57 protein-coding genes and 1 other annotated feature (1 of these 58 running past the window's edge) are annotated in these 57,480 nt (G+C 52.6%); of the genes, 47 read left to right on the plus strand and 10 right to left on the minus strand.

From position 1 onward, the window contains the following. Positions 1–9 precede the first annotated feature (9 nt). The 12 genes from infC (at position 10) to JNE38_RS08890 (ending at position 10,532) form a co-directional block, all read left to right on the plus strand. A complete protein-coding gene (gene infC / locus JNE38_RS08835; protein ID WP_183192932.1) occupies positions 10–513 on the plus strand; it encodes a translation initiation factor IF-3 in 504 nt (167 codons plus the stop codon). Positions 514–543: 30 nt separating this feature from the next. Further along, on the plus strand, positions 544–741 hold the full coding sequence (gene rpmI, locus JNE38_RS08840; protein WP_092276061.1) for a 50S ribosomal protein L35: 198 nt from the start codon (positions 544–546) through the stop codon (positions 739–741). Between the two features lie 91 nt (positions 742–832). After that, positions 833–1,192 (plus strand): 50S ribosomal protein L20, encoded by a 360-nt coding sequence (gene rplT / locus JNE38_RS08845; RefSeq protein ID WP_092276058.1) that lies wholly within the window; start codon positions 833–835, stop codon positions 1,190–1,192. 175 nt (positions 1,193–1,367) lie between these two features. Next, positions 1,368–2,759 (plus strand): MFS transporter, encoded by a 1,392-nt coding sequence (locus JNE38_RS08850; protein WP_203356214.1) that lies wholly within the window; start codon positions 1,368–1,370, stop codon positions 2,757–2,759. 299 nt (positions 2,760–3,058) lie between these two features. Continuing rightward, positions 3,059–4,723, plus strand: a complete 1,665-nt coding sequence (locus JNE38_RS08855; protein WP_203356215.1) for a propanediol/glycerol family dehydratase large subunit — start codon at positions 3,059–3,061, stop codon at positions 4,721–4,723. 17 nt (positions 4,724–4,740) lie between these two features. Continuing rightward, the gene (locus JNE38_RS08860) at positions 4,741–5,319 is read left to right on the plus strand and encodes a propanediol/glycerol family dehydratase medium subunit (protein ID WP_275296691.1); all 579 of its coding nucleotides are present in this window, start codon (positions 4,741–4,743) and stop codon (positions 5,317–5,319) included. Positions 5,320–5,330: 11 nt separating this feature from the next. Continuing rightward, positions 5,331–5,753, plus strand: coding sequence for a diol dehydratase small subunit (locus JNE38_RS08865; RefSeq protein ID WP_203356217.1), 423 nt, complete (start codon positions 5,331–5,333; stop codon positions 5,751–5,753). 3 nt (positions 5,754–5,756) lie between these two features. After that, positions 5,757–7,598, plus strand: coding sequence for a diol dehydratase reactivase subunit alpha (locus tag JNE38_RS08870; RefSeq protein WP_203356218.1), 1,842 nt, complete (start codon positions 5,757–5,759; stop codon positions 7,596–7,598). Continuing rightward, positions 7,595–7,915, plus strand: coding sequence for a glycerol dehydratase reactivase beta/small subunit family protein (locus JNE38_RS08875; RefSeq protein WP_203356219.1), 321 nt, complete (start codon positions 7,595–7,597; stop codon positions 7,913–7,915). Before JNE38_RS08870 ends, JNE38_RS08875 begins: the two co-directional genes overlap by 4 nt. A 5-nt stretch (positions 7,916–7,920) precedes the next feature. Continuing rightward, positions 7,921–8,343 carry a GlcG/HbpS family heme-binding protein gene (locus tag JNE38_RS08880; RefSeq protein WP_203356220.1) on the plus strand — a complete coding sequence of 141 codons (423 nt, stop codon included), beginning with the start codon at positions 7,921–7,923 and terminating at the stop codon, positions 8,341–8,343. Between the two features lie 181 nt (positions 8,344–8,524). Continuing rightward, positions 8,525–9,787 (plus strand): sensor histidine kinase, encoded by a 1,263-nt coding sequence (locus tag JNE38_RS08885; RefSeq protein WP_203356221.1) that lies wholly within the window; start codon positions 8,525–8,527, stop codon positions 9,785–9,787. Beyond that, complete coding sequence (locus tag JNE38_RS08890; protein ID WP_238933709.1) at positions 9,774–10,532, plus strand: response regulator transcription factor; 759 nt, start codon at positions 9,774–9,776, stop codon at positions 10,530–10,532. The genes JNE38_RS08885 and JNE38_RS08890 overlap by 14 nt, the downstream gene beginning before the upstream one ends. A 134-nt stretch (positions 10,533–10,666) precedes the next feature. Here JNE38_RS08890 and JNE38_RS08895 read toward each other — a convergent pair whose 3' ends face one another. Continuing rightward, a complete protein-coding gene (locus JNE38_RS08895; protein WP_203356223.1) occupies positions 10,667–11,353 on the minus strand; it encodes a helix-turn-helix transcriptional regulator in 687 nt (228 codons plus the stop codon). A gap of 191 nt (positions 11,354–11,544) precedes the next feature. Here JNE38_RS08895 and JNE38_RS08900 point away from each other — a divergent pair, with 191 nt between their 5' ends. From JNE38_RS08900 to JNE38_RS08960, 13 genes are all read left to right on the plus strand, one after another. Then, entirely contained in the window at positions 11,545–12,480 is a 936-nt protein-coding gene (locus JNE38_RS08900) for an alpha/beta hydrolase (protein ID WP_203356224.1), read from the plus strand. A 29-nt stretch (positions 12,481–12,509) separates the two neighbouring features. After that, complete coding sequence (locus tag JNE38_RS08905; RefSeq protein WP_203356225.1) at positions 12,510–13,763, plus strand: LLM class flavin-dependent oxidoreductase; 1,254 nt, start codon at positions 12,510–12,512, stop codon at positions 13,761–13,763. Between the two features lie 36 nt (positions 13,764–13,799). Further along, on the plus strand, positions 13,800–14,624 hold the full coding sequence (locus JNE38_RS08910) for an alpha/beta fold hydrolase (RefSeq protein ID WP_203356226.1): 825 nt from the start codon (positions 13,800–13,802) through the stop codon (positions 14,622–14,624). Beyond that, positions 14,621–15,508, plus strand: a complete 888-nt coding sequence (locus JNE38_RS08915; protein ID WP_203356227.1) for a R2-like ligand-binding oxidase — start codon at positions 14,621–14,623, stop codon at positions 15,506–15,508. The genes JNE38_RS08910 and JNE38_RS08915 overlap by 4 nt, the downstream gene beginning before the upstream one ends. Before the next feature lie 215 nt (positions 15,509–15,723). Then, positions 15,724–15,936 (plus strand): hypothetical protein, encoded by a 213-nt coding sequence (locus JNE38_RS08920; protein WP_203356228.1) that lies wholly within the window; start codon positions 15,724–15,726, stop codon positions 15,934–15,936. 138 nt (positions 15,937–16,074) lie between these two features. Beyond that, positions 16,075–16,776, plus strand: coding sequence for a phosphoadenylyl-sulfate reductase (locus tag JNE38_RS08925; RefSeq protein WP_203356229.1), 702 nt, complete (start codon positions 16,075–16,077; stop codon positions 16,774–16,776). A gap of 22 nt (positions 16,777–16,798) precedes the next feature. Continuing rightward, positions 16,799–17,896 (plus strand): sulfate adenylyltransferase, encoded by a 1,098-nt coding sequence (gene sat / locus JNE38_RS08930; RefSeq protein WP_203356230.1) that lies wholly within the window; start codon positions 16,799–16,801, stop codon positions 17,894–17,896. 591 nt (positions 17,897–18,487) lie between these two features. Next, positions 18,488–20,224, plus strand: coding sequence for a biosynthetic-type acetolactate synthase large subunit (ilvB, locus tag JNE38_RS08935; protein ID WP_203356231.1), 1,737 nt, complete (start codon positions 18,488–18,490; stop codon positions 20,222–20,224). A 1-nt stretch (position 20,225) separates the two neighbouring features. Further along, positions 20,226–20,732 carry an acetolactate synthase small subunit gene (gene ilvN / locus JNE38_RS08940; protein WP_203356232.1) on the plus strand — a complete coding sequence of 169 codons (507 nt, stop codon included), beginning with the start codon at positions 20,226–20,228 and terminating at the stop codon, positions 20,730–20,732. 57 nt (positions 20,733–20,789) lie between these two features. Beyond that, complete coding sequence (ilvC, locus tag JNE38_RS08945; protein ID WP_203356233.1) at positions 20,790–21,812, plus strand: ketol-acid reductoisomerase; 1,023 nt, start codon at positions 20,790–20,792, stop codon at positions 21,810–21,812. 57 nt (positions 21,813–21,869) lie between these two features. Further along, positions 21,870–23,405 (plus strand): 2-isopropylmalate synthase, encoded by a 1,536-nt coding sequence (locus JNE38_RS08950; protein WP_203356234.1) that lies wholly within the window; start codon positions 21,870–21,872, stop codon positions 23,403–23,405. A 76-nt stretch (positions 23,406–23,481) separates the two neighbouring features. Further along, complete coding sequence (gene leuB / locus JNE38_RS08955; protein ID WP_203357473.1) at positions 23,482–24,576, plus strand: 3-isopropylmalate dehydrogenase; 1,095 nt, start codon at positions 23,482–23,484, stop codon at positions 24,574–24,576. 165 nt (positions 24,577–24,741) lie between these two features. Continuing rightward, positions 24,742–26,154, plus strand: a complete 1,413-nt coding sequence (locus JNE38_RS08960; RefSeq protein WP_203356235.1) for a sodium:solute symporter family protein — start codon at positions 24,742–24,744, stop codon at positions 26,152–26,154. A gap of 91 nt (positions 26,155–26,245) precedes the next feature. On the opposite strand, the gene JNE38_RS08965 is transcribed toward JNE38_RS08960, so the two are convergent. Both JNE38_RS08965 and JNE38_RS08970 read right to left on the minus strand, forming a co-directional pair. Then, positions 26,246–27,592: a TrkH family potassium uptake protein gene (locus tag JNE38_RS08965; RefSeq protein WP_203356236.1), complete on the minus strand. Its 1,347-nt coding sequence runs from the start codon at positions 27,590–27,592 to the stop codon at positions 26,246–26,248. Positions 27,593–27,715: 123 nt separating this feature from the next. Beyond that, positions 27,716–29,158 carry an aminotransferase-like domain-containing protein gene (locus JNE38_RS08970; RefSeq protein WP_203356237.1) on the minus strand — a complete coding sequence of 481 codons (1,443 nt, stop codon included), beginning with the start codon at positions 29,156–29,158 and terminating at the stop codon, positions 27,716–27,718. A gap of 153 nt (positions 29,159–29,311) precedes the next feature. On the opposite strand from JNE38_RS08970, the gene JNE38_RS08975 reads away from it, so the two are divergent. From JNE38_RS08975 to JNE38_RS09015, 9 genes are all read left to right on the plus strand, one after another. Further along, complete coding sequence (locus JNE38_RS08975; RefSeq protein WP_203356238.1) at positions 29,312–29,818, plus strand: MogA/MoaB family molybdenum cofactor biosynthesis protein; 507 nt, start codon at positions 29,312–29,314, stop codon at positions 29,816–29,818. Positions 29,819–30,009: 191 nt separating this feature from the next. Continuing rightward, positions 30,010–31,788 (plus strand): B12-binding domain-containing radical SAM protein, encoded by a 1,779-nt coding sequence (locus JNE38_RS08980; protein WP_203356239.1) that lies wholly within the window; start codon positions 30,010–30,012, stop codon positions 31,786–31,788. Positions 31,789–31,816: 28 nt separating this feature from the next. Beyond that, on the plus strand, positions 31,817–32,479 hold the full coding sequence (locus JNE38_RS08985) for a DNA alkylation repair protein (RefSeq protein ID WP_203356240.1): 663 nt from the start codon (positions 31,817–31,819) through the stop codon (positions 32,477–32,479). Positions 32,480–32,647: 168 nt separating this feature from the next. Then, positions 32,648–33,265, plus strand: a complete 618-nt coding sequence (locus tag JNE38_RS08990) for a DedA family protein (RefSeq protein ID WP_203356241.1) — start codon at positions 32,648–32,650, stop codon at positions 33,263–33,265. A gap of 2 nt (positions 33,266–33,267) precedes the next feature. Next, positions 33,268–33,624 carry a DUF1294 domain-containing protein gene (locus JNE38_RS08995; RefSeq protein WP_203356242.1) on the plus strand — a complete coding sequence of 119 codons (357 nt, stop codon included), beginning with the start codon at positions 33,268–33,270 and terminating at the stop codon, positions 33,622–33,624. A 164-nt stretch (positions 33,625–33,788) separates the two neighbouring features. Continuing rightward, entirely contained in the window at positions 33,789–35,324 is a 1,536-nt protein-coding gene (locus tag JNE38_RS09000; RefSeq protein ID WP_203356243.1) for a spore germination protein, read from the plus strand. After that, a complete protein-coding gene (locus JNE38_RS09005) occupies positions 35,321–36,481 on the plus strand; it encodes a GerAB/ArcD/ProY family transporter (RefSeq protein ID WP_203356244.1) in 1,161 nt (386 codons plus the stop codon). The genes JNE38_RS09000 and JNE38_RS09005 overlap by 4 nt, the downstream gene beginning before the upstream one ends. Then, positions 36,474–37,634 (plus strand): Ger(x)C family spore germination protein, encoded by a 1,161-nt coding sequence (locus tag JNE38_RS09010; RefSeq protein ID WP_203356245.1) that lies wholly within the window; start codon positions 36,474–36,476, stop codon positions 37,632–37,634. Before JNE38_RS09005 ends, JNE38_RS09010 begins: the two co-directional genes overlap by 8 nt. A 13-nt stretch (positions 37,635–37,647) precedes the next feature. Further along, on the plus strand, positions 37,648–38,802 hold the full coding sequence (locus tag JNE38_RS09015; RefSeq protein ID WP_203356246.1) for a GerAB/ArcD/ProY family transporter: 1,155 nt from the start codon (positions 37,648–37,650) through the stop codon (positions 38,800–38,802). Between the two features lie 33 nt (positions 38,803–38,835). Here the strand turns inward: JNE38_RS09015 and sspI are convergent, their stop codons facing one another. After that, positions 38,836–39,075, minus strand: a complete 240-nt coding sequence (gene sspI, locus JNE38_RS09020; protein ID WP_203356247.1) for a small acid-soluble spore protein SspI — start codon at positions 39,073–39,075, stop codon at positions 38,836–38,838. Positions 39,076–39,236: 161 nt separating this feature from the next. Between sspI and JNE38_RS09025 the strand changes: the two genes are divergently transcribed. Both JNE38_RS09025 and JNE38_RS09030 read left to right on the plus strand, forming a co-directional pair. Further along, a complete protein-coding gene (locus JNE38_RS09025; protein WP_203356248.1) occupies positions 39,237–39,890 on the plus strand; it encodes a potassium channel family protein in 654 nt (217 codons plus the stop codon). Positions 39,891–39,894: 4 nt separating this feature from the next. Beyond that, on the plus strand, positions 39,895–40,713 hold the full coding sequence (locus JNE38_RS09030; protein ID WP_203356249.1) for a TrmH family RNA methyltransferase: 819 nt from the start codon (positions 39,895–39,897) through the stop codon (positions 40,711–40,713). Positions 40,714–40,959: 246 nt separating this feature from the next. Here JNE38_RS09030 and JNE38_RS09035 read toward each other — a convergent pair whose 3' ends face one another. From JNE38_RS09035 to JNE38_RS09045, 3 genes are all read right to left on the minus strand, one after another. Beyond that, complete coding sequence (locus tag JNE38_RS09035; protein ID WP_203356250.1) at positions 40,960–41,634, minus strand: DUF2642 domain-containing protein; 675 nt, start codon at positions 41,632–41,634, stop codon at positions 40,960–40,962. Between the two features lie 19 nt (positions 41,635–41,653). Next, positions 41,654–43,006 (minus strand): arsenic transporter, encoded by a 1,353-nt coding sequence (locus JNE38_RS09040; protein ID WP_203356251.1) that lies wholly within the window; start codon positions 43,004–43,006, stop codon positions 41,654–41,656. Between the two features lie 341 nt (positions 43,007–43,347). Then, positions 43,348–44,067 (minus strand): DUF2225 domain-containing protein, encoded by a 720-nt coding sequence (locus tag JNE38_RS09045; RefSeq protein WP_203356252.1) that lies wholly within the window; start codon positions 44,065–44,067, stop codon positions 43,348–43,350. 121 nt (positions 44,068–44,188) lie between these two features. Further along, positions 44,189–44,461: a binding site (T-box leader), on the plus strand. Between the two features lie 53 nt (positions 44,462–44,514). Between JNE38_RS09045 and pheS the strand changes: the two genes are divergently transcribed. The 5 genes from pheS (at position 44,515) to larB (ending at position 50,002) form a co-directional block, all read left to right on the plus strand. After that, a complete protein-coding gene (gene pheS / locus JNE38_RS09050) occupies positions 44,515–45,549 on the plus strand; it encodes a phenylalanine--tRNA ligase subunit alpha (RefSeq protein WP_203356253.1) in 1,035 nt (344 codons plus the stop codon). 15 nt (positions 45,550–45,564) lie between these two features. Further along, positions 45,565–47,988, plus strand: a complete 2,424-nt coding sequence (gene pheT / locus JNE38_RS09055; protein WP_203356254.1) for a phenylalanine--tRNA ligase subunit beta — start codon at positions 45,565–45,567, stop codon at positions 47,986–47,988. Positions 47,989–48,069: 81 nt separating this feature from the next. Beyond that, positions 48,070–48,345 carry a cell division protein ZapA gene (gene zapA / locus JNE38_RS09060; RefSeq protein ID WP_203356255.1) on the plus strand — a complete coding sequence of 92 codons (276 nt, stop codon included), beginning with the start codon at positions 48,070–48,072 and terminating at the stop codon, positions 48,343–48,345. Between the two features lie 66 nt (positions 48,346–48,411). After that, positions 48,412–49,257, plus strand: a complete 846-nt coding sequence (larE, locus tag JNE38_RS09065; protein WP_203356256.1) for an ATP-dependent sacrificial sulfur transferase LarE — start codon at positions 48,412–48,414, stop codon at positions 49,255–49,257. Continuing rightward, the gene (gene larB / locus JNE38_RS09070; RefSeq protein ID WP_203356257.1) at positions 49,250–50,002 is read left to right on the plus strand and encodes a nickel pincer cofactor biosynthesis protein LarB; all 753 of its coding nucleotides are present in this window, start codon (positions 49,250–49,252) and stop codon (positions 50,000–50,002) included. Before larE ends, larB begins: the two co-directional genes overlap by 8 nt. A gap of 52 nt (positions 50,003–50,054) precedes the next feature. Here the strand turns inward: larB and JNE38_RS09075 are convergent, their stop codons facing one another. Continuing rightward, positions 50,055–50,429, minus strand: coding sequence for a phage holin family protein (locus JNE38_RS09075; RefSeq protein WP_203356258.1), 375 nt, complete (start codon positions 50,427–50,429; stop codon positions 50,055–50,057). A gap of 184 nt (positions 50,430–50,613) precedes the next feature. On the opposite strand from JNE38_RS09075, the gene JNE38_RS09080 reads away from it, so the two are divergent. The 4 genes from JNE38_RS09080 (at position 50,614) to JNE38_RS09095 (ending at position 55,339) form a co-directional block, all read left to right on the plus strand. Beyond that, positions 50,614–52,974 carry an endonuclease MutS2 gene (locus JNE38_RS09080; RefSeq protein WP_203356259.1) on the plus strand — a complete coding sequence of 787 codons (2,361 nt, stop codon included), beginning with the start codon at positions 50,614–50,616 and terminating at the stop codon, positions 52,972–52,974. 17 nt (positions 52,975–52,991) lie between these two features. Then, positions 52,992–53,402 (plus strand): DUF350 domain-containing protein, encoded by a 411-nt coding sequence (locus JNE38_RS09085; protein WP_203356260.1) that lies wholly within the window; start codon positions 52,992–52,994, stop codon positions 53,400–53,402. Positions 53,403–53,440: 38 nt separating this feature from the next. Continuing rightward, a complete protein-coding gene (locus JNE38_RS09090) occupies positions 53,441–53,755 on the plus strand; it encodes a 2Fe-2S iron-sulfur cluster-binding protein (RefSeq protein ID WP_203356261.1) in 315 nt (104 codons plus the stop codon). 285 nt (positions 53,756–54,040) lie between these two features. Then, positions 54,041–55,339: a nucleotide sugar dehydrogenase gene (locus tag JNE38_RS09095; protein WP_203356262.1), complete on the plus strand. Its 1,299-nt coding sequence runs from the start codon at positions 54,041–54,043 to the stop codon at positions 55,337–55,339. Positions 55,340–55,398: 59 nt separating this feature from the next. Here the strand turns inward: JNE38_RS09095 and JNE38_RS09100 are convergent, their stop codons facing one another. Then, positions 55,399–55,563: a hypothetical protein gene (locus JNE38_RS09100; RefSeq protein WP_203356263.1), complete on the minus strand. Its 165-nt coding sequence runs from the start codon at positions 55,561–55,563 to the stop codon at positions 55,399–55,401. Positions 55,564–55,704: 141 nt separating this feature from the next. Between JNE38_RS09100 and JNE38_RS09105 the strand changes: the two genes are divergently transcribed. Next, positions 55,705–55,905, plus strand: coding sequence for a cold-shock protein (locus JNE38_RS09105; protein ID WP_203356264.1), 201 nt, complete (start codon positions 55,705–55,707; stop codon positions 55,903–55,905). A 149-nt stretch (positions 55,906–56,054) separates the two neighbouring features. Then, a complete protein-coding gene (locus JNE38_RS09110; RefSeq protein WP_203356265.1) occupies positions 56,055–56,666 on the plus strand; it encodes a thioredoxin family protein in 612 nt (203 codons plus the stop codon). Positions 56,667–56,737: 71 nt separating this feature from the next. Here JNE38_RS09110 and JNE38_RS09115 read toward each other — a convergent pair whose 3' ends face one another. Next, a protein-coding gene (locus tag JNE38_RS09115) for a M55 family metallopeptidase (RefSeq protein WP_203356266.1) crosses the window boundary here: on the minus strand, positions 56,738–57,480 show its 3' portion. The gene runs 85 nt beyond the window's last position; the window shows 743 of its 828 coding nt (coding positions 86–828); its start codon lies beyond the right edge, outside the window — the gene reads right to left on this strand; the stop codon is at positions 56,738–56,740.

The raw sequence follows: 57,480 nt of genomic DNA on the forward strand, positions 1-57,480 counted from the left end.
AAGGATCAAATGTTAATTAACGAAGCGATCCGTGCCCGTGAAGTCCGATTGATCGGTGCTGACGGGAGCCAATTGGGAGTCGTACCCTTTAGGGAAGCTTTGCGCATCGCCCAGGAAGCCGAATTGGATCTGGTGAATGTTGCTCCTACAGCCAAGCCGCCTGTATGCCGTATCATGGACTACGGAAAGTTCAAGTACGAGCAGGCGAAAAAGGAAAAAGAAGCGCGTAAAAACCAGAAGATTATCGAGCTGAAGGAAGTGCGTTTCTCTTCCAACATCGAGGAACACGATTTCCAAACCAAGCTTCGCAACGTCCGTAAGTTCTTGGAGGATCATCACAAGGTGAAGTGTACGATCCGTTTCCGTGGACGTGAAATCACCCACTCCGAAATCGGACTTGCCGTTATGGAACGTGTTGCAGCCCAGTGTGAAGATCTCGCTTCGCCTGAGCGTAAGCCGAAGATCGAAGGCCGCAGCATGATCATGATTCTGGCTCCGAAAGCGGAAAAGTAAGATAGTAGTTTAGACAGGAGGATTTTTCAGATGCCTAAAATGAAAACCAACAAGGCTGCTGCGAAACGTTTCAAAAAAACCGGAAGCGGCCAATTGAAGCGCGACCGCGCGTTTGGTAGCCACTTGTTCGCAAACAAATCCACGAAAGCGAAACGCCACCTGCGTAAAGCTGCACTGGTATCCAAAGGCGATCAAAAACGTATGGAGCAAATGCTCACTTACCTGTAAGAATTTCTTTATTACACACCATCACGCAGCATGAGCTCCCTAAGCGCCTCATAGCAGGCCGCCATGCTGGAAAGACCAGGAGGAGTTTAGTATGCCAAGAGTAAAAGGTGGCATTGTTTCACGCCGTCGTCATAAGAAAATCCTGAAACTGGCGAAAGGTTACTTCGGTTCCAAACATCGCCTGTTTAAATCCGCTAATGCGCAGGTAATGAAATCCCTGCTGTATGCATACCGTGACCGTCGTCAAAAGAAACGTGATTTCCGCAAACTGTGGATCACTCGTATCAACGCGCAAGCTCGCCTGAACGGCCTGTCCTACAGCCGTCTCATGCATGGCCTGAAAGTAGCTGGCATCGAAGTAAACCGCAAAATGCTGGCTGACCTGGCTGTTAACGACAAAGCAGCTTTCAACGAGCTGGCTACTGTTGCAAAAGGCAAACTGAACGCGTAAGTATAGAAATCAAGTCGATCTTCCCAGCGGGGAATGATCGGCTTTTTCTTTTATGCGCCCCCCGAAAAATGGTGAGGCCTCCCCCGTTTCAGTGGTATATCGCTGGTCCATCCCAGCACGCTATAATTAATGAGAAAATTCTGTTAACTTTTGGACAGGAGGCGATTGTAACGCAATGAGCCGGCCAAAATGGATGTTTTTCGTAAGGGAGTTGGATGCGTATCCTACGGGCAGAAGGCGGATCTTTCTCTTGTTTGTGGTAATCTTGGCGAATTTCGTGGCAAACTACGAGTCGCAGATGGCTCCCGTGCTTTCCTTGATTTTGAAAGATATCGGGATCTCCAATCCAGATTATGGCTTGATCGTCTCATTGTCAGTCGTGGCGGCGGCTTTTGGAGCGCTCTTGGGAGGGCCCTTGTCTGATCGCTACGGGCGTACGCTGATCCTGGTTCCCGGTTTGTTACTGACCGTTCTTTGCGTATTTGGAATGATCTTTGTTGATTCCTTTGAGTCGCTCTTATTCATGCGCGTCCTACTCAATTTTATTGAAGGTGGATTTATCGGGGCTACTGCAGGGCTGGTCCGCGACTTTTCCCCGCGGATGGGGAGAGCTCTGTCGTTTGGCTTTTGGAGCTACGGGACGTCCGGCTCCAATTTCTTTGCGGCCTTCATCGCAGGATACACGCTGCCGTACTTTGGAACGTGGCAATCCCAGTTTTACATCGCCGGCTTTTTGAGCTTGATTGTCGCCATATTTGTCATGTTTACCATTCACGATCTGTCACCGAGGCTCCGGGAAAAAGTGATTCAGAGCAGCGCAGCAGCGGTAGAAGTGAATCAAGCGGCTGCACGGCCAGCTGCCCGGAAGCAGGAATCGACGTCAGCTGGAAGCGGAGCCAGTGAAGCGAACAGCATGACACCCATGCAGACGCTGCGACTGGCCATGAAGCAAAAGCATATTTGGGCTTTGGCGATCGGCTGTACCTTCTTTTTGATGCTGTATTTGACCCTCGCTTCCTATGGGCCGCTGATACTGGTTCAAGCGTTTGGTTACACGCCGGCGAGGGCTGCCTTTGTCTCCCAATTCTTCTGGCTGTTCAGTCTCGTCACATTGATTGTAAGCGGTTACATTTCGGATAAGCTGCAGCTTCGGAAAGTGATCTCGCTCATTGGGGTCCTTGGCATGATTGCCGTGATGAGCATCTGGATCATGACGATTCACAACCCGGTTTCCGAAGCGACGATGATCCTCCTGATTTCCCTCATGGGTGGCTTCCTCGGGTTTGCCTATAGCCCGTGGATGGCGCTCTACTCGGAAAATCTGGAAGACCTGCACGGGGGGATACAAGCTTCGGGCTGGGCAGTGTGGAGTTTTGTGCTTCGCATCTACGCAATCATTTCCGCAATTCCGCTCAATCTGATCGCGGTGCGGTACGGATGGGATATGTGGCTGTGGATTACCATGATCGGCGCGATCGTGTACATCCCGCTGCTTTGCTTGGGCAAAGGACCTTGGTTCAAGCGTCCGATGCCCAGTAGCAGCGTGCCGACAGCGATGGACACCTGAGAGACAAAAAACAGCGGAATGGCTGCACAAAAGCCGATCGTCCTCGCGGGGAAGGATCGGTTTTTTGCGTTCGGTGAGCCAAGACATTCCATACCATTCGTGTCCGAAATAGGTAAAGAAAATGCTACCGATCCGTCATTTGTGTGCAGAGACGGAACAATATGCAGAAAATTATAATAATGGAAAGCGGCAGCCGGCACTTCTTCTGGAGCGAAAGACCAAGCAGGCACCCATGACGGAAGCGGTTGTCTATTCGACCGATACATGAAATCCAAAAAGGACCATGGAGAGGTGTAAGGATGCGACGTTCAAAACGATTCGAGATTTTGGAGCAAAGGCCTGTCAATCAGGACGGTTTTGTCAAGGAATGGCCGGAAATGGGATTTGTCGCGATGTCCAGTCCGAACGATCCGAAGCCGTCCCTCCGAGTAGAGAAGGGAAAAGTCGTAGAGCTGGACGGCAAAAATAGAGAGCATTTCGACATGCTGGACCAGTTCATTGCGGACTACACCATCGATGCGAAAGCGGCTGAACGGGTGATGCAGAAGAGCAGCCTGGAGATCGCCAGAAAGCTGGTGGACATCAACGTTCCCCGCTCGGAGGTGCTGGCCTTGTCAAAGGGAATGACTCCGGCCAAAGTCGTGGAAGTGCTGAATCAAATGAACATCGTCGAGATGATGATGGCGCTGCAAAAAATGCGTGCGAGGAAGACCCCGTCCAACCAATGCCATGTGACGAATGTCCGCGACAATCCCGTCCTCATGGCTGCCGATGCGGCCGAGGCGGCACTTCGCGGATTCGACGAGCAGGAGACGACGGTGGGGGTCGTGCGCTACGCTCCCTTTAATGCGCTGGCTTTGCTGGTGGGCTCCCAGACAGCGCGAGGGGGTGTGCTGACGCAGGACGCGCTGGAGGAGGCGACTGAGCTGCGCCTAGCGATGCTGGGACTGACCTCTTATGCAGAGACGATTTCCATTTACGGGACGGAATCGGTTTTTGTGGATGGTGACGATACGCCTTGGTCGAAGATGTTCTTAGCCTCCTCGTACGCTTCGCGCGGAGCGAAAATGCGCTTTACCTCGGGAACGGGCTCGGAGGTGCAGATGGCCGGTGCGGAAGGCAAATCCATGCTGTACTTGGAGATTCGCTGCGTCATGATGGCGAAAGGGGCGGGCGTGCAGGGGCTGCAGAACGGCTCCATCAGCTGTATCGGGGTACCGGCATCTGTGCCGAGTGGAATTCGGGCTGTGCTCGCAGAAAATTTGGCGACAACACTCTTTGATATGGAGGTGGCCTCAGGAAATGACCAGACCTTTTCCCATTCCGAGATCAGGCGCAGTGCGAAAATGCTCTGCCAGATGCTGCCCGGAACGGATTTCATTTTTTCCGGATTCAGTGCGATGCCGAACAGCGACGACATGTTTGCAGGCTCGAACATGGACTCCACCGATTATGACGACTACTTGGTCATTCAACGCGACATGATGGTAGACGGGGGCTTGCGTCCGGTGGATGAAGCCAGTGTGATCGCGATTCGTTACGAGGCTGCCAAAACACTCCAGGCAGTCTTTGAGGAATTCGGCTTCCCTGCCATCACGGAAGAAGAGCTCGAAGCGGCGACCTTCGCCAATGGCAGCGAGGATATGCCGCTGCGCAACGTCGTCGAGGATCTGAAAGCGGCGGAGCGCATTCTGAAGGAAGGCATCACAGGATACGATGTGGCTTTGGCTCTGGCCAAAAGAGGCTACACTCAGACCGCGGAGCGGATTTTCAACATGCTGAAGCAGCGGGTCGCGGGGGACTATCTGCATACTTCGGCCATCATCAACAAGGACAACGTGGTGATCAGCGCGGTGAATGATGAAAACGATTACACCGGACCGGGAACAGGCTATCGTCTCAGTGAAGAGAGATGGGAAGAGATCAAGAATATTCACCAGGCCATCAGTCCGCAAGATTTTTAGAAAGAGAGGGAGAGGACATGAAGACACCAGCGTTTTCGATCGAAATGAAGCTGACAGAGCGGGGAATGGCAGGCAAGGGAACAGATCCGCGCGAAGTCATCGTAGCGGTCGGGCCCGCTTTCGGCAAAGAGCTGAACAAGACCATCGTCAAGGTGGACCACAGCGCTGTGCTGCGGGAAGTGCTTTCCGGGATTGAAGAGCAGGGAGCGGTTCCGCGGCTGATTCGCAGCCTTCGTACAGCTGACCTGGCTTTCATGGCCCACGAAGCGGCGCGGCTCTCCGGATCGGGCATCGGGATCGGGCTGCAGTCCCGAGGGACGACGGTCATTCACCAGCGCGACCTAGACCCGCTAAGCAATCTGGAGCTGTTTCCCCAATCTCCCGTCATCACCCTGGAAACCTATCGGGCCATCGGACGCAACGCCGCGATGTACGCGCTGGGGGAGAGCCCCAATCCGGTTCCTGTCATGAATGATCAAATGGCCCGCCCGAAGTACCAGGCGATCGCAGCCATCCTTTATCTGAAAGAGTGCCAGTCACTTGTCTCCGATGCCAGGCCGGTTGAGTTGATTGCGGAATTTTCCATCGAGGAATAGGAGGATCACCGATGCCAAAATTGACGAGAGAACATTATCCCCTTGGTCTGAACAGCCCGGAGTTGCTGTACACGCCGACCGGAAAAGCGTACAGCGAATTGACGCTGGAGGCGGCGCTGCGGGGGGAGGTGACCAGTGCCGACCTGCGAATCAGTCCTGACACTCTGCTCATGCACGCCCAGATCAGCGAAAGCTTGGGGCGGGTCCAGCTGGCGAGCAACTTTCGTCGGGCGGCTGAGCTTATCGCCATATCCGACACTCGCATCCTGGAGATTTACAACGCGCTGCGCCCCAACCGGTCAACAAAAGAGGAATTGTTGGCAATTGCCAGCGAGCTGGAGGAATCCTATGGAGCGGTAGAAAATGCCCGCTTGGTTCGGGAAGCCGCCGAGGTGTATGAGAGACGAGGCAAATTGCGGGGAAACGAGGATTGACCGATGGGGAAGCGAATCGTCGCCGGCGTGGATATAGGCAATTCTTCGACGGAGGTAGCTATCGCGATAATCGAAGGGGGACAAATGCAATTCCTAGCTCAGCACCTGGTGAAGACGACGGGCGTCAAAGGAACGGTGGAAAACGTCAGAGGCATCCGATTTGCCTTGCAGGAAGCAGCGGGAAAAGCGGGACTTACGGTCAGCCAGATTGATCTGATTCGCCTCAATGACGCTGTGCCGGTCATTGGCGACCTGGCGATGGATCTGATCAGCGAAACGATCATTACGGAATCCTCGATGATCGGACACAATCCGGATTCGCCGGGCGGAGCCGGTTTGGGAGTAGGCACGACAATAGGGATTGAACAGCTGCTGGATATGGATACGGCGCGGACAGACGATGCGTACATCGTGGTAATCGGCAAGGGGTTTGATTTTGAATGGGCAGCTGGCCGAATCAATCTGGCCATGAGCCGGGGAGCATCCGTCACCGGCGCCATCGTGCAAAAAGACGACGGAGTGCTCATTCACAATCGATTGCAGCACAAGATACCGATCGTGGATGAAGTATCCTTGATCGAAAAAGTCCCGTTAAACAAAAAGGCAGCCGTCGAGGTAGCGCTGCCCGGCCACGTCATCCGCACGCTAAGCAATCCGTATGGGCTGTCCACCGTCTTTTCGCTCACGCCAGACGAGACGATACAGATCGCTCCGGTAGCCAAGGCGCTGGTGGGGAACCGCTCGGCTGTCGTCATTCGCACCGCGCAGGGGGAAGTGGTGGAGCGCAAGATCGAAGCAGGACGGATGATATTGATCGGGACGCAAAACCGGCTGGAGGTATCGGTCAATGATGGGGCAGATGCTATCATGGATGCGTACGAACGGCTGGGAAGCGTGACCGATGTACAGGGAGAGACAGGCACGAATGTCGGCGGGATGTTAAGTGGTCTGCGACAGGATTTGGCTGAGCTGACGGGACAAACACCTGGCGAAATTTCCATCTCCGACTTTCTGGCTGTCGATGCGGTCATTCCATCCTCAATCAGCGGCTCCATGGCTGGCGAACTGGCGATGGAAAGCGGTGTCGCTCTCGCCTCGATGGTGAAAACGGACAAGAGTTCCATTCATCGGGTCGCAAGGTCGCTGGAGCAGGAGCTGGGCATCGCGATCGAGGTGGGCGGAGTGGAAGCGGAGATGGCGATCCGCGGGGCACTGACTACCCCCGGGACGAGAAAACCGATCGTCATACTGGACATGGGCGGGGGATCGACCGATGCGGCAATGATGGACGCGTCGGGCAACATTACCTCTACACATCTTGCGGGTGCAGGCGACATGGTGACGATGCTGATCAATTCCGAGCTGGCGCTGGGAGATAAAGAGCTGGCGGAGAAGATCAAGAAAAATCCCTTGGGCAAAGTGCTCAGTCTGTTTCACATGCAGCTCGAGGACGGCACCATGCTGTTTTCCGAAGCCCCGTTCCCACCGCATACGTTCGGGAGAGTCGTGATTCGCGGGGAAGACGGGCTCACGCCGCTGCCCACGCGCGTTTCCATGGAAAAAATCCGTGAGATTCGCCGCAGCGCCAAACGGAGAGTGTTTGTCACCAACGTACTGCGGGCATTGAAGCGAATCGTCCCGACGAGGAACGTCAAACATTTGTCTTTCGTCGTGATGGTGGGAGGATCGGCGCTCGATTTTGAAATCCCGCAAATGGTGACGGAGGAATTGGGGAAGTACGGGATTGTGGCGGGCTTTGCCAATATTCGCGGAACCGAGGGCCCTCGCAATGCCGTTGCTACCGGCCTGGTTCTTTCTTCGATCAAAAATGGAGGAGCTACATGAGCAGCAAAGAGATTTTTATTCCCATCATTCATGACGCTGGCGCTCAGTATGAGGTGATTCGAGAAATTAGCGCGGGACTGGAAGAAGAGGGGGTCCCGTACCGTGTGCTGCAGAGGACCACGAGAAACCTTGGAGACCTGCCTTCACCGCTGCAGGTTGTCATCGGCGTACACGACAATGGGACTGTGTCCGTGTCTCATGAAAAAGTGAAAGGCACTCCCTATCTAGAGTACAGCTGGAAGCACGCGCGCAGATTGGGGAAAAACGCGGCACGCCTGGTTAAAGGATTACCCTTGCATTTACCGGAGAGAGGATGAGTGAAATGAGTCAAATCACACTGCAGGCGGCAAAAACACTGATGGAAAGTGCTGAAAATGAGGCGAAGCGGATGGGGGTCCCTATGGTCATCTGCATTGTGGATGAGGGTGGGAACTTCGTCGCGTGCCACCGCATGGACAATGCCCTCCTGGCGAGCGTGGATATCGCGCAGAACAAAGCCTGGACAGCAGTCGCCCTGAAAATGCCGACCGCTTTACTGGCAGAGCTGGCTACTCCCGGGAGCGAGCTGTACGGCATCCATGCGACCAACAATGGGAGGATCGTGATATTTGGCGGTGGTATACCGCTTAGGATGCAAAACAAAATCGTAGGTGCCGTGGGAGTGAGCGGCGGATCGGTGGAGCAGGATATCCAGGTCGCTCAGGCAGCGGTTCAGGCGTTTGTTAATTCTGAATCAACCGTATGACCAGACAGCGCATCGGTGGGTAGGGAAGGCGAGGCTGACATTCATTTCGAGATCAAGGTTGTTGTCGGTACATCTGCAGGGTCCGGGAGCGTGGGCGGCGTGCAGTTCCCGGATTCTGGGTATGAAGGAGATCAGGGGCATCGTCGCGAAAATCTTACCAATCAAGGTGGATTGGAGGGATATGATGACATCACTCACGCTGCAGGACCTTGTGAATGTTGATACTCTTCAAGAAATCCAGGATCGTTTTGCAGATGCTACCGGCTTGGGTGTCGTGATTGCTGACCAAGACGGGACTCCAGTGACACAGCCGAGTAATTTTACGAATTTTTGCACATTGGTTCGTTCCTCTCCGGAAGGCATGCGCAGCTGCATCCTTTCAGATGAGCGCGTAGGTATGATGGCGGCTGAGCAGGGGAAACCCGTCATTCATCGCTGTCACTCGGGGCTGGTCGACCTAGCCGCTCCTATCATTGTGGATGAGAGATATCTTGGCTCCGTTCTGTGCGGGCAAGTGTTCATCGAGGATGAGGACGAGGCGAGGCTCGATTTCATACGCACTCAGACAAGACAGATTCCTGTCGATCAACAGCAGCTGTCCGAGTGCTTCCGGCAAATCGGTTTTACCTCACAAAAGCGGGTCGAAGCTGCTGCCGAGATGCTTTACCTGGTGGCCAATTACATCGTGAAAATAGGGGCAACCCACCTGACGCAGCAAGAGCTGTTCGCCAAAAAGCAGAAGCTGCTGGAAGAAGCGGAGATCCGTGCGAGACTCGAAAAAACACTGAAGGAAACCCAGCTGAAAGTGCTGCAGTCTCAGATCAATCCCCACTTTCTATTCAATACCCTGAATACGATTTCACGGCTTGCCTACCTGGAAGGGGCAGACCAGACGCAGAACGTAACCTATTCCTTGGCGAAACTATTGCGATACAGCCTCCGAAATATCGATCAGCTCGTATATCTGCGTGACGAACTGGAGCACGTCAAGCAGTATTTGTCCATCCAGCAATCGCGCTTCCCCGGCAGGATTCATTATCAGGAAAGGGTGGAAGCAGGGGTCGAGCTGGTGAAGCTTCCTATCCTGTGTCTGCAGCCGATATTCGAGAATGCCATCGTGCACGGTTTTGAGCCGAGGGAAGGAGACATGACTCTGACTGTCACTGCATTCACCGAAAATGAAACCGTTATCATCGAAGTCTGCGACAATGGAGCGGGAATGACCGAGGAAGATCTCGTGTCCATCTTCTCGGAAAACAAACCGCAGAACGGTGGGCATACAACCGGAATCGGACTGAAAAACGTGCACAAGCGGATTCAGCATTACTTGGGCGAAGAGTACGGGATTACGTCCATTACCAGCTGCTACGGAGCCCAGACCATCATTCAAATTACGGTTCCAAAGACAGGAGGGGCGTACATTGAAGCTGATGATCGTGGATGACGAGCCATTGGAGCGCGCAGTTCTGGCGATGATCATCAAAAAGCATAATTTGGGTCCCATTCGTGTTTACGAAGCGGTCAACGGCGCCGAGGCGGTAAGCGTGGCCAGGCGAGAGTGCATCGACATCACCATAATGGACATCAAAATGCCGGTCATGGATGGGATTACAGCAGCAGAGCAAATCAAGCAGGAGGTCCCAGACTGCCGGATAGTGTTTCTCACGGCTTACGACGAGTTTGATTACGCTTTGCGCTCGATCAAGCTGCGCGCAGATGATTATTTGTTGAAGCCGGCCCATCCGGAAGAAATCAGACAGGCGCTCGCTCGATTACTCCCGAACCAGGTGGAGCAGGAGGCCGCGTTTCCAGCTCATGCCGAGGGACACCAGGAGATCGGCAAGGTGATCGAATGCATCGAGCAAAATCTGAACCAGGAATTGTCGCTCGAATACCTCGCCTCTCTCGTCTATCTGAATGCCCAGTATTTGTGTCGTCTGTTCAAGCAGGTGACAGGACACACGATCAAGCAATACATAACCACTCGGCGCCTGGAGAAAGCCAAGTGCATGTTTCAGGGCACGAGCAAGACGATCGCCGAAATAAGCCTGGACTGCGGATTTTCTGACGCGAATTACTTTACGCGGGTTTTCAAAAAGAAGGAAGGGATGACGCCCTCCCAGTATCAACAGCAAATGTTGATTACGGAGAAGAAAAAGCACGTTACCTTTGGAAAGTATTTGATGTGAGCGCACCAAATGCTTGTAGTTCCCCGACAATTTGTCTGAATGGGGGGCTTTTTTTATGAAATCAGAAATGGAGAACGCAAAAAAACACCTCCGCGAAATTGGCCGCAAGAGGTGTTCCATTTATGATTGTCGCTTCAATGGATGATTCGCTTGCGCAGTGCGTCTGCGACACCTTGTGTCCGATTTTGGGCGCCTAATTTTTTTAAGGCAGATTTGACGTAATCTTGGACGGTAAACTCGCTGATGCCGATGCGGTCGGCCATCTCTTTGATGCTCTCCCCCCATGACATCCGCTGCAAGACTTCTACTTCGCGTTTGGTCAATTTGCTGGATCTGTTCAGCAGGGAATCAGTGGCGAGCGCTTTTCCCACTTGCTCGCCATACAGGCTCAGCGCATGCAACAGGCTGCTGTTGATCCCTCTGCAGCCGTCTGGATGGCCGGAAATACCGGCGTAACCGATCACATTCGTGCCGTGGCAGATCGGAACGATGAGAGCATAAGAGACACCATTTACATATTTTGCGGGGATCTGCCTGATGAGATCTGCATCGAGCAGGACAGCCCGCTTTTCACGGATAGCGGAATAGATGGGAGGAAGATTGCGGATATCTTCACGTTGATCCCGAATGGAGTACAGTCCCTCGGCATTTGCCCTCAGCAAGCCTTCACCCATTTGGCTGAGCATCGAATAGTTGTAGAGGACAGCACCCATAAACGGAAAGAGATCGATGAAACCGCGAACCGTAAGCACGAGTTTCTCTTCGTGATGAGGAGCCGTTTCGATGCGTTGGATATACTCTCGCAAAGCTGGACTGACCATGGAGTGACATCCTCCCTCCATTTTAGGGGTCGTGGACTACCTGTTTTTTGGGGATATATCCGTTATTTGTCACGACTTATAATAAAAATTGTAGCGCTTTCATTTTAACAAAATGCTTATCCATGAGTAAAGGTACTATATTCGGAATAGTTCGACAACAAACTGATACCTGTCATAGAGGAGGCTGCACGATGACTCTGGATCCAAAAGCAAAAGCATTTCTCGATATGGGGGCTGCGGCAGGGGAGCCGCCCATGAGTACATTGACGCCGCAGCAGAACAGGGAGCGAACGGCGGGCTTACAGGCACTGTCTGGAGAGCCGAAGCCTCTGGCAAAAGTAGAGAGCCGGATGATTCCGGTGGAAGGCGGAGAAATCGAGCTTCGCATATACACTCCCGAGGGTCCAGGAACCTTTCCCTTGTTTGTCTATTTTCACGGCGGCGGCTGGGTCATCGGGGATGTCGAGACCGTCGACACGGTGTGCCGAAATATCGCACACGAATCGGAATGCGTCGTAGCTTCCGTGAACTATCGTCTGGCCCCCGAGCATAAATTTCCAGTACCGGTCGAGGACTGCTACACTGCCGTGCAATGGGTATCCGAGCATGCGCAGGAAATAAACGGGGATGCGTCACGCCTCGCTATAGGGGGAGACAGTGCAGGGGGCAATCTGGCCGCGGTCATCTCCCAGCTGGCAAAAGAGCGCACAGGTCCTGCGATCTCTCTGCAAGTGCTGGTGTATCCGGTCACCCAGGTGGGCTGTGATACGGAGTCTTATCGGGAAAATGGAGAGGGATATTTCCTCACGGCAGACAGTATGCAGTGGTTTTTCCAGCAGTACTTGAATGCAGACGAAGAGAAATCGGACGTCCGGGTTTCCCCTCTGCTTGCCGCAGATTTGAGCGGTCTTCCGCCAGCCTTGGTCATAACGGCCGAGTACGATCCGCTGCGTGATGAAGGGGAGATGTACGCGGAGCGGCTGAAGCAGGCAGGAGTTCCTGTCGAACTCACCCGCTACGACGGCATGATCCACGGCTTCTTCTGGATGGCGGGCATCATGGACCAGGGCGCAGAGGCCATCTCGCAAGTATCAAACCGCCTACGCTCAGTCTTTGAACGGCTGTAAAAGCAGGATCGCAAAGGGGGGATTCGCCGATGAAGTTTATCGCCTTTCACTTGATGCCTTATCGAGAATTGCCTGCCGATTTTGAAGTGACGTATCCGAGCGTCTGGGTCACCCCGCCTAAAAAGCTGTTCGATCCGAAAAAAGGACATCGCATGTACCACGACTACCTCGATGAGCTGGAGTTTGCCGTTGATCTCGGCTTCGATGCGATCGGTGTGAACGAACACCACAGCAACGCGTACGGAATGATGCCTTCACCCAATCTGATGGGCTCGATCCTCTCGCGCAAGGTTCGCCGCAGCGACAAAACAAGCCTGATCGTCCTCGGAAACAGCCTGGCTTCCTACAATCCTCCCATTCGTGTAGCAGAAGAGATGGCGATGCTCGACGTTCTGACGGGGGGCAAGTTTATCGCCGGCTTTCCGGTCGGGACGTCGATGGACCAGAACTACGCGTACGGAATCAATCCTGCAGAGCTGCGGGAGCGCTATTACGAGGCACACGACCTGATCATGAAAACGTGGAAGAGCGACGACATCCTGACGTACAACGGCAAATACAATCAATTCCGGTACATCAATCCGTGGCCGCGCCCTGCTCAGCGCCCGCATCCGCCTGTGTGGATTCCGGGAGGGGGAAGCGTGGAGACGTACGATTTTTCCATCCATCACAACTACTCTTTCTCCTACTTGAGCTATTTCGGCCACAAATACGCCAAAAAAGTCATGGGACCGTTCTGGGATCGCAACGACGAGCTTGGCGCCGACCGCAACCCGTACAAAGCGGGCTATTGCCAAATCATCTGCCTTTCGGAAACGGATGAACGGGCGCAGATCGACTACGAAGAGCACGTGCGCTATTTCTTCAACAAATGCCTGCACGTAGACAGACGCGTGGCAGAAGCTCCGGGCTATCGTACGGTGAAGAGCTTGCGCGCGGGCCTCACCTCCCAGTTTGACGGCACGCAAAAGAGCGCGAGCCAGATGCTGAAGGATGGGATGGGATGGCAGGATCTGATCGATCACGGGTTTATCGTCGCAGGTTCGCCCGCTACCGTTCGCGAGATCATGCGAGAGAGTCTTCAGGACATGCGTGTAGGCAATGTCGTCTGCCTGTTCCACATCGGCTCCATGCCTCACTGGCTCGTGCAGAAAAACATGCAAATGTTCGCGGAGGAAGTGATGCCGCAGCTGCGTTCACTTTTCAGCGAGTGGGATCACTCCCATTACTGGCCAAAAGGGTATGCAGAGGACGCAAAGCAGGAAGCTGCCACTTCTGGCTAGATGTTCGCGTAGCAGACGGAAAAGGGAGGAGAGCGAATGGCGCAGCCAAAAGAGCTGTTGATACAGGCGAATGAAAACGTCAGCTTTGCCGTGAAGGTTGCGGGTCAAGGAGAGCCTGTCGTCTACTTGCACGGTGCAGGTGGCCTTGCGTGGGATCCGTTTCTCGAGGGACTGTCCCATCATTATCAAGTGTTCGCGCCGCACCTGCCTGGCACTGGACGGTCATCCGGGCTGGAAAACATCCGGGACCTGTGGGATTTAATCCTCTGCCACTATGATTTGTTTGACCGATTGGGACTCGATGCCGCTACGGTGATCGGACATTCGCTGGGAGGAATGATCGGGCTGGAGCTGGCCGCTACCGATCAGAGTCGAATCAAGCAGCTGGTCGCCATTTGTCCAGCGGGATTGTTTAAAGAAGAGGAGCCGGTACCGGATATGTTCGCGATGCTGCCGCACGAGCTCGCGGATCTGATGGTGGCAGATTCATCCTCGCCAGCAGCCGAGATGCTGCGGTATGTACCCTCCACGACAGAGGAACGCATCGAGGCGACGATCCAGCGGATGCAGAACCTGCAGGCGGCCGCTAAATTCCTCTGGCCGATCCCTGACAAAGGCTTGAAGCACCGCATCCACCGCATCAAAGCCCCGACGCTGTTCATTTGGGGAAGGCAGGACCGCTTCATGCCGGTCTCGTACGCGGATGATTTTTGCAATCGGATTCCCCACGCAAAGCTGGCTCTGATCGATCAAGCAGCCCATCTCGTGACGCTAGAGCAGACTGGGCAGGTGCTCACAGCGATTCAAGACTTTCTGCATGTCACGGAGGCGCATCAAAACATGACAGGAGGGTTTCCATGAGACAAGATTTCATTTCGACCAGTCAGAGAGGGCTGAATACGGAGCTGCTTCCGTACCAGCTGTACCAAAAAGCGAAACGCTATGGCATGTGGAATCCGCAGGACATTGACTTTACGCAAGATCGCGAAGACTACGCCAGAATGACAGATGAGCAGAAGGATGAGACCCTGCGCCGGATTGCCGGATTTTTGGGGGGAGAAGAGGCGGTGACGCTGGATCTGCTGCCGCTGATTATGGTCATCGCGAAGGAAGGGCGACTAGAGGAAGAGATGTTCCTGACTACGTTCCTGTTTGAGGAAGCCAAGCATACCGAGTTTTTCCGATTGGTCCTGGATACGATCGGGGAAAAGGGTGATCTGAACCACTATCACGGAGATGTCTACAAGCAGATTTTCCACGACATTTTGCCCACTGCATTGAATCGATTGCTGACGGACCACTCGCCGGAAGCGATAGCGGAGGCCTCCACCGTCTACAACATGTTTGTGGAAGGCGTACTCGCGGAGACCGGATATTACGCGTTTTATGAAGGGCTGAACAAAGCGGGTGTCATGCCCGGGCTGATGAAAGGCGTCGGCTACCTCAAGACAGACGAGTCCCGTCATATCAGCTACGGCACCTTCCTCCTGCAACGACTCATCTGCGAGCATCCCCATGTGTACGATGTCATCGCCAATAAGATGGCAGAGCTGGCGCCACTCGCAACCCAGCTGTATCAAGGGCCAGATCCTTCCAAACAAGCGAGCGCGTACGGTGTCCGGGTGGATGACCTGAGGCAGTTCGCCAAAAAGCAATTGTCCGTGCGCATGGAAGTGCTGGCTAGGGCAAAAGGGCAGACGATCGAAGAGCTGTATAAGCAGACGAAGGCCGCAGTGGATGTATAGGGAGCGCCTCCATTTCGGAGAGGCAGGCACTCGGGACTTTTCCGGGTGCTTTTTCGCTTGCCGGAATTCCCCTGTCAGTCATGAGGAGAAGGTTGGAGCTGCAATTCCGACTCTCGGCGGAGTAAAATACCATCGATCGTCCGTGTCGACTTGATCTCCCGATGCCATAGAATAAAAAGCGTCACAGGAAAACATTGGATAGGGAGAGAGACTAGATGAATAAACAAAAATGGATGATGATGGGTGCTTCTGCAGTGGTGTGTGCAGCGCTGTTTGCGCCTGGAGCGTTTGCGAAAGACAAGGATGACGCGTACAGGACCCAGTCGACACTTTTTGGAACATCGTATCAAATTCAAGACCAGGCAGTACCGACTTACGGTCCAGCTCAGTTCTTTGCCCCACCTGAAAATGACAATAACGAAAAATAAAACGAGGGCGTTCTACGCGTACACGCTGTCAGGCCAACTTTGGTCTGACAGCTGTTTTCTTTTCAGGGGACGAAGCGCCACTTGAGGCTCTCCCACATATGATGATGGGTGAAACAAAGCAAGGAGGGAGTTTGGCCGATGAGTGATCGCCACATGATGGCGGATGAGGAACTGCAAGTGTGGGCATACCGGCTGGAAGCCAAGTCGCCAATGGACGTCTTGGTCACGGCCGTTGAGAACTATGCGGGAGGACTCGTCCTCGCATCCAGCTTTGGTGCGGAAGACGTAGTGCTGATCGATATGCTGCACAAGCTGGCACCTACGATCCCTGTCTTTTACTTGGACACAAACAAGCATTTTCAAGAGACATATGATACCCGTGACCTTCTGCAAGAAAGGTACGGGACGACCTTTATTCAGGTTCTTCCTGAGCTGACTCTCGAAGAACAGGCAATAGTTCATGGCGACAAGCTGTGGGAAAGGGAGCCTAACCGATGCTGTGACATTCGCAAGGTAGAGCCTCTGAAGCGAGTGCTTTCCCAGTACCAGGCATGGATCACGGGAATACGGAGGGAGCAATCACTGACCCGCGCACATGCGAAAAAAGTGGAATGGGACGAGAAGTTCCATCTGGTGAAGTTCAATCCGCTGGCAGATTGGACGGATGCGCAGGTATGGGAGTATATACATGCACAGGGTGTCCCCTACAACCCTTTGCACGACCGCAATTATCCGAGCATCGGCTGCAGTGTTTGCACACGGGCCGTATTGCCAGGTCAGGACCCGCGCTCGGGACGATGGGCAGGTCACGAAAAAACGGAATGCGGTCTGCATAAATGACCGACGGGGAGGCTGGAGCATAATGGACATTTCTTTGCCCAAAAAGACGATCACGGTCGACAAATGGACCTTGTCCGATATTGATTGCCTGGCAATCGGCGCCTTTTCCCCGCTGTCCGGCTTCATGGCCGAGGACGATTATCTTTCTGTCGTGGAAAAGATGCGCCTGGCAAACGGAGAGGTTTGGCCGCTGCCGATCACACTGGCTGTCGACGAAAGGATTCATGGCGACATACTGCCTGGGGATCGGGTCCTGCTGCGCGGCGAGGATGGGGTAGGGTATGCAATCCTGCAAGTAGAGAGCTCTTATCGACCAGATAAAAAACGGGAGGCACAGCTCGTTTTCCGTACGCGGGATGAGGCACACCCCGGCGTGAAAAAGCTGTTTGAAAAAGGGAATCTATACCTGGGGGGACCGCTGGAAATCCTGCAGCGGCCAGTGCACGAGCAGTTTGCGGAGTACTATCTCACCCCTGCCCAGACGAGGGAGGCTTTTTTGCGCAACAGCTGGAAGACGGTCGTCGGCTTCCAGACGAGAAATCCGGTGCATCGCGCTCACGAATACATTCAAAAAGCCGCACTGGAAACCGTGGATGGTCTGTTTTTAAATCCCCTGATGGGGGAGACGAAATCGGACGACGTCCCGGCTGCAGTCAGGATGAAAAGCTATCTGGCCCTGCTGGAATGCTACTATCCGGCCAGCCGGGTTCTGCTCGCAGCCTTCCCCGCAGCCATGCGCTACGCGGGTCCGAGGGAAGCCGTCTTTCATGCGCTGGTGCGGAAAAATTACGGCTGCACCCATTTTATCGTGGGCCGCGACCACGCAGGCGTCGGTAATTATTACGGCACCTACGACGCCCAGCATATTTTTTCCGAGTTTGCGCCAGAAGAGCTGGGAATCTCGCTCCTCTTTTTCGAGCACAGCTTTTACTGCAAAGCATGCGAAGGCATGGCAACGACCAAGACTTGCCCCCACGAGGGCGATCAACATCTGACGCTGTCCGGTACCAAAGTGCGGGAAATGCTGAGAAATGGTGTCACACCACCCCCGCAATTCAGCAGACCGGAAGTAGCGAAAATTTTGATTGAAGGAATGCGCGAGAGAGAGTTGCAAGGTTGACAGAGGGTGGGAAGGAACGGTGCGGCCGTTCCTTTTTCTTTGTCCATAGGGGGACAAACTGGTTCGTTCGTGAATGCGCTTTCACCCAAAACCGTTGCTGTAAAGCCGTTTTCTACTGAGCATTCGTTCGGACGAAAGTCGAAAAATTTGTGGTTCTTTTCGTTGACACCCCCTAGGTGCCTAGCTATAATCAAACGTAACACTTTATATTCTGACAACAACAATATTGAAAATATTGTTATAATAGCAGGCTATGACGAGGAGGATGCGCGTCAACTCTTTTAACAGAGAGCCCGGGTTGCTGAGAACCGGGTAAAGAGCGCTCGCATTGCTCGCCTCCGAGCTGTTTCGCTGAAACTTACGTCAGTAGGTAGTAGGCAGAACCGATTAACACCCGTTAGCGTGTTCAGTCCACATTTGTTGTGACTGGCTGAGATCGGCTGACCGTGAGGCGCCGATAAAGTTGGGTGGTACCGCGAACCCTTTCGCCCCAAAAGACATGGAAACCTTACCGTGTCGGGGCGAAAGGGTTTTTCTATGTTCCTATAGTTATTTTCAATACCTGTTGGAAAGTGGGAGGAGGAGAGGAAAATGAGTGTTGAAATGGCCGAAATGCAGAAAAAGAACAGTATTCCGCCGATTCAATTCGGCGAAGAGGTGACAGGGGCGGAAACCTTGCTCCGGTGTTTGCTCCTCGAACAAGTAGAATACATCTTCGGCTATCCAGGTGGGGCAGTGCTCCCGATCTATGACTCGCTTTACGGGAGTTACTTCAAACACATTTTGACCCGCCACGAACAAGGTGCCATTCATGCTGCGGACGGTTACGCTCGCGCAACGGGAAAGCCTGGCGTGTGCATTGCGACTTCTGGCCCAGGGGCGACGAACCTGGTAACGGGAATTGCCACTGCTCAGATGGACTCCGTACCGCTGGTGTGCATCACGGGTAACGTAGCCCAATCGTTGATCGGAACAGATGCGTTCCAAGAAGCGAACATTACGGGAATCACGGTGCCTATTACGAAGCATAGTTATTTTGTCCGTGATGTGCGTGATCTTCCCCGCATCGTGAAGGAAGCGTTCCACATCGCAACGACAGGCCGTCCGGGTCCCGTGCTGATCGACATTCCGAAAGATGTAGCCAATGCGATCGCACCGTTCTCCTATCCGGAGACAGTGAACATCCGCGGGTACCGTGCTGAAGTGGTGCCAAGCGATGAAGATGTTCAAAATTTTGTGGCAGCTGTCCAATCGGCGAAGCGTCCGGTGATCATGGCGGGAGGCGGAATCATCGCAGCCAGCGCGGATCAGGAGCTTCTGGCCTTTGCAGAGAAAGCGCGCATCCCGGTGATCAACACGTTCATGGGTCTTGGCGGTTTCCCTGGGGTTCACGAGCTTTCACTCGGTATGCCGGGGATGCATGGAAACTTCACCGCAAATCAGGCGCTGCTGAACGCGGATTGCGTCATTGGACTCGGTGTACGCTTTGACGACCGGATTACCATGGGACGCACCAAGGAGTTCGCACCGAATGCACGCATCGTTCATGTCGACATCGATCCGGCTGAGCTGGGCAAGAACGTTTCGACAGCCGTAACGGTTACAGGTGATGTGAAGAATACCTTGGAAAAAGCAATTCCCCATGTAACGGCTTGTGATTCCGAGGCTTGGATCAAGCAGCTCAAAGACTGGCAGCAAAAACAGCCGTATAAGTACAAAAAAGACGGGGATACGATCAAGCCGCAAGCGGTCATCGAACTGTTGTACCGCTCCACAGATGGGGAAGCGATCGTCACTACAGACGTAGGACAGCACCAGATGTGGACAGCGCAATACTACAAGTTCAAAAACGCCCGTTCCTTCATCTCTTCTGGCGGACTCGGTACGATGGGCTTTGGCTTCCCTGCTGCGATCGGCGCCCAAATCGCTCACCCTGAGCGTACAACCATTGCTGTGGTAGGAGACGGCGGCTTCCAGATGACCAATCAGGAGCTAGCGATCGTATCCCAGTACAACATTCCGGTGAAGGTCGCCATCGTCAACAATCAGTGCTTGGGAATGGTTCGCCAATGGCAGGAGCTCTTCTACGACAACCGTTACAGCCAGATCGACCTGACCTGCAGCCCAGACTTCGTCAAGCTGGCCGAAGCTTACGGCGTGAAAGGCCTTCGTGCAACCACACCGGAGGAAGCTGAAGCAGCATGGGCAGAGGCACTCGCGCATGACGGACCGGTGGTCGTTGACTTCCGTGTCGCACAGGAAGAAAACGTCTATCCGATGGTCGCTGCCGGCAACACGCTAGATCAGATGGAATTGGGGGATGACTAAGATGCAGCAACAGACGCTTGCCGTACTCGTGAACGACTACCCCGGGGTATTGACTCGCGTATCCACCTTGTTTGGACAACGCGCGTTCAACATCGACAGCATCACGGTCGGGGGTACAGAAGAAGCGGGGCTGTCCCGGATGATCATCACGACCGGAGGGGATGACCGACAGATTGATCAACTGATGAAACAGCTGAACAAGCTGATCGATGTCATCTCTGTCACCAACCTCAGTGCCAATTCTTACGTGTCACGCGAGCTGGCTCTGATCAAGGTCAGCGCTTCACCTAGCCAATTGGCTGAACTGAATGGGATTGTCGAACCTTTCCGTGCAGCGATCGTAGATGTGGGACCTACCTCTCTGATCGTGCAGGTAACGGGTGACACCGAAAAAATTGATGCCCTGCTCGTTTTGCTGCAAAACTATGGGGTTCTCGAATTGACGAGAACGGGCTCGGTAGCGATGGCCCGCAGTATTGTTCCAGCAACAGCCGCAGCAACGGTTTAAATTGCAAAATTCAGAATAAAAATTCAAACTAAACATTATTTTAGGGAGGCTACACAAATGGTAAAAATGTATTATGAAGCAGACGTAAAACAAGAGGTACTGCGCGGTAAAACAATCGCAATCATCGGTTATGGCAGCCAAGGACATGCGCAAGCACAAAACCTGCGCGACAGCGGTTATAAAGTGGTAGTAGGTCTGCGCCCAGGGAAGTCTTGGGATGTAGCGGTGAAAGACGGCTTTGAAGTACTGACAGTGGCAGAAGCAACCAAACGCGCTGACGTGGTACAAATCCTGATGCCAGATGAGCGTCAAGCACAAGTATACCGCGACGAGGTAGCTCCAAACCTGAAATCCGGCGCAGCTCTCTGCTTCTCCCACGGTTTCAACATTCACTACGCGCAAATCGTACCGCCAGCTGACGTAGACGTTATCATGTCCGCTCCAAAAAGCCCAGGTCACCTGGTTCGCCGCGTATACCAAGAAGGCTTTGGCGTACCTGGCCTGATCGCCATCTACCAAGATGCTACCGGCAATGCGAAAGACCTCGCTCTGGCATACTCCAGCGGGATCGGCTGCACCAAAGCAGGTGTTATCGAAACTAGCTTCCGTGAAGAGACCGAGACTGACCTGTTCGGTGAGCAAGCTGTTCTCTGCGGTGGCGCAAGCGAACTCGTAAAAGCTGGTTTCGACACATTGGTAGAAGCTGGATACGCTCCGGAAATCGCCTACTTCGAGTGCCTGCATGAGCTGAAGCTGATCGTTGACTTGATGTACGAAGGCGGTCTGGCTCGCATGCGCTACTCCATCTCCGACACGGCTGAATACGGTGACTACAGCACAGGCCGTCGCATCATCACAGATGAGACTCGCAAAGAAATGAAAAAAGTTCTGGCTGAAATCCAAGATGGTACCTTTGCTCGCAACTGGATCTTGGAAAACCAAGCAAATCGCCCTGGCTTCACTTCCCGCCGTCGTCTGGAAGCAGAGCATGGCATCGAAGTAGTGGGTGAGCAGCTGCGCGGCATGATGTCTTGGTTGAATAAAGAAACGAAAAAAGAAGAAGTAAAAGTCGGCCAATAATTGGCCGATTCGCAGACAATATATAATGTAGGAAAAAAATGTGGAGGTGAAAAGTTCATGCGGACCATTGAGATTTTTGACACAACTCTGCGAGATGGGGAGCAGTCTCCAGGAGTCAACATTAGCACGAACGAAAAGGTGGAGATTGCCCTTCAACTAGAAAAGTTGGGCGTGACGAGGATCGAGGCGGGCTTTGCTGCCGCCTCCCCTGGTGACCAAAAGTCTGTGGCCGAAGTGGCGAAGCGGGTGAAAAACTCCACTATCGTAAGCTTGGCGCGTGCCGTGAAAGACGACATGGATAAGGCTTACGAAGCGCTTCGCAACGCGCAAAACGCATCCCTCCACGTCTTTTTAGCAACATCACCGATCCATCGGCAGTACAAGCTGAACATGAGTAAGGAGCAAGTGCTGGAGCGCGCGGTGGAAGCTGTGACATACGCGAAAAAGTACTTTTCGGAAGTGCAATTTTCTGCTGAAGATGCGGCGCGTACCGAGATCGATTTCTTGGCGCAGGTTGTCGAAGCGGTCATCAAGGCTGGTGCGACTACGGTCAACATTCCGGACACGGTCGGGTACATGACGCCCATCCAGTATGGACAGATTTTCAGCGATCTCAGAAGAATGGTTCCGGCTGCCGAGGGCATTCGCCTGAGCTGCCACTGCCATGACGACCTGGGAATGGCGGTGGCCAACAGCTTGGCTGCAGTAGAGGCTGGCGCGACACAAGTCGAGGGGACCATCAACGGAATTGGCGAACGTGCGGGTAATGCTGCACTGGAAGAAGTGGCGCTCGCTTTGGAGACCCGCAAGGATTACTACCAGGCGACGACCAACCTGACGCTGAAAGAAATCGCTCGTACCAGCCAGTTGGTGAGCCGTCTGACGGGGATGATCGTTCCGGGGAACAAGGCAGTCGTGGGTGCGAATGCATTCGCTCACGAATCCGGCATTCACCAGGATGGGGTGCTGAAGGAAGTCACCACATACGAGATCATCCGTCCAGAGTCGGTAGGCTTCAAATCAAACAAACTGGTGCTCGGCAAACACTCCGGCCGCCATGCGTTCAAGGAGAAGCTGATCGAGCTCGGCTACCATCTGGAGCAGGAAGAAGTGAACACAGCGTTCGCTGCTTTCAAGGTACTGTGCGACAAGAAAAAGGAAATCAGCGACGACGACATTCTCGCGCTGGTCGATACCAAAATGGTAAAAGGCCAGGAAGCATTCCAGCTGGAATCTGTTCAGCTCTCTTACGGAAACATCTCCGTGCCGACAGCGAGCGTACGACTGCTTCGTGCAGATGGCTCTGCAGTGGAGGAAGCAGCGATCGGGAATGGTTCCGTCGATTCGATCTACAAAGCCATTGATCGTGCGACGGGCGAAGACGTGACGCTGGTGGACTACAAAATCCTTTCCGTTACACAGGGAAAAGATGCGCTGGGTGAGGTGTTTGTCCGCCTGCAGCAAGGTGATCTGACGGTGACGGGACGAGGTGTCAGCACAGACGTTCTGGAAGCGAGTGCGATCGCGTATGTACGCGCCATCAACAAGATTCTGGAGCGCCGCGGTGAAGCCGTACCGGTAGGCATAGGCTAATTTTCCATCATCGGGTAGGATGAGGGAAGCCAGTAGAGAACGGAAACCATTACAGTATAGAAAAGCGGGATAGATGATGAAAAAAGAGTATCGCATTGCCGTTCTGCCTGGTGACGGTATCGGACCGGAAATCATGCAGGAAGCGGTCAAAGTCCTCACTCTCGTCGGAGAACGGGAAGGGGTCACGTTCGTTTGTGAAGAAGGTCGCATCGGCGGTATCGCTATCGATACCGATGGCACGCCACTGCCAGAAGAAACCGTAAAGCTGACGAAGCAAGCAGATGCCGTCTTGCTGGGTGCTGTAGGTGGACCGAAATGGGATCAAAATCCCGGACATTTGCGTCCGGAGACAGGACTCCTCGGAATCCGCAAAGCGCTGGGTCTGTTCGCAAACATTCGTCCAGCTACCATGCACAGCTCTCTCGTAGACGCTTCCTCGCTTAAGCCAGAGGTCGTGTCCGGCGTAGACTTGATCGTCGTTCGTGAGCTGACGGGTGGAATCTACTTTGGAGAGAAAAAACGCTACGATGGACCGAACGGAGAAGTAGCGGAAGATCAGTGCATTTACAATGAAGCGGAAATCGAGCGAATCATTCGCGTCGGCTTTGATATTGCTCGCAAGCGCCAAAAGCGCCTCGTTTCCGTCGACAAGGCCAACGTTTTGGAAAGCTCCCGCCTCTGGCGCAAGGTAGCAGAGCGCGTAGCAGCGGATTATCCAGACGTAGAGCTGTCTCACCAGCTGGTAGACTCTTGCGCGATGCAGCTCGTGCGTGCTCCCAAGCAATTTGATGTCATCGTGACTGAGAATATGTTCGGCGACATCCTGAGTGATCAGGCAGCGATGCTCACGGGCTCCATCGGCATGCTGTCCTCTGCGAGTCTGGCTGCCGGCAGCTTCGGTCTGTATGAACCGGTTCACGGTTCCGCACCTGACATCGCAGGCAAAGGCATCGCCAACCCACTGGCAACCATTCTGTCTGTTGCGATGATGCTCCGTCTGTCTCTCGGCATGGACGAGGCAGCAGCTGCTGTGGAGAATGCCGTGTGGGCTGTCCTGGAAGCGGGCCATCGCACTGGCGACATCGCTACCGACCGCAGCAAGGCGATCGGTACTGTCGAGATGGGCCAACTGGTCCGCGACGAGCTCGCCAAAACACTGGTTCAAAAATAAGCAAGCAGCCCTGCCGTATCCTTCGGGTAATACGGCAGGGTTTTTCGTTGGTGGTGTGACATAGCAGGGGAAGCCAAAAAAGGAAACAATAAATGAACGCAGTGTTATAGTATACGATAGCTACTAATGAACTCATAATTGTCAGCTTCTTTGGAGGGAACACAGGTGGCTTCCATACCGTTTTTGATCTGCTTTAGCTTTATCCTATTACTCACGGTGGCCGCAGGGATCGCAGCCAAACGGCGGGTCAAAAAGACGAGCGATTTCACCAATGCGAGCGGATCTCTGACGTCTGGCATGGTAGCAGGGGCGCTGGTAGGCGGATTTGTCGGAGGGACATCGATCGTCGGTACGGGTGAGCTCGCTTTTTCATACGGTCTGGCTTCCCTCTGGTTTACACTGGGGGGCGGAGTGGCAGTGATCCTGCTCGGATTGTCGGCCAGCCGTTTTCGCCAGCTTCAGGTCGAGACGCTGCCAGAGCTCATCGGCTTGCAGTACGGTGCACGCGCACAATTGGGAAGCAGCTTGTTTTTATCGCTGGGGATGTTCATCCAGGTGATCGCGCAAATCCTCGCCGCGCTCCCGTTTGTTTCGGTATTTTGGCAGTCCTCCTTACCGGTCTTGGCACTGATTCCCTCTCTCTTGATCATCGCCTATGTATGGGCGGGAGGCTTTATGGGTGCTAGCCTTGTGGGGACGTTCAAGACCGTCATGCTGATCGTGCTCTTGTTCGGTACAGGAGCTTGGTTATGGGGGACGATGGATGCGGGCACATTCGCTAGGTGGTGGCAGGAAGGCAGGATGAATCTGGTCGTACCGGAGGCAAAAATGGGCTGGGCGCAAGGGGCCTCGATGGTCGTGGGCATTTTCTCGACGCAGGCTTACCTGCAGCCGATCTTTGCCGGTCGTTCGGCACGAGAGGCTCGCAGCGGGGCTGTTATCGCAGGGGGCATTATCGTTCTGGTCGGCCTGGTCAGTGCGTGGATCGGCATGTTCATGTATGATGCGCATCCAGAGCTGACTCCGCGCGAAGCAATTCCGCAGTTTTTCCTGCAGGTTGCGCCTGACGGGGTGGCGGGGGCAGCGTACGCGATCATCCTGCTGTCGGTCGTTATGACGGGCGCGGCGTTGACGCTCAGCATTGCCACGATTTTGAACAAAGATCTCATTCAGCGATATACCGCACGGTTTCGCGAAGACAGACGCAAAATGGCCGTATCTCGATTCTTGATTTTGGCCACGATCGCCATCTCCTACATCATCGTTTGCTGGGATGACCAAGCGAAAATTTTGCACTGGGCGTTTTTGTCCATGACCCTCAGAGGGGTTACGATCTTTTTCCCTGTCGTGTTTTATTTGTTCCATATCCATCCGATTCATCCCAAGTGGGCAGTGGCTGCCGTTTGGGGGGCTCCTCTCTTTTCGTTGATCTGGACCTGGTGGCTGCTGCCGATTACTGAAATGGACCCGATCGTAGTGAGCGGCATATGGAGTGCGCTGGCTCTGCTCGCAGGCTGGCTGCAATGGAAACGTGAAGTCCGTCGCGAATTGGCGTTGCAGCAGACTCATTCCCGGTAGACCAGAAATAGAAAAATCCCCGTTCTTCCTGTTGAAAGAGGAAGAGACGGGGATTTTTTGTACAGATAGGTATGCAAATGATGTTTTCTAGTCACCCGATCGTGATTTTTCCTTTCGGGTAGCGGTAGTATTCCTTTTGTTTGCGCTGAGCGAGTGCAAACGCGATGGTCAGAGGACCTACCCTGCCAGCGAACATCGTGAGCGCGATCAAAAACTTCCCGACGGATGACAGCTCCGGCGTCAGTCCCATCGACAACCCCGTTGTGGCAAAGGCAGAGGTGACTTCGAACAGGATCATCTCAAATGGGGCGCCTGGCTCTGTAATGGAGAGCGCCATGGTAATGGCCATGACGATGAATAGTCCGACCATGGTGACGGTCAGCGACTTGTAGATCATGTGTGGAAGAATGCGTTGACGGAAGAAAATAACGTCTTCTTTCCCTTTGATCTGCGCGATCACTGCTCCGACCAGCGTGGCGAACGTCGTGGTCTTGATCCCGCCACCTGTCGATCCGGGAGAGGCACCGATAAACATGAGAAGGATGATCAAGAACAAGGTAGACTGATGCATATCACCGATGCTGAGCGTGTTTGAGCCTGCCGTTCGAGGTGTCACCGATTGATACAGTGATCCGAGGATCTTGCCCATCATCGATAACGGCTGAAGCGTCTTGGGATTGGTATACTCCAGAAAGAAGATCAGAACCGTCCCCACGATCACCAGCAGGGCTGTCGTCGATAATACCACCTTGGTATGTAAGGACAGACGGTGTGTATGGCGATAATCGTAGACTTCGCTGACAACCATAAAGCCGATCCCGCCGATGATGATGAGTGCGCAAACGACAAGTGTGACGACCGGGTCATCCACATATCTCGTCAGACTGGCGAAATCCCCCATCAAGTCAAATCCAGCGTTATTGAAGTTCGAAATGGAATGGAAGAAACCGTAGTAAATGGCTGTACCCAGTGGAAAATCGAATGCAAAGCGGATGGATAGCAAAATACCTCCGAGCAATTCCGCCAACGCCGTAAAAATCAAGATCATTTTGGCCAGACGCACGACTCCTTCAATCGTCATCTGATTGAGTGACTCCTGCAGAATAAGTCGCTCCCGCAGCGAAATCTTTTTCCGCATGATCAACGCGAAGAAAGTCGCGAATGTCATGAACCCCAGACCGCCAATCTGGATGAGGGATAGAATCACCAGCTGACCGAACAGGGTGAAAGTGCTCCCCGTATCCACGACGACCAGACCGGTCACGCATGTGGCGGACGTCGCGGTAAACAAGGCATCGAGCCATGGCAGCCCCATGCCGTTTACTGTGGAGGCAGGGAGGGTCAATAGAATGGTCCCGATCATGATAATCAATGCAAAGCCAAGAACCAGGGTCTTTGGCGGATCGAGATGAAATTTCTCCACGAATTTGCGGATCATATAGGCGGACCTCGACTTTTCGATTAGGGTAAGAAACAAGTATTTCTTCTTTTATAGTATGGCAGGAACACCTGCAAGTAGTAGGCTTGGGCGAAGTGGATAAAATGGAAAATGTGGAGCGGTTTACCTGATCAAAGCAGCCCCCAAACGATGCAGCCAATGCTTCAGCTCCCTCTCTTCCATAGGGGCTAGAGGGAAGCGTACGGCTGGACGGCGAACCGTATCCGCTGGTTCATCTGCGACGCGGAAGGCATGACCAGGGGTCAATTCCAGCCCTTCTTCCAGCAGCATCGCCACGACGCGATCTTCACTCTCCGTCGCTTTGGAAGTAGGGGTTCCCCACTCGATCCAGGTGTTTAAACCACCCGATATGGGATACATGCGGGCATGGGCAGGAAGAGCGTGATGCTGTTCCTTCCACAAGGAATCATACCGTGATTGAAACAGAGAGCGTCGATCAGACAGGTACACTTCCGAAAACCAGGGATCGTCCAGCAGCCGTACAGCAGCTTCTACGACTAGCAAAGAAGGCTCGGCACCTGTCATGGATACGATCTGCCGATAGCGCTCCAGCTCCTCCTCGGTGAGATCGGCAGGCAGCATGAGAACCCCCAGCTGCAAATCTCTCGCCAGTGTCTTGGATAAGGAATGCAGGTAGTAGACCTGCACGGAGCGATTGGCATCCATCGCCATCTGGTACAGGGGGGAGCTGGGTTCGGAAAACCAAAGGTCACCGTAGTGGTCGTTCTCCACCAGCTGAACGTTCTTTTGCTCTGCCCACGCCAGCAGTTGCTGCTTGCGCTCGTGGGAGTAGCTGATCCCCGTAGGGAACTGGTAGTGCGGGTTGATCAGCAGCCAGTTGGCTGGGTAATGCTCCTGCTCTGCGTCGAGGGCCTGTATGGAGATTCCTTCCTCGTCCATTCGGATCGGGCGCACGGTGATCCCGCACTGGCTCAACAAACGCAAAAAGACGGGATAGCTGTACTCTTCGACGTAGACGACGTCCCGCGGATTCATGACACGCTGCGCTAAAAAGGCAAAGCCGCTGGTGCTTCGATTGAAAGACAGAATGCGTTCCGGTGAATGAGGAAGACCGCGTCGGCTCAAATGATCCGCAAATACTTTGGCGGCATGCCCGCGGCGAACTTTCTTTTGGGCAGAAGGTTCGTCCAGCACGGTCAGACTGTCGTAAAAGGCGCCGCGCAATCGCTTGACGAGCTCTTCGCCGGGGCGGGGAGAAGAGTCAGCCAGTGAGGCAATAGGAATATCGGTAAGGGGCAGCCGATTTTCCAGACGGGCTTCTTTGGCTCGCGTGGTCAAATAATAGCCTTTGCCGTGCACAGCCTCCAGCCAGCCTTCTTCGGCCAAGTGATCGTACGCTTTTTTTACGGTTTCCAGCGAGCAGCCGCTGACCGTTTTCATGTCGCGCAGAGAAATGAGCTGTTGTCCGTCTACGAGGAAAGCGCCCCGTAAAATAGCCGTTTGCAGCTGTTCTGCGAGTTGTATGTACATAGGGGTATGAGATTGCTTATGGAAGTGAAAAGCGAAAAAAGGGCGGTTTGCCATCCGGCTGCGCCTCCTTGTCTGTCAAAAATAGCAGTCATGAGCATTATATCGGAAAGAAGGATTTGTCGGTATAGGTCAATCAAAAATCTCCCGCATGAAAGAGGGGCGTGGTATCATGACAGGAGTGAGAATACGGAGGGGAGCTGATCTTTCATGAGCACGATGGAACATAAAGCCTTGTCGCCCAGGCAAGTGACGTGCATGGTAATAACCGTATCCGATACGCGAACGGAAGAGACAGATAAAAGCGGCCAGCTGATGAAGCAATTGCTGGAAGAAGCGGGACATACCACAGCGCTGTATCAAATTGTGCGGGACGAGCCTGCCGAAGTGATCGCTGCGATCGAGAACGGAATCGCGCATCCACAGGTTCAAGTCATTTTGCTGAACGGCGGGACGGGTATCTCTCCTCGCGACAATACCTTTGAAGCGGTGTCAGGATTGCTGGATAAAGAGATGCCAGGATTCGGCGAGCTGTTTCGCATGCTGAGCTACACGGAAGATATCGGTTCGGCAGCGATGCTGAGCCGCGCGATAGCGGGTACACGCCAGGGCAAAATGATCTTTTCGACACCGGGTTCCACAGGGGCCGTCCGATTGGCGATGAACAAGCTGATCGTCCCCGAGCTGGGGCATGTCGTACGCGAACTGAATCGATGACGCAAGAAGGGGCGACTCGGCGTGAAAAGCGGGTTGCCCTTTTCCATGGAACGGCGAGGATGAGCTGGACTGGATTTGCCGTATTCTGTCCGCTTATGGTACTGTTACGAAAGGAATATGACTGGCATACTCGAAGACCCGCAATGCGAGTCGTTCTGTTGCCGGATTGTGCAAGGAGAGTAGAAACAAACATGAATATATTGTTGTCCACCCTGAATGCCAAATTCATCCACTCGTCATTGGCCTTGCGCTATTTGCGCAGCTACGCCGAGCCGTCCTTTCCGGCCATTGAGCTTGTCGAATATACGATCAATGACATCACGTTAAATATTGTAGCCGACATTTACAAGCGAAAGCCGGATGTCGTGGCTTTTTCCTGTTATATCTGGAATATCCGCGAAACGTTGGATGTGATTCGCAACTTGAAAAAAGTATGCCCGGACGTGCCAGTCATTTTAGGCGGGCCGGAAGTGACTTACGATGCCGACCATTGGATGAAAAAGCATCCGGAAATCGACGTCATCGCGATTGGAGAAGGGGAGCAAACCTTCCTGGAGCTGCTTGAGGCTTATCGGGAGGCCCTCGAGACCAAGCAGCCGCCTCGCCTGCGCGAGGTAGCGGGAATTGCCTATCGGGACGGCGAATATGTGCGGTTCTCGATGCCGCGCGGACAGATCGAGGAGATGGATTCGATTCCATCCCCGTACCAGCATCACTTGGATGAGCTGAACAACCGGGTGGTTTACTTCGAGGCGTCCAGAGGCTGCCCGTTCAAGTGCCAATATTGCCTGTCCTCCATTGAAGACGGCGTTCGCTACTTCAGTCTGGAGCGGGTCAAGGAAGATTTGCTCCGCTTGATCCAGCATGGCGTGAAGACGATTAAGTTTGTTGACCGGACGTTCAATATCAATAAAAAGTACGCGCTGGAAATCTTTCAGTTTTTGATCGATAATCACAATGGTACCGTCTTCCAATTCGAAATTACGGCAGATATTTTGCGTGCAGATGTCCTGGATTTCCTGACAGAAAATGCGCCGCCGGGAATTTTCCGTTTTGAAATCGGTGTGCAGTCTACCAACGATGAGACGAACCGGCTCGTTCAGCGGATTCAGCGATTTGACCGACTGTCTCGTACGGTGACACAGATCAAAGATTCGGGCAAGATCGATCAGCACCTGGACTTGATCGCGGGTCTTCCTGAAGAAGACTACCAATCCTTCCGCAAGACATTCAATGATGTATTCGCCCTGCGTCCCGAAGAGCTGCAGCTCGGATTTTTGAAAATGCTGCGCGGGACTGGCGTGCGTGCGCGTGCGGCTGATCATGGCTACGTGTACATGGACGAAGCTCCTTATGAAATCCTGGGGAACAATGTCCTTTCCTTTGGCGACATGCAAAAAATCAAGCGGGTCGAGGATGTGCTCGAGAAGTATTGGAACGCTCATCGAATGGACCATACGCTGGAATGGATGCTGGAGCGGGTGTTTGAATCGCCGTTTGACTTCTTCCAATCCTTTGGTGACTACTGGGAGAGCCAGGGATGGAGCCGGATCGGCCATCAGCTGGAGGATTTGTTCACGCGTCTGGAGAGCTTTTTGCGTACGCAGAACATCGAGAAGATGGAGCATGTCATGAGCCTGATGAAGTTCGATTTCCTGCATAATCAGAAGCACCGTCCGCGCAAGCTCTGGTGGGAGGATGTCATGGACAAACAGGAAATGCAGGACACATTTGCTGCCGTCTACGAGCAGCGGGAGCAGCTTCGCGAAGACTTTGCCCGCCATGCTTCCGTAGAAAAGGATTACTTCAAGCATACGCTTACGGCAAAAGTGAGCTTTGATATCGAGACGTGGCTCAAAACAGGAGAAGTCAAAGAGGGCGATTATACGCTGGTCGTCTACTATCCGTACAAGGAAGGCGAGAAAAACGACTATACGATCGTAGACCAGCTGTCTATCGCCAGCGCCTAGGTCTTCTCAAGGGCAAAGGGGGAGGGGCATGGCCCAATCATTTACGGAAGCGGCGGTTCTGCTTTTTGCCAACCGTGCCAATCAGGAGGCAGCAGGACCGATGGAAGCGTACATGAAGAATCAGTTTCCGTTTCTGGGGGTCAAAACCCCTTTGCGAAGAGAGCTCAGCAAGCGGCTTTATCGCGAGCAGGGGATACCGGAGAATTGGGAAACCGTAGTCCGCGAGCTGTGGGCGCTGCCTGAGCGAGAATATCAGTACGTGGCGCTTGATTTGCTGGAAAAGGTGAAAAAACGGTTTGCTGCGGAACATGTGGGACTCGCCGAAGAGCTGATCACAGGGAAATCCTGGTGGGATACGGTCGATTATTTGGCATCGCATATGGTGGGTACGCTCTTTCGACTCAATCCTGCCTTGATTGGCGACAACAACGAACGCTGGCTGGAAGGGGCGAACCTTTGGCTTCAGCGAACGACACTCCTTTTTCAGCTATCCTATAAGGAAAAGACGGACGAAGAGCTGTTGTTCAAAAACATTCGTTTTTGCGCAGCCTCCAAGGAATTTTTCATTCAAAAAGCAATAGGCTGGTCATTAAGGGAGTATGCCAAGACCAATCCGGAAGCGGTGCGTCATTTCGTCGAGATGACCCCGCTCGCCGGTCTCAGCCGCAGGGAAGCGCTCAAGCATTTCTAGCGGGCATCTTTGTTTCGCTTGATAAAAAGAAGGCATCTATTGCAAAATAGACAAGTACCTTTTTGACACATTGGAACGTATTAGATAGAAGTCGCAAAAGCGCAGCAAAGCCTTTGCAATGCAATCCTAGAAACAGCCGCAATGTGGCGAGGATAGGGGAATTTGCTCATGGAAATCAACCTGCTGATGTCAATCATAGAGCAATACGGTTATCTGGCCATTTTCTTTCTGCTTTGGCTGGGGATCGTAGGATTGCCAATTCCTGACGAGCTTGTCGTAGCGACGGGAGGATTTCTGGTCTCGATTGGCCTCTTGAACCCGGTGTATTCCTTTTTGGCGGGATATCTGGGTGTGGCCTCTGGATTGACGATAGGATTTTTACTTGGAAAATACTTTGGCAAGCCCATTTTACAGTGGCTATCAAAGAGCGAGAAGATGCGCCATGCCGTCGAGCGATCTACGGAGCTGCTGAGCAAGTACGGAACATCCGCCTTGTGCATCAGCTACCTGTTTCCGGTCGTGCGCCATGTGGTGCCGTACCTGGTGGCAATGGGCGGCATGACTTATCGCCGTTACGCCCTTCTGTCCTATCCGATCGGTCTGGTGTGGACCATCGCATTTTACCTGCTGGGGTATGTTTTCGGCAACCACGTCGAAGCGATCGTGGGCATGATCAGACATTACGGCTTTTACACCTTGCTCATCCTTGTCGTGGTGATCGCCGTCGGGGTGGTAGTTCGCAAGTATATGCTCAGCAATCGAGCGTATCGGGCAAAAGGAGATTGAACATGTTTCATCGACAGTTGGTTACTCACAAGCGCAATCGAAATCTGATCCTCGTCCTGGGGTGGGCTCTGATGCTCGTGGGCTTTGCCACCCCTGTGCTGTGGATGGCGGGGGCAGGCGGTCTGCTCTTGAACGGATACGCTTATGCTTTGATGGCAGCAGATAAGCGCCTGGCTCCTAAACGGGGCTTTCGGATTCCGGAGGCGAGCCTTTTGATCATGGCAATCCTTGGCGGAGGGATCGGTGCCTTGGCAGGGATGCTTGGCCATCGCCACAAAACCAAGCATGTTTCTTTCATGATTGTCGTCCCTGTTTTCTGTATCTTGCAACTGTTCCTGCTTTTGCAAGTGATGAGGTAGGGGTAAAAAAGTACATAGAAGCACACATGGCGGATTCGACGGTTGTCGGATCCGTTTTTGTTTGCGCAAAAAGTGGGTTTTCATTTCCTTTCTTGGGCACACTATCCGTACATCTTCGTGACTCGCAAGGTTATGGACTCGTACAGCTCCTAGGGGGGATAGCGTTGAGCCAGTTCTGGAAAGCGTGGCAGAAACGGAAGGAAACCCTTCAGACAAATACGCTGCAAAAGCATGCTGACAAGAGCATGGAGAGCGTCTCGGATGTAGAACTAACGCCGGACGTCCACGTAAATATTTCGTTGATCCGAGATGAGTTAGGGAAATGTGATGATCTGGTATTTCGACGCTTTCAGAACAAGGAGGGCATGGACTGTGTCATCGTCTTTCTAGACGGGATGGTCGACCGGAACATCATCAGCCAGTTTATCATCCAGTACACAACCACAACATCCACGACCTACGAAGGTCCCGCAACGAACGAATTGGATGCTACGGATCGTTTGCGACAGGTGATTCGCAATATCCTGTCAGGCACTGCGGTACTGATGGTGGACGGGAATCGCGAAGCATACCTGAACAATACGCGAGGCTGGGATCGCAGAGGAGTGGAGGAGCCGCAGACTGAATCGGTGGTACGCGGACCGCGTGACGGCTTTTGTGAAACGCTATGCGTCAATTCGGCGCTCATCCGGTTTCGCCTAAAGGACCCGAATCTCAGAGTCCGCCATTTGGTGGTCGGGCAGCGGACACAGACTGACATTTACGTCATGTACATCGATGGGCTCGCTCATAAGCCTATGGTCGATGAAGTGATAAGCCGGATTGAACAAATCAACGTGGATGCGATTTTGGAGAGTGGCTACGTCGAACAAATGATCCAGGACCGCAGATGGTCCCCTTTTCCGCAGATTCAAAACACGGAAAGGCCGGATAAGGTCGTCGCCAACCTGCTGGAAGGAAAAGTAGGCATACTGGTTGACGGAACACCGTTTGGATTGATTGCGCCGGCTGTACTTTCGCAGTTCTATCAAAGTCCGGAAGATTACTATGAACGCTTTTATATTGCAACACTCATTCGCCTTATCCGGGTCATCAGTATTTCCATTGCCCTGCTGCTGCCTTCTCTGTACATCGCATTCAGTTCGTTTCACCCCGAAATGATCCCATCCCGGCTAGTGATTGCGATGGCAGCGGGGCGTTCGACCGTTCCATTTCCCTCACTGGTGGAAGCCTTGTTCATGGAGCTGGCGATTGAAATTTTGCGGGAAGCGAGTGTGCGGCTGCCTGGGCCGATCGGTCCGACCATTGGAATCGTAGGAGCATTGGTTGTCGGGGAAGCGGCCGTTACGGCAGGTCTCGTCAGTCCGGTCATGGTGATTATTGTGGCGGTTACCACCATCGGTTCCTTTGCATCCCCCAGCTACAGCGCTGCCATTGCGATTCGGATGCTGCGTTTTCCGGTCATGCTGCTTGCGGGGATGTTCGGTCTATATGGAATCATGCTGTTTTTGATCATCATCATGGTTCATCTATCATCACTCAAGTCATTCGGCGTGCCGTACATGTCGCCGCTCAGTCCGCTGAACATGCTAGGCATGCGCGATCTTTTCGTTCGAGCGCCGCATCATATGATGAAGACGCGTCCCAACATGTTTCACGTGCACGATAAAGTTCGTTTGCGAGAGGAGGATAAGCAGTGAGCCAGCAGGACGGGAGCCGCCAAATCAATACGTTTTCCTTGTGGCAGCAGACGTCCCTGATTACCAGTACGCTGATCGGAGTCGGTGTGTTGACGCTACCTCGGACAACTACCTCGAGGCTGTATGAAGCTGGCTGGATGGCTCCTTTGATAGGGGTAGTGTGGGTGTTTTTTTCCGTTTGGATGATTGCCTCTCTCAGTAAACGGTTTCCTGGGAAGACGTTTATCGAATACAGTCCGATCATTTGGGGGTCAAAAAAGAGGCCGCAGCAGGGGAGATGGCTCAGTTTACCGTGGGTGTTAGCCTTTTTGCTGTTCATGTATTTTTCCACCGCAATCGTCTCTCGCATTTTTGGAGAAGTAGTCGTAACCTCCGTCCTGCTGGATACTCCTTTGGAGGTGATCATCATCACGATGTTTCTCCTCGCGCAAATGCTCTGCATGCACGAAGTGGAGGTAGTAGCGAGAATTAACGAGCTGCTGTTTCCGCTCATCCTGTTTCCCGTACTTTTCATCGCTCTTGCGTCTTTTCAAAATGCGGAATGGAACAATGTATTGCCCCTGTACCGGGCGTCCGGCAAGGCGCTTTTTGAAGGAATGTATGAATCTGTCTACTCTTATGCTGGGTACGAAATTATGTTGATCTTCTTCGCGTTTGCGCACGAGAACAACAGCAAGGCGAGGGCCGGGTTTTATGGTATTACGATTGCGATGTTCGTTTACACGCTGATCGTCCTGGCCGGCACTGCCGTGTTTGGTTACGAGGAATTGCAACGGGTATCTTGGCCGACTCTGGAACTGGTGAAGACCACAAAGGTGCCAGGTCTCATTTTGGAGCGGCTGGAATCTGCCTTTCTCGCCGTATGGGTAGCCGCCGTGTTTACTACGGTGGCTAATGCCTATTATGCATTCGTCTATGGAATACGCCAGCTTTTCAACAAAGGCATCCTGTTTCAGCGGATTATCTCTGCACTCATGTTTATCCCGCTCTTTTTCATTGCTCTTTGGCCGCAGAACATTGTCGATATCTTTCGGATCAGTTCCTATATGGGCATGGTGAGTCTCGCCCTAAATTTGGGGGTGCCGATGCTGTACTGGCTTGTTCTCTGGGCTAGAGGCATGGGGCAGGGGGCAAAGGAGAGGAAGTCAGGTGGCTAAAAACTTGTTTCGGATCGCCATTCTGGTGACTTGTTTTGCGCTCCTGACTGGATGCTGGGACAGGAGGGAGCTGGAGGAACGCACATCCGTTCTCGCAGTGGCGATTGATGTAGTCGAGGGTCGAGAAGACTTGTACAAGATGACGGTACAAATCCCTATCGCTATCAAAATTGCTGGTAGCAGCGGTCAAGGAGGGGGAGGAAACTCCAATGCGGTGAAAATCATGAGCGTGACAGGCAGGACGGTGACGGATGCTGCAAATAACCTGCAGCTGAGGCTGAACCAAAAGCTGTTTCTGGGTCATACACGCGTCCTCGCCATCAGCGAAGAGGTCGCAAGACGGGGGATTCAGGACATCATGGACGGATATCGGCGGGAGCCGCAGATTCGGCGACTCATGTGGCCCATCATCGTAAAGGGGGAGGCGGCTTCTCTGCTGAAAATCAAGCCGCAGCTGGCGCAAATCCCAGTCGTATTCTTGATGGACCTCATCGAAAATGGTTCCAAAATGGGAACAATTCCTGACCAGACCCTAGGGGACTATTTTGTTCAGACGTCCAATAAATCCATGGAGCCGTTCTTGAATTACGTGCAGGCAAGTCAGACAGAGGTGCGCTGGGAAGGGATTGCTGTCTTCCGCGGCCACAAAATGGTAGGCGCGATCAATGATATTCAATCCTGGTCCCTGCTGCAGCTGCGCAACAAGCAGCGCGGGGGAGATGTCATCATTCCTCTCCCTGGCACTAAAAATGGTTATGTCACCTTCCGTCCCCATTTTGTCAAAACCAGGCTCGACCTGAAAGGACAGCATGGCCTTGCCAGCTACGAGCAACACGGGCATTCAGCCACTTATTATTGCGAACTGCAGGGAGATATCGTAGAAGTGACGGAGAATTTAAAGATGAAACCTGAGGAGTTCATCAAGAAAATGCAGGCGCTGATCAAAAAAGAAATGGAAGCGAGATCAAGCAAGCTGTTTACGCAGCTGCAGAAGGATTACAGCAGCGATATCCTGAGGCTGGGACTTGCATTGCGCGGCCATCATTACCGGGACTACTGGAAGAAGCACGACTGGAGGAAGGATTTTAAAAACTTCCCCGTAAAGGCCGTCTACACCATCAAAATTCGTCGCTTAGGAATGGAAATGCAATAGGAGCGAGATACCCATGGAAACTCAACGGAGATTCGTCAGTACGTGGCAGCTGATCACGATTTTGATTAGCTCCATGATTGGGGTAGGGATTTTGTCCCTTCCCCGAACGGTCACCACAAAACTTCATGAAATGGGGTGGGTGGCACCTGTCATCGGAGGCGTCATCGCCATCTTTCCATTGATGGCGATACTGTATCTGAGCAAAGAATACCCTGGGCTTACCTTTGTGGAATACAGCCCCCGGATTTTGGGGAAGTCTGGCTCTCCGAAGCTGGGCAGATTACTCTGCTATCCGTGGATGTTTCTGTTCTTTTCCTTTCAGTTTTTAAACGCGGCGATGGTTGCCAGAGGGTTTGGCGAGGTGGTGGTGACGGCAGTCTTGCTGGAGACGCCATTGGAAGCCACTCTCATCGGTTTGTTTCTCATCGTGCTTTTTCTTTGCATGCACGAAATCGATGTCTTGGTGCGGGTCAATGAGCTTCTGTTCCCCATCATGCTGATCCCAATCTTTTTGGTTCCCTATGTATCGCTGACAGCGGCGGATTGGAACAACCTGCTGCCCATTCACATAGAATCATGGTCAGATGCGTTAAAAGCAGGAATCAATACATTTTCGCTGTACACGGGCTACGAGCTGCTGCTGGTCTACTACGGCTTGGTGATTCCCGGTGCAAAAATCGGCCTCGCTACCTGGTTTGGGCTCGTCTTTACCATCGTTTCCTATGCGCTGACTGCTGTTGCAGGCATCGTGGTATTTGGATATGAGGAACTGCAGCTGATGATTTGGCCCACGCTGGAGATGGTCAAAACCGCACAGCGGACTGGCTGGTTTCTGGAGCGATTGGAGTCGGCCTTTCTCGCCATCTGGGTAGCGTCCGTGTTTACGACGCTGGGAAACATGTACTACACGACCATTTACGGCTTACGACTATGGTTTGGCAAGGGCATCCGCTTTCAACGGATTACAGCTCTTGTGCTCATTATTCCATTCTTTTACGTCACCTTGCTTCCTCAGAACATTGTCCAGTTTTTTGCCTATGCGCAATACTTGACCCATTTCGGGTATGTCGTCTCGATAGGCCTTCCGATCCTTCTGGCCCTGATCCATTGGCTGCGTAAACAGAACGTCGAAGTTCAGGAGGCTGACAGCAAAAAGGGAGGGACGTAATCGTCTCTCCCTTAAGCATGCTGCATGGAGCCGTTAGATGATGGGTTTTTCGGCTTGCGCAGGCAAATGACCCGCGATCGTATTGACCATTTCTTGGCGGGAGGAGGTATCGCTGTTTTGCCACAGCACTTCAAACAGCACACCCAGTCCAGGCAAGGTTTTTTCCTGTCCGCTGGAAATCGCATCGGTGATGGTCTCTTGTACAGCGCTAGCGTCAGACCCCTGCATTTTGTACATGATGGCTTGACGCAGGTTGAGCGAAGCAATGTTCATAACGGTGCGCACACCTCTCTTAAGGGATCAATTCGGAATTAGTATTTGTCAGGAGAGGGGTGCTCATACCACCTTTTGTGGACGGAGTTCTCGATATGTTATAATGCATGGTATTGGAAAAAGCCCCCTGAGGACGCGGCGGGATGAAGGAGTAGATCAGGATGTCAAAGCAATTTGCCATTATCGGGATGGGACGTTTTGGTTCCAGTGTGGCCCGTACCTTGTATGAAATGGACTATGAGGTTATGGGCATTGATGAAAATGAAGAACGGATCAATGAAAACATTCAGTATGTGACTCATGCCGTCGCAGCAGATTCCACAGATGAACGCGCACTCAAGGAAATCGGGATCCGAAATTTCGACGTGGTGGTTGTCGCCATCGGTGTTGATATACAAGCGAGCATTTTGACCGTATTGACCTTGAAGGAGCTCGGTGTGAAAAAAATAGTGGCCAAGGCGCAAAACGAACGCCATGGACAGGTTCTGTACAAGGTCGGAGCAGATCGCGTGGTCTTTCCGGAGCGGGATATGGGTGTGCGTGTTGCACACAACCTCATCTCTGCCAATGTGCTGGATTTTATCGAGCTTGCGGATGACTACAGCGTCGCGGAGGTCGTGGTTTCCTCCAAATTCGTCGGGAAAAATCTGCGTCAGCTCGACATACGAAAAAATTATGAAGTGAACGTCATCGCCATCAAGAGCGGAGATAAATTCAATATCGCACCCAGCCCGGATGAAACCATCCAGTACGGCGATGTGCTCGTCGTCATCGGGAACAACAAAGATTTGAAGGCATTTGAGGAGAGAGCGTAGGCGCATGACACACGAAGTGATTACATCGGTACAAAATCCGCAAATCAAGCGGCTTCATCAATTATTAGAGCGAAAAGGAAGGGAAGGGCAGGGACGCTTTCTCATCGAAGGGGCGCATTTGGTGGAAGAGGCGCTGAAGAGCGGAGCCGAAGTGCTGACGATCCTGTACGACAGTGAGCGGGACATGGACACAGCATGCAGGCGGGCTCTGGAAAATCATCCACAGGACGTCCAGGTCATCGCCGCTTCCTCCGCCGTCTTGGCCAAGCTTTCGGAAACCAAGACCCCGCAGGGCATCGTGGCAGAAGTCAAAAAATATCAGGCAGACTGGAACGAATGGCTGAAGGCTAGAGCCACAGCGAGCGAGGATTTGCTGCTTCTGCTGCTGGACGAAATCCAGGACCCCGGCAATCTCGGTACCATCCTGCGGACAGCGGAAGCAGCTGGCGTAGATGGGGTCGTGCTGGGCAAAGGAAGCGTCGATCTTTACAACGGCAAAGTGATGCGCTCCACGATGGGGGCTCTGTTTCGCTTGCCGGTTTTCACGCGTTCTCTGCCTGATGTTGCGGATGAATGGAAGGCGATGGGAGGGAGCTTGCTCGTTTCCACGCTGCATGAAAAGAGCATGGCTTATGATCGTGTCGACTATGTTCCAAAAACAGCGATCGTCATCGGCAACGAAGGAAGAGGTGTATCTGCGGCCATGATCGAGCGCGCGGATCAGCTCGTACATATCCCGATATACGGACAGGCAGAGTCACTGAATGCGGCAGTTGCTGCGGGAGTGTTCGTCTATGAGGCGCAGCGGAAACGAAAAGAGTAACTCCGCCTTTACTGAACAAACGATGACAGCTTGATTACGCTTTAAGAGCAAAAAGAGCGCGTATCAGCGCTCTTGAAGAGATAACCAAGACGTTTGCTTCGTAGAGAATGGGAGAACACATGTCAACCATGTTGCATATTTTGTATCACAAGCCATAAGCTTTAAAGTGAGCAGGGAGGTGTAGGTGACACTACAATCCTTGCTTTCTTTTTACAGATCGATCTGGCTGCACTGTTCGCCATGTCTTTAATCTTCTCCTGGCAGATGCATGGTTTTCAAATGCCGTAAATTCCATAGCAGGCTTTTCCCGTTCGCTGTTATCAGTTTGATCGTATTCCCCTCTATTGTTTCAAGTAATCCAATCTTATTGTGATCTTCGCCTAGATCAAACACCACCAAGTTGCCTGATAGCCGATTACATTGTTGGGCAAATGTGCGGGACAACGGAATCGCAGTTGGATTCACTGGGAAATGTTGGTGCGCTAATGAGTAGGGAGTTACATTAGGTGGAGACGGTATGATCCATTTCACATGATCAAGAGATACGAAAAGTGATTTATAGACTGGTGAATAGAAGAGGAAGTAATCATTCATGATGCTTGTCACATATCCGTGGACAGATTTGTTGCCAGTCACGTAAATTTCTACAAATCGCCCTTTCGCATTATCTAATACTTTGCGATAGGAGATATTTTCTGTCTGCTGATCGATTGGCACATCAGGGATAGCTGCAAGTTCATCCATTTGAGTGGAACTTCGTTCTAAATGTTGGACATTTGTTAATGTAATATAAACAAAGTCCGGGTCTTTGTAGATGACGATGATGTCTAATCCAGCGTCAATAAGCACCCCAGTAAGCTGATTTCTTCCGGATATCTCCACATCTATATATTTCCCCATCAATTGATTCAGTTGTTGCAATGGTTTGAACCTCCCCAAATTAGAAAATCCACGAAACCCAATAAGCCAGAATGACCAACGTGAACGCGACAGTGATCGGGATGATGTACCAAGTTGCCTTCAGGTAATCGCCCCAAGTGATTTTCACATGGCCCCTCTTGACGATATGCATCCACATGATGGACGCCAGCGTACCAATCGGTAAGAAAAGGGAACCTATGTCGCTGCCGATAATGCTTGCAAGATAAGCCACTTTAAGTGTGAGCGGGTCAAGACCCATACTCGTTAAGGTTATGGTCCCGACCATCAAGGCAGGGTGATTGTTAAACAAATCAGAGAGCACCGACACCAAAAACCCCATCATGAGACTGGCATTCAGCATACTTCCGTGAGCGATGGGTTGGAGGAACTGGATCAGCAATTGGGTTAAGCCAATGTTGTGCAAGCCATAGATAATCACGTACATACTGAAGGCAAACACAATGATATACCATGGAGTTTTTTTCAACATATCCACTGGTGAAATCTGCAAACGATACCAACGCCAACCAAGCAGGACTAGGGAGCCGAAAATAGCGGCGATGGCAACGGGAATACCCAAGTAGGATGCGACGAACAAACCGACACGCACCGCAAACACAAAGATCAAGATATTTCGCATGAATTTACCGCGATTTTCCTTTGGGATGGGTAAAGGTTTGGATTTCAAAGGGTGATTTCCATTGAAGGCATCAGAGTTCCATATTCCGGATACGGCGGTAGGAACGGTAAGCGGCAAAGCCTTGCGGAAGTGGAAGTACAACAACGTCACCATAAGCAACAACCCGATGGTAGCCGGAATGAACATCATCGCCGTGTGCATATAAAGGGTCATGTTTACGATTTTTAAAGCAATTAAATTTACGATATTACTAACCCCTATAGGTGCGCTGGAAGCTGTGGCAACTAAAGCGCCAGATAAAAGATAGGGGATTTTTTGATGGTTTTTTAGACCCATATGGCGGAGTAACATAAGCAGGATCGGTGTGGTAATTAAGATGCTTCCATCGTTATTGACGAACAGGGTCATCAGGAAGCAGAGTAGGTTTACCAGCCAGAAAAGGCGTATGCCCGATCCTTTTGCTTTTTCTACCACGATTTCAGCTGCCCACTGAAAGAATCCAAAACTCTCCAACACAATCGCCATGACGATCGTTGCCATGATAGTGATGGCAGCTCCACCTATTGTGCCAGTGATGACCCCCAAATCAGCGAGGGTTACACTTCCACTCAAGAGAACTACAGCTGCACCCACCGTTGCAGGAATTGCCTCATTTACATTGGGTCGCCAAAAGATAAACCCAATGGTACAGAGGAAGGATAGGATGGTAAGCGGGATAGTTAATTCGGTCACGCATAAAATCTCCTTTCAACACAAAAGCTATATTTGATGGTTCGTGCTGTCATAAGCCGTGAATAATCTCCGCTCCCCCCTTAGTAGACTAGAATACATAGTCACTTCACCTTCCCTTACATCTGTCATCGAAGTGCTTGTATAATGTATCAATACGCGATTCCAAACAATGTGGACTAAGCAATCGGCTTATTTCTCTCAATTTCCACTGAAATGTATCGACTGGTGTCAATGAATAGCAGATGTACCGCATCGATAGATAACTCGATGTAACAATGGTAAAAACAAAAGGGATACTGGATTGCTTTCCAGTATCCCTTGTTTATTATTTGATAAAAAAATTAGCCGATCTTTTGTTCGTTTTGCTTCTCTTTGTATTCTTCGCGCGCCAGCTGCCATTGATCCTGCGCCATTCGGATAATCCCGCTCTCAATGGTCGTGTTTCGAAAGGCGAGTGCTTTTCCGAAATAGTTGATAGCGAGATCAAACTTTTGCAAGCGGCGGTACAGCTCGCCGATCAAATAAAGCAGGCGCACCTCGGACATGTCCTTGTCGGCGCGAGCGTAGTCGGAATGGATATATGAAAGCTCGTATTCATCTACAGCCATGCCGATAAAGCGAAACTCTTCCGCGAACCGTTCCAAAGAACGATACAGCCAGGCAAGGCGCAGGTACAGACCCGCTTTTACGGAATGGGGCTGATCCGTCATCTCTGCCGCATAGATGGCGAGCTTGTAAGTGACGATCGCCTCAGGGGCTTGTCTGATCGAGCCGAAGTCCTTGGGAGTCCATTTGGCTGAGATCTGTTCGTCCACGACCTGCTTCTCCCACGGCGCAAGCTTCTCTTTGAATGGATCGGTAAAGGCAAAGCCGCATGCCGGACAGACGTTGACCGTATAGAGAATGGGATTGAGGGACTGCTCTTTAAAGCGCGTGTAGAAATCATGATCACGATGGACGATTGTCAACGATCCGCTTTTTACCCGTTTCGTGGTGAACGATTTTTGACAGTGACGACAGGTGCAGGACTTATCGTAGAGTGCAGATACCTTATCGATCATGGCAAAAGTCCCCTTTCTCTTTTAAAAACCGTTGTATCGGGATATGCTGATGGATATGTAACATTTGTAGAATTGAAAGTTCGCCATTGTTACGCTATAATTTTCCTACGTCTGATTATAACGTAAAGCAATGATGGAGACTAGTACGCAGGACCTATTTGTTTTCAGGGAGAAGATGCCGCAGACTGAGAGCATCTTTAGCAAAATAGCTGCCGAATTCACTCCTAAGCCGCACTCTGAACCGTTTTCACGCAGTAGGAGCAGCCGGGTCACTCCCGTTAACAGTGATCTTAAGTGAGACAAAAGTCATGTTCGTTTCTGTGAGAATCATCACGGTCCGAGTGCTTTGTCTAACAAGGGTGGTACCGCGAGAAAAAAGTAACTCGTCCCTTTTGAGGGGCGGGTTTTTCTTTTTCTTTCAAAAAAACCATAAAGGAGCGATATGAAGTGCAAACTCGGTTGCAAGAGATGAAAGATTCCGCACTCGACCAGATTGGTCAGGTCACGGAATCCGCACAACTTCAGGAATTGCGCGTCAAGTACCTGGGGAAAAAGGGGGAGCTGACAGAGCTTCTGCGCGGAATGGGCAGTCTTTCTGCAGAAGAGCGTCCACTTGTGGGTCAATTGGTCAACGAAGTGCGGGGAGCGCTTGAGTCCGCATTCGCAAGCAAGCAGCAGGCGTTGGAAGAGGCAGTGCTGAACGCAAAGCTGTCTTCACAAACGGTCGATGTAACCTTGCCGGGCCGTCCGGTTCCAGCAGGCAGCATGCATCCATTGTCCCGCATCATCGAAGAAATCGAAGATATTTTCGTGGGTCTGGGCTTTGAGGTAGCAGAAGGTCCTGAGGTTGAAATGGATCACTTCAACTTCGAAATGCTCAATCTGCCAAAGGATCACCCGGCTCGCGACATGCAAGATACGTTCTACGTAACGGACGAGATCCTGATGCGTACCCATACTTCTCCGGTACAGGCGCGCACCATGCTGAAAAAAGAAGGCAAAACGCCGGTGAAAATCATTTGCCCGGGTAAAGTGTACCGCCGCGATGATGACGATGCGACGCACTCCCACCAGTTCACCCAAATTGAAGGTCTGGTGATCGATAAAGGCATCGGCATGAGCGATTTGAAAGGAATCCTCTTGACGTTTGCACGCCAAATGTTCGGGGAAAACCAGCAAATTCGCCTGCGTCCAAGCTTTTTCCCATTCACCGAGCCAAGTGCGGAAGTGGATCTGCAATGCTTCAACTGTGGCGGACATGGCTGCCGCGTATGTAAGCAAACAGGCTGGATCGAGATCCTGGGCTCCGGCATGGTGCATCCGCGCGTACTCGAAATGGCTGGCTACAACCCGCAGGAAGTCAGCGGATTTGCTTTCGGAATGGGTGTGGAGCGCATTGCCATGCTGAAGTACGGCGTAGAGGATATCCGCCATTTCTATACCAACGACGTTCGTTTCCTGCGTCAGTTCAATCGAGAGTAGAGAGGAGAGGCAAAGATGAAGGTATCGTACCAATGGTTGGCAGAATACGTCGACCTCACAGATTGCACGCCACAGGAGCTGGCTGAAAAGCTGACTCGCAGCGGGGTGGAAGTAGACGCGGTCGAATCGCGCAATGCAGGCGTAAGTGGCGTCGTGATCGGTTATGTGAAAGAGCGCAGCAAGCATCCGGATGCAGACCGCCTCAATGTGTGTATCGTAGACGCAGGCCAAGGCGAAGACCTGCAGATCGTTTGTGGTGCGCCAAACGTAGACAAAGGCCAAAAAGTGCTGGTAGCCCTGATCGGTGCAAAGCTGCCAGGCGGATTGAACATTAAACGCTCCAAGCTGCGTGGCGTGGAATCCCAAGGGATGATTTGCTCGGCGAAAGAGCTGGGCCTCAATGACAAGCTGCTGGCAAAAGATCAACAGGAAGGCATCATGGTATTGCCAGAGGAAGCGGAAATCGGCATGGATGCAGTCTCCTACCTCGGGTTGGACGACTACGTTCTGGAGCTGGGCTTGACTCCGAACCGCTCTGACTGCTTGAGCATGCTAGGAGTTGCCTATGAAGTGGCAGCCATTTTGGGCAAAGAAGTCGTACTACCGCAAATCGAACTCAAAGAGAGCGATGTGCCAAACCCGGTGGGCGTCAAGATCGATGCTACGGAAGCGTGCTACCAGTACCATGGACGCCATTTCACCAATGCGAAGATCACCAGCTCTCCGCAATGGATGAAAAACCGTCTGATGGCAGCCGGCATTCGTCCCATTAACAATGTGGTGGACGTCACCAACTACGTGCTGCTCGAATACGGTCAGCCTCTCCACGCATTCGATGCAGGTCAGGTAGCGGATCGCACCATTGTTGTGCGGATGGCGGGCGAAGGCGAAACGATTGTGACCTTGGACGATCAGGAGCGCAAACTGGATGCCGAGACACTGCTGATTGCAGATCCGACTAAAGGCTTGGCGATCGCAGGTGTCATGGGTGGTGCGAATTCCGAAATCACGAATGAAACGGCTGAGATCATTCTGGAAGCTGCTTGGTTCACTCCGAAGACCGTACGCCGCACTGCGCGTTCGCTCGGCATGCGTACCGAGGGCTGCGTTCGTTGGGAAAAAGGCGTGGATCAAGCGCGCGTGCAAGAAGCGGGTGAGCGAGCCGCTGCTTTGATTCAGCAATTGTCCGGTGCGACGATCTCCAAAGGCATCGCGACAGCTGTTGTGACAGAAGCAAAGTCGGCCGTCGTCTCCGTTACCTTGGAAAAAATCAATCAACATCTGGGAACATCGCTGGTTGCCTCCGATGTATCTCCGATTTTTGACCGTCTCCAGTTCCCTTATGAGACTGGAAGTGACACTTGGACCGTCACGGTTCCGACTCGCCGTGGCGACATCACGCTGCCGGAAGATCTGGTGGAAGAAGTGGCGCGCCTGTACGGCTACGACAACATCCCGACCAGTCTGCCTTCTGGAGCGACGACCCAAGGAAGCCTGACTCCCGAACAGCAGCTGCGCCGTACGATTCGCCGCCATTTGATCGGTGTCGGGCTGAATGAGGCGATCTCTTATGCGCTCGTGCATCCAGACCGCGTGGAAGATGCAGCCGGCCTGCATGAGGAAGCGGTAAAGCCGGTAGCGCTGCTCATGCCGATGAGCGAAGAGCGGAGTGTCCTGCGCACGAGCTTGATCCCGAGCTTGCTGGAAACCATCGCCTATAACAAAAACCGTCAAAATCACGATGTTGCGATTTTTGAGCTGGGCCGCGTATTCCTCAGCACGGAAGAAAAATTGAGCCAGCTCCCTGAAGAGCGCTTGTACGTCGGTGGTGCGGTAACCGGTCAGTGGATTCCGCAAAACTGGATGGGTGCCAAGCAGCCTGTTGACTTTTATCAGGCAAAAGGGATTGTGGAATCCTTGCTTGCACGCTTGGGTATCCAAAACGTGGAGTACAAAGCTGTTTCCAGCCTTGCTGGCATGCATCCGGGACGTACCGCAGAAATTTCCGTTGGCGAGACACGCATCGGATATGTGGGGCAAATTCACCCAGGTACTGAAAAAGCGTACGACCTCAGCGAAACCTATGTGTTCCAGCTCGACGTAGCCAAACTGGTCGAACTGGCAGCAGGCGTCGGCTTCTACAATCAGCTTCCGAAATTCCCGGCTGTGACGCGTGACCTGGCACTAGTCGTGGATCGTTCTGTTCCTGCAGGCGCTTTGGAAGCGACGATCCGCCAGGCGGCAGGAGAGCTGCTGGAATCTCTTACCTTGTTCGATGTCTACACGGGCGAGCGCATCGCATCCGACAAGAAGAGCATGGCGTTCGCTCTGGTGCTGCGCAATTCCGAACGCACGCTGCAGGATGAAGAGATCCAACAGGTGACCAACGCTGTAATTGAAGCACTGAAAGTGAGTACGGGTGCCGAGCTTCGCATGTAAGCATAGCTTGACGAAATCTGACATTTTCAGTAACCTAAAATGGATAAGTAGAGCAAAGGTCGCAGTAGGGAGGAACCCCTCGTGCAAGGTGATGGGAAAAATCGTTTGACGGTGGATATCTTTGGCCAACAATACCGGCTCAGTGGAAAGGCAAGTGTCAATCACATACGCATGGTGGCCGGTTTCGTTGATGACAAGATGAACGAAATCGCGAACGGCAACCATCGTTTGGACACGGCCAAGATCGCCGTACTTTCTGCAGTGAATATCGCGGATGAATATTTCCGCCTGCGGCAGGAGTACGAAGAGCTGCTGAAGATCCTACAAGAAGATGCAAATGGAAAAGAAATAGAGTAAAAAGGGGGGCAGTAGGCCCCTCTTTTTCGCATTGTGAGGAACGTCAAGGGACGGAGGAAAAATGGGATGAACATGCTGATAACACAAGAGTTGACGGAAAAAAACGAAAAGCTGGGCAACATCCTGCGTGAAATGGGGACCGTCTTGATCGCATTCTCCGGGGGTGTCGACAGTACATTCCTGCTGGCTCGCGCTGTCGAAGTGCTCGGTGACTCGGCAATTGCGGTCACGGCGGCTTCCGAGACGTTTCCGACACGTGAGTTTGAGGCAGCCAAACGTCTCGCTGCGCAGCTTGGGGCAAGGTTTGTCACGACGGAAATCCGCGAAATGGAAAATCCGAATTTCGTCTCGAATCCCGTAAACCGATGCTTTTTTTGCAAGGATGGACTGTATGAGCATCTCGGAAAAATGGCAGAAGACAATGAGTGGCACGCAGTGATTTGTGATGGTGCCAATGTCGATGACCAAGGAGATTATCGTCCAGGACGCGTAGCCGCTGCACAACGGGGAGTACGAAGCCCCTTGCAGGAAGCCGGTTTTTATAAAGAGGACATCCGCGCCCTTTCCAAAGAGATGGGATTGCCGACATGGAATAAGCCTTCGTTTGCATGCCTTTCCTCTAGAATACCCTACGGTTCACAAATCACATTGGAAAAAATCGATCAGATTGACAGAGCTGAGGGCTACCTGCTCAGTCTGGGATTTCATCAGGTGAGGGTCCGCCACCATGACTCGATCGCCCGGATAGAGGTAGGCCCGGACGATTTTGCCAGACTCCTCCGTCATCACGCGCAAATACATACAGCACTGCAGGAAATTGGCTTTTCTTACGTGACGCTTGATCTGTTTGGCTATCAGACAGGAAGCATGAATGCGGTGCTGGGAACGGACGTGAAAAAGCAGCATGGCTGATGTGAAAGGGATCTTGCAGGAAGTGCAAGCGGGACGACTCAGTATTGAGCAAGCGACCGAGCTGCTGCAAGGTGCGAGTATGCTCGATTACGCCACACTGGATATCGATCGAGCCAGGCGCACAGGATTCCCGGAAGTGGTGTACGGGGCGGGTAAGGGAGTGGAGCAGCTGCTCGGGATCATGGAGCGCCTCCGCGAGCATCAAGAGCTCGTCCTGGTGACGAGAGTGAGTGAGGAGCAGGCCCAGCGTGTATTGGAGAGGTGGCCCGATATCCAGTACGAAAAGGAAGCGGCGCTGCTCATCGCAAGCCGCGAGCCGCTGCGGCCTGTACGCAAAGGCTACGTCGCTGTGGTAGCGGCCGGCACCTCTGATTGGGGAGTGGCTCAGGAGGCAGCGTGGACGATCAGGTGCTTCGGAAGTGAGGCCCGGGTGATTGCCGATGTAGGGGTAGCGGGAATTCACCGTCTTTTTGGCAGGCTGGAGGAAATCCGCTCCGCTTCGGTGATTGTCTGTGTGGCAGGTATGGAGGGGGCGCTCGCCAGTGTGTTGGCTGGCCTCGTGGACATTCCCGTTATCGCTGTTCCGACGAGCGTCGGCTATGGAGCGAATTTTGGCGGGGTGTCCGCGCTTTTGTCCATGCTCAATTCCTGTTCGACGGGTGTGTCAGTGGTGAATATCGACAATGGCTTCGGCGCAGGTTATATGGCAGGGATGATACACAAGCAGATGAGTAAGCCCGTGTAAAAGCAGGAGAGCCAACCCTAGAAAGCCGGGTTGGCTCTTTTTCCAAATCCTGTTACGTTTCCTGCTTGTTTCCGGCGTCGCCGTTGCGCATATCCATATGGGTCTTGATCGGGATAAACAGGTCGATGATCCCGATGACCAGTGAGGCGAGCAGTGCCCCTAAAATGGTAACGCGGAAGCCGGAGACCACAAACTGGGTCACATATATGACGATGGCACTGACGATAAAACCGACAATCCCGCGGTTATAAGGCGAGATCCGATCGCCGAACATCGCTTCGATGACCCAACCCAAGAGGGCAATGACAACAGCCGCCAGCAAGGCTGTCCAAAAGCTGCTAACGGAAAAGCCAGGAACCAGAAATCCGACAAACATCAGGACTACGGCAGCGACGATGAAGCGGACGATATGGCGCATAATCGTCAAGTGTACTCCTCCTTTAAAATTGTTTCGTTTTCATTCTGGCTAATTGGGTGTCGAACTATGCCAGATCAAGGCGTGTAAAATTATCCTTGAAACGGTTGGCATGATATAATGAGTTGATTACATGGCTTACGCAATTTCTGACAGGCTCAAATGGAGCCGACGCAGGAAAGTAAGGAGGATTGCTGTGGAACAAAGGGTATTAAAAACATTGGAATACGATAAAATCGTCGCGTTGCTGGTTGATAAAGCGACATGCACATATGGAAAAGAAAAAGCGGCCGAGCTGCTTCCGTTCATGAGTATGGAGGAAGTGACGATCGCCCAGAGAGGTACAGAAGAGGCAGCCACTGTCCTGCGATTGAAAGGGAGCGTGCCGCTGGGGGGAATTCGGGATATCCGCGGACCTGTCCAACGTGCCCGTCTCAACGCGATGCTCGCCCCTCTGGAGCTGATGGACATTGCAAGCACAGTTTCGGCAGGCCGCAGGCTGAAAAACTTTTTGCTCGATATGTGCGAGGATCATGATTTGCCGCTCCTTCGCGATCAGGCTGAACGCATCGAAGGCTTGCGAGAGCTGGAGGCGGAAATCCGCCGCTGTGTGGATGAGGGCGGCGACATTCTGGACAGCGCCAGCGTAGAGCTGCGCCAGGTCCGTCAAGAAATCAGGCAGCTGGAAGCGAGGATTCGGGAAAAGCTGGATTCCATGACCCGCTCCTCTTCCTACCAAAAAATGCTGATGGAAAACATCGTCACCATCCGCGGAGACCGTTTCGTCATTCCTGTCAAACAGGAGTACCGTCACGTATTCGGAGGCATCGTGCATGACCAATCGGCTTCTGGAGCGACGCTCTTCATCGAGCCTGAGGTCATCGTCTCCATGAACAACAAGCTTCGTGAGCTGCGTCTGCGCGAGGAACGCGAGGTAGAGCGCATCCTGTATTTGCTGACTGAGCAGGTCGCATTTGCCGTAGAGGCTCTCATCGAGAATATCGATGCGCTGACAGAGCTGGATTTTATGTTCGCCAAAGCCCAGCTGGCATGGAGCATGAAAGCCATTTGCCCGAAATTGAACGATCGCGGTTACCTGAATATGCGAAAGGCGCGCCACCCGCTCATTGCCCGCGAGGTAGTCGTGCCCGTAAATGTTGAGCTGGGTGGAGAATATCAAGCCATCGTCGTTACTGGACCAAACACAGGGGGGAAAACCGTCTCGTTGAAAACGATCGGTCTTCTGTCCCTCATGACGATGGCAGGTCTGCACATCCCTGCAGAGGAAGAAAGTGAGATGACTGTGTTTTCCTCTGTTTTTGCCGATATCGGGGATGAGCAGTCCATCGAGCAGAGCCTCTCGACGTTTTCCAGCCATATGACGAACATCATCCATATTTTGGAGACGATGGATGCGAAAAGCCTGGTGCTGTTTGACGAGCTGGGAGCGGGTACGGACCCGACGGAAGGTGCCGCCCTGGCCATGTCCATCATCGACCATGTCATCGATTCAGGGGCACGTCTGGTGGCGACGACGCACTACAGTGAATTGAAAGCATATGCCTACGACAGGCCGGAAGCCATCAATGCGAGCGTAGAGTTCGATGTACAGACCCTTCGCCCTACGTATCGTCTCCTGGTAGGCGTGCCTGGACGCTCCAATGCGTTTGCGATCGCCAGAAGGCTCGGGCTGCCAGAAGAGATCATCGAGGTTGCACGTGGCTCCATCAGCGAGGAAGACAACCAGGTGGAGAGCATGATCGCCTCGCTGGAGCGCAACCGCAAGACCGCAGAAGCCGAGCGCCAGCAGGCAGAAGCCCTTCGACGCGAAGCGGAAGCGCTGCGTCGAGAGCTGGAAGAAGAGCGAGCTCGCTTTGCGGAAGAAAAGAACAAAAGGATGGAGCGGGCGGAAGACGAGGCGCGCATTGCTGTCCAGTTGGCAAAGGAAGAAGCCGAGACGATCATCCGCGAGCTTCGTGAAATGATGGCAGAAGGTGCGGAAATCAAGGAGCACCGCCTGATTGACGCTAAAAAGCGCCTGGGCAATGCCGTTTTGGAATTGGAGAAGGAAAAAGTGAAAAAGCCGGCAAAAGCTGTCCGTGCCACCCAAATCAAGGTGGGCGACGAAGTCATGGTGACGAGCTTCGGCCAAAAAGGAACCGTGCTGGAAAAAGTAAACAGCGAAGAGTTTCTCGTGCAGATCGGCATTATGAAAATGAAGGTCAAACGCGAGGACATGCACGTCCAAAATTCCGTGCAGCAGCAGAAGCAGCAAGCCACCCCTTACACATCCGTCAAACGCAGGAGCGACAACATCAAAATGGATCTGGACTTGCGCGGCTACAATGTCGAGGACGGCATTCGTGAGATCGATCAGTTCCTCGATGATGCTCTGCTGGCAGGACTGCATTCCGTCTCCATTATTCACGGTCACGGCACAGGCGTACTGCGCAAAGGCGTCCATGAATATTTGCGGCATCACCGCAACGTCAAGTCATTTCGACTGGGGGGGCAAGGTGAAGGCGGAGTAGGCGCTACCATTGCCGAGCTGAAATAAACACGGGAGGGGACATAATGGGGAGCCTGCTGCACAATCAATACTTTGCTACGGCAGCTTATTTTACCGTATCAGGGCTGATGATGATCCTGTTCCTGTCCATCTTTGAACTGGTGACCCGCTATCGAGTATGGCACGAGCTGAAGCAGGGGAATATGGCCGTGGCCATGGCAACGGGAGGAAAAATATTCGGCATCGCCAATATCTTTCGTTACTCGATTCAGGAGCACGCTTCCATGGGAGAGGCGCTGATCGGGGCGACCTTTGGTTATTTTTTGCTGTTGGTCAGTTATTTTATCTTTGAATTCATGACACCGAGCTTTAATATCGACGATGAAATTGCCAAGGACAACCGGGCGATCGGCTTTACTGCCATGGTGCTGTCCATCGGCTTCTCCTACATTATTGGCGCGACTTTGACGAGATAGCGCAGCTCCATCCATACCAGTTGCTGGAGGGGATTCTCATGGAGGCTTCGGATTCGAATGTTTGCGTGGTGACCGTAGTGGAGGGTGGCAAGCGGAAGTCTGTCGCTTTGGTGGAGGGGGACAATCTCTTGCTGGGATTGGTCCGAGCCAATCTGCCTGTCGAGTTTTTTTGCACGACAGGAAAATGTACGACTTGTCGCTTGCGCATGGAAATTCCTGCTGGTTCTGCACCAATGGCATCTGAAACGGAGCAATATCGGTTGGGAAAAGAGGCCATGGCTGCGGGCTATCGCCTGGCCTGTCAGGTGTTTGTGGCAGGCCCCCTCACCGTTTACTTGGATGACAGCCGATGATACCTCCCGGCAGAAACCATGATTGAATGAGGGATAGATGGAGAGTATAATTAGGTTTTGGCAGAGTGCGACAGCAGCCTTCCTAGAGCGGGCTGCTGCTGCATGTAGCCGGATCGAGATTGAGGAGGATTCAGCCTTGGAAACGTTATACAAGGTCCTCATAGGATTGTGTGTCGTCTTTGTAGCGGCAGGGATCTACTATCTGTCGTAACCGAATTGAAAGTGGTCGCGTAATTACCCATACGTGAACCTTACCCTAGAGAACCTGAAAGAGGAGATACAGAAATGACTCAGCCTGTACGCGTAGCTGTTGTGGGATTGGGGTTTGTCGGCTTGCCATTGGCGCTTACCTATGCCATGAAAGGAGCAAGCGTCGTTGGTGTCGACGTAGTGCCTCGCGTTGTCGACGAGATCAATGCCGGACATTCCCATCACTTGGAGTCCTATCAGGGGAAAACGCTGCCTGAGATTCTTCGTGAGCAGATTGACGCGGGACGATTCCGTGCAACGACTTCTTACACCGATGCAGCAGAAAACGTGAATCATTATATCATCACGGTTGGCCTGCCTGTTCAAAATGGCGACCCGGATCTGGGACCGTTGAAAAGCTGTGCAGAAACATTGGGAAAAGTACTGAAAAAGGGCGATACCGTCATGATCCGCAGCACGGTTGTCCCAGGCACGACCCAAGAAGTCATCCTGCCGATCCTGGAAGAAGCGAGTGGCCTTGTCGCAGGTACCGATTTCTACCTGACTTATTGCTCGGAGCGCATTGCCGAAGGACGAGCTTTCGAAGAGTTCATCCACATGCCGCTCGTTTTGGGTGGCATCAATGAGCAGAGTGCGGAAAAAGGGAAAGAGCTGCTTTCCTACATCAGCGAAACGGAAGTGACCATTTCCGACATTCGCGTGGTGGAGACAGCAAAAGTCATTGAAAATATCCAACGGGACGTCAACATCGCGATGGTGCAGGAATTCGCCCGTTTTGCAGAATCGTTTGGGATCGATACCTTCGAACTGATTAAAGTAGCGAATACGCACACACGCGTGAACCTGCTGACACCGGGGCCTGGTGTAGGGGGATTCTGTCTGCCGAACGCTCTGTATTACCTTCAGCCGAAGGCACGAGAGCTGGAAGTGGGTCTGCCTTTGCTGCAGCAAGCCCGTATGACCAACGACGCTGTTCCTGAAGTGTTGATCGGCATGCTGGAAAACGCCCTGAAGGAACAAGGCAAAGCCCTGGTAGGCAGCCGCGTAGCGGTTCTGGGACTGGCTATGAAAGATTTTTCCAACGATGACCGTGTGAGCCCGGTAAACGATCTGATCAAGCTCCTTCAGACAAAGGGCGTAGAGGTTCGTTCCTACGATCCGGCGGTACCGACTTCATACGAGCACAAGGCGGAAAGCATGGAAGCAGCAGTCAAAGGGGCAGATGCTCTGTTCCTGACCGCTGTGCAAAAAGAGTTTGCTGAGACGAATTGGGCAGAGGTAGCCGATTTGATGGCGGACTCGCCAATCCTATTTGATACCAAAAATCGCATCCCGCGTGATCTCGCGAGCCGCGCGACAGTGGTGCGGATCTGATGATGAGCAAGAACCTCCAATGGACAGGCTGTCTGTGGAGGTTCTTGCTTTTTCCGCGTTTAATCCTTCAGTTCCGTAATCACTTCGGATGCGAATGTTTCATCGGGAGTCGGGAACATTTGATATTGATGACGAATTTCGATTTCCTTTTCGTCCACAGCATTTTGCATGTCATTGTTGACGGGAGCAGATTGTCTGTTCCTGCGTTCCTTTTGTTCGGCCATGATCCTTCACCTCCACACACGTTTAATGTGTACCTCCCGACTCGTGGACATGCCTGTATAGATTGCGCAAAGCTAGGTAATGCTAAGCAGGTAAGGCCAAAAATTTCAATTCATGTAAGGGTTACATGCTAGGAGGCAAAAATGGAACGCGGTAGAGTAAAATGGTTTAACAGTGAAAAAGGCTTTGGTTTCATTGAACGCGAGGGTGGGGAAGATGTGTTTGTTCACTTCTCTGCGATTCAAGGAGAAGGCTACAAGTCGCTGGACGAGGGCCAAGAGGTAACGTTTGACGTGGAAAATGGCCAGAGGGGTCCGCAAGCGGTGAACGTAACGAAAGTCTAACCAAAAAGCCAACAGACTCGCAGTACGGGGGTCTGTTTTTCTATGTGGAAAACTGACCTTTTCATATTTGTTGAAACTGACCCTTTGTATCGGGTCAGTTTTTTTATAAGCTTTTCGTATCAACTGAACAAATGGAGGATTTGCCGCACATGGATAAATCGTTGAATTTGAAACACAAAATGGGTCAGGGCATATCAATGCATTCGTTTATGGAAAACATGGAGATACGCACGATGGAGCTGAGCGGTATCCCTGACACAAAAGAGAAGTTCATCTCGAAGTATGAGATATTTTCATGGCCGAGTGCAGAAGACGAATCGTTTTTTGGTTCGATTCGCGAAAACGAGGATTTGCATTGCTTGATCCTGTGCACGGATTGGTGCCCGGACGTGATCTGGAACGTGCCCGTTTTATTTCGGGTCATGGAGCAGGCAAGAATTTCGACGGAAGTTTTGATCATGGAAGATCATTTGGAGACAATGGATCTTTTTCTTACCGACGGAGGCCGCGCGCAGCCGATAGCGATTATCTTGAAAAAAAGCGGTGAGGTGCTAGGCAAATGGGGGGCTCGTCCCGCTTATATTCAAGCGGTGATGGATCGTTTTAAAGCGAAGCATCCGGATAAAAGCCAGCCGGATTACAAGGAAAACCTGAATCAGACCTATGGGGAAATCGGGCGTCTTTACCGTACCAGCGACGAATACCAGCGAGTGATGCTTCAGGAGCTGAGAGAGCTTTTTCACTACGAGATCTGCAGCTAACAGAAAAACGGATGGAGAAGCGAGCAAAAGCAGCTCGTTCCCCATCCGTTTTTTGCATTTCAGAAAAAGCCTTAGAAAAATTCTGCACCGGCGGCAAGGTTCAGCATCGCGCGCATGGTCGTGTACAGATCATGCTGATCCTGTGCGGTGTAGTGGACCGTACCGGTTTCAGTCTCGTATCGGCTTCCTGGCACGATAGCAGCCATTTCTGCTTGTCCTGCATGACAGAACTGTACGGCCATCTCCATGGGTACAGCCGTCTGGAATGGAGCGATTTGCTTGATATTGCCCAAAGCAAGTTTGGTTTGCTTTTTCAGCTCAGCAGTCGCTTCTTCGCGAGACAGACAGATTGCAGCGGTGCGAGAGACTGCTTTTTTGACGACGGCTGTCGCGATGCCAGGGATCAGCTCCTTGGCTTCTTCTGCGACGAGATCGTCTCCGGATACCATGACTACCGGTACTTGATAGACGCCTGCGTACGCAGCGTTAAAGCCGAACTCACCGACTACACGTCCATTGATGTACAGGTTGCGGATGACGCCAGACATGGTGTGGCTCAGAACGCCAGGCACGCCTTGACGTGTGTGGTAGCCGATGAAAAGGGCAGCGTCGAAGGTATCGTCCAATCCATGAACCATGGAGTAATTGCGAGGGGAGCCTGCCAGGAGTTTCGCTTTTGGATGCAGAGACTCCCACAAAATGTTGTTCATGGTATTGTGGCTGTCAGCGACCAGGATCTCGGTAGCTCCCGCTTCGATCGCCGCTTCGATGACGGCGTTGGCGTCTTCAGTCATGAACTTGCGTCCGCGCTGGT

It is taken from the genome of Brevibacillus choshinensis (assembly GCF_016811915.1).
Lineage (GTDB): Bacteria > Bacillota > Bacilli > Brevibacillales > Brevibacillaceae > Brevibacillus > Brevibacillus choshinensis_A.

What these genes read in the sequence shown, in the direction of transcription:
- JNE38_RS08910 (WP_203356226.1), top strand. Translation starts at nt 13,800, where the DNA reads ATGGCGCAGCCAAAAGAGCTGTTGATACAGGCGAATGAAAACGTCAGC.
- JNE38_RS09085 (WP_203356260.1), top strand. Translation starts at nt 52,992, where the DNA reads ATGGGGAGCCTGCTGCACAATCAATACTTTGCTACGGCAGCTTATTTT.
- JNE38_RS08855 (WP_203356215.1), top strand. Translation starts at nt 3,059, where the DNA reads ATGCGACGTTCAAAACGATTCGAGATTTTGGAGCAAAGGCCTGTCAAT.
- sspI (WP_203356247.1), bottom strand. Translation starts at nt 39,075, where the DNA reads ATGAACATTGCTTCGCTCAACCTGCGTCAAGCCATCATGTACAAAATG.
- JNE38_RS09100 (WP_203356263.1), bottom strand. Translation starts at nt 55,563, where the DNA reads ATGGCCGAACAAAAGGAACGCAGGAACAGACAATCTGCTCCCGTCAAC.
- JNE38_RS09110 (WP_203356265.1), top strand. Translation starts at nt 56,055, where the DNA reads ATGGATAAATCGTTGAATTTGAAACACAAAATGGGTCAGGGCATATCA.
- JNE38_RS09025 (WP_203356248.1), top strand. Translation starts at nt 39,237, where the DNA reads ATGTCAAAGCAATTTGCCATTATCGGGATGGGACGTTTTGGTTCCAGT.
- JNE38_RS08950 (WP_203356234.1), top strand. Translation starts at nt 21,870, where the DNA reads ATGCGGACCATTGAGATTTTTGACACAACTCTGCGAGATGGGGAGCAG.
- JNE38_RS08920 (WP_203356228.1), top strand. Translation starts at nt 15,724, where the DNA reads ATGAATAAACAAAAATGGATGATGATGGGTGCTTCTGCAGTGGTGTGT.
- ilvN (WP_203356232.1), top strand. Translation starts at nt 20,226, where the DNA reads ATGCAGCAACAGACGCTTGCCGTACTCGTGAACGACTACCCCGGGGTA.
- sat (WP_203356230.1), top strand. Translation starts at nt 16,799, where the DNA reads ATGGACATTTCTTTGCCCAAAAAGACGATCACGGTCGACAAATGGACC.
- JNE38_RS08870 (WP_203356218.1), top strand. Translation starts at nt 5,757, where the DNA reads ATGGGGAAGCGAATCGTCGCCGGCGTGGATATAGGCAATTCTTCGACG.
- infC (WP_183192932.1), top strand. Translation starts at nt 10, where the DNA reads ATGTTAATTAACGAAGCGATCCGTGCCCGTGAAGTCCGATTGATCGGT.
- pheT (WP_203356254.1), top strand. Translation starts at nt 45,565, where the DNA reads ATGAAGGTATCGTACCAATGGTTGGCAGAATACGTCGACCTCACAGAT.
- JNE38_RS09045 (WP_203356252.1), bottom strand. Translation starts at nt 44,067, where the DNA reads ATGATCGATAAGGTATCTGCACTCTACGATAAGTCCTGCACCTGTCGT.
- JNE38_RS08995 (WP_203356242.1), top strand. Translation starts at nt 33,268, where the DNA reads ATGTTTCATCGACAGTTGGTTACTCACAAGCGCAATCGAAATCTGATC.
- JNE38_RS08970 (WP_203356237.1), bottom strand. Translation starts at nt 29,158, where the DNA reads ATGGCAAACCGCCCTTTTTTCGCTTTTCACTTCCATAAGCAATCTCAT.
- JNE38_RS08850 (WP_203356214.1), top strand. Translation starts at nt 1,368, where the DNA reads ATGAGCCGGCCAAAATGGATGTTTTTCGTAAGGGAGTTGGATGCGTAT.
- JNE38_RS09105 (WP_203356264.1), top strand. Translation starts at nt 55,705, where the DNA reads ATGGAACGCGGTAGAGTAAAATGGTTTAACAGTGAAAAAGGCTTTGGT.
- JNE38_RS08985 (WP_203356240.1), top strand. Translation starts at nt 31,817, where the DNA reads ATGGCCCAATCATTTACGGAAGCGGCGGTTCTGCTTTTTGCCAACCGT.
- JNE38_RS08860 (WP_275296691.1), top strand. Translation starts at nt 4,741, where the DNA reads ATGAAGACACCAGCGTTTTCGATCGAAATGAAGCTGACAGAGCGGGGA.
- JNE38_RS08965 (WP_203356236.1), bottom strand. Translation starts at nt 27,592, where the DNA reads ATGATCCGCAAATTCGTGGAGAAATTTCATCTCGATCCGCCAAAGACC.
- JNE38_RS09090 (WP_203356261.1), top strand. Translation starts at nt 53,441, where the DNA reads ATGGAGGCTTCGGATTCGAATGTTTGCGTGGTGACCGTAGTGGAGGGT.
- JNE38_RS08975 (WP_203356238.1), top strand. Translation starts at nt 29,312, where the DNA reads ATGAGCACGATGGAACATAAAGCCTTGTCGCCCAGGCAAGTGACGTGC.
- larB (WP_203356257.1), top strand. Translation starts at nt 49,250, where the DNA reads ATGGCTGATGTGAAAGGGATCTTGCAGGAAGTGCAAGCGGGACGACTC.
- JNE38_RS08890 (WP_238933709.1), top strand. Translation starts at nt 9,774, where the DNA reads ATGATCGTGGATGACGAGCCATTGGAGCGCGCAGTTCTGGCGATGATC.
- rpmI (WP_092276061.1), top strand. Translation starts at nt 544, where the DNA reads ATGCCTAAAATGAAAACCAACAAGGCTGCTGCGAAACGTTTCAAAAAA.
- JNE38_RS08885 (WP_203356221.1), top strand. Translation starts at nt 8,525, where the DNA reads ATGATGACATCACTCACGCTGCAGGACCTTGTGAATGTTGATACTCTT.
- JNE38_RS08905 (WP_203356225.1), top strand. Translation starts at nt 12,510, where the DNA reads ATGAAGTTTATCGCCTTTCACTTGATGCCTTATCGAGAATTGCCTGCC.
- JNE38_RS08875 (WP_203356219.1), top strand. Translation starts at nt 7,595, where the DNA reads ATGAGCAGCAAAGAGATTTTTATTCCCATCATTCATGACGCTGGCGCT.
- JNE38_RS09030 (WP_203356249.1), top strand. Translation starts at nt 39,895, where the DNA reads ATGACACACGAAGTGATTACATCGGTACAAAATCCGCAAATCAAGCGG.
- JNE38_RS08990 (WP_203356241.1), top strand. Translation starts at nt 32,648, where the DNA reads ATGGAAATCAACCTGCTGATGTCAATCATAGAGCAATACGGTTATCTG.
- JNE38_RS08980 (WP_203356239.1), top strand. Translation starts at nt 30,010, where the DNA reads ATGAATATATTGTTGTCCACCCTGAATGCCAAATTCATCCACTCGTCA.
- JNE38_RS08900 (WP_203356224.1), top strand. Translation starts at nt 11,545, where the DNA reads ATGACTCTGGATCCAAAAGCAAAAGCATTTCTCGATATGGGGGCTGCG.
- JNE38_RS08915 (WP_203356227.1), top strand. Translation starts at nt 14,621, where the DNA reads ATGAGACAAGATTTCATTTCGACCAGTCAGAGAGGGCTGAATACGGAG.
- ilvB (WP_203356231.1), top strand. Translation starts at nt 18,488, where the DNA reads ATGAGTGTTGAAATGGCCGAAATGCAGAAAAAGAACAGTATTCCGCCG.
- leuB (WP_203357473.1), top strand. Translation starts at nt 23,482, where the DNA reads ATGAAAAAAGAGTATCGCATTGCCGTTCTGCCTGGTGACGGTATCGGA.
- JNE38_RS08925 (WP_203356229.1), top strand. Translation starts at nt 16,075, where the DNA reads ATGAGTGATCGCCACATGATGGCGGATGAGGAACTGCAAGTGTGGGCA.
- JNE38_RS08880 (WP_203356220.1), top strand. Translation starts at nt 7,921, where the DNA reads ATGAGTCAAATCACACTGCAGGCGGCAAAAACACTGATGGAAAGTGCT.
- rplT (WP_092276058.1), top strand. Translation starts at nt 833, where the DNA reads ATGCCAAGAGTAAAAGGTGGCATTGTTTCACGCCGTCGTCATAAGAAA.
- JNE38_RS09095 (WP_203356262.1), top strand. Translation starts at nt 54,041, where the DNA reads ATGACTCAGCCTGTACGCGTAGCTGTTGTGGGATTGGGGTTTGTCGGC.
- larE (WP_203356256.1), top strand. Translation starts at nt 48,412, where the DNA reads ATGAACATGCTGATAACACAAGAGTTGACGGAAAAAAACGAAAAGCTG.
- JNE38_RS08865 (WP_203356217.1), top strand. Translation starts at nt 5,331, where the DNA reads ATGCCAAAATTGACGAGAGAACATTATCCCCTTGGTCTGAACAGCCCG.
- JNE38_RS09015 (WP_203356246.1), top strand. Translation starts at nt 37,648, where the DNA reads ATGGAAACTCAACGGAGATTCGTCAGTACGTGGCAGCTGATCACGATT.
- JNE38_RS08895 (WP_203356223.1), bottom strand. Translation starts at nt 11,353, where the DNA reads ATGGTCAGTCCAGCTTTGCGAGAGTATATCCAACGCATCGAAACGGCT.
- ilvC (WP_203356233.1), top strand. Translation starts at nt 20,790, where the DNA reads ATGGTAAAAATGTATTATGAAGCAGACGTAAAACAAGAGGTACTGCGC.